At 71.5% G+C, this 56964-nt stretch carries 47 protein-coding genes and 4 pseudogenes; 18 read left to right on the top strand and 33 right to left on the bottom strand.

Features of this window, described 5'->3' with window-relative positions:
• Nucleotides 1–641: pseudogene (locus CW362_RS25095) on the top strand (regulator); the annotation flags it as partial.
• 222 nt (nucleotides 642–863) lie between these two features.
• On the top strand, nucleotides 864–1940 hold the full coding sequence (locus CW362_RS25090; protein ID WP_103551790.1) for a MerR family transcriptional regulator: 1077 nt from the start codon (nucleotides 864–866) through the stop codon (nucleotides 1938–1940).
• 30 nt (nucleotides 1941–1970) lie between these two features.
• Here the strand turns inward: CW362_RS25090 and CW362_RS25085 are convergent, their stop codons facing one another.
• The 12 genes from CW362_RS25085 to CW362_RS45690 form a co-directional block, all read right to left on the bottom strand.
• The gene (locus tag CW362_RS25085) at nucleotides 1971–3179 is read right to left on the bottom strand and encodes a cysteine desulfurase-like protein (RefSeq protein ID WP_103551789.1); all 1209 of its coding nucleotides are present in this window, start codon (nucleotides 3177–3179) and stop codon (nucleotides 1971–1973) included.
• A gap of 374 nt (nucleotides 3180–3553) precedes the next feature.
• Nucleotides 3554–3832: a GlsB/YeaQ/YmgE family stress response membrane protein gene (locus tag CW362_RS25080; RefSeq protein WP_103551788.1), complete on the bottom strand. Its 279-nt coding sequence runs from the start codon at nucleotides 3830–3832 to the stop codon at nucleotides 3554–3556.
• Nucleotides 3833–3908: 76 nt separating this feature from the next.
• Nucleotides 3909–4832: a YihY/virulence factor BrkB family protein gene (locus CW362_RS25075; protein WP_103551787.1), complete on the bottom strand. Its 924-nt coding sequence runs from the start codon at nucleotides 4830–4832 to the stop codon at nucleotides 3909–3911.
• Between the two features lie 299 nt (nucleotides 4833–5131).
• Entirely contained in the window at nucleotides 5132–5653 is a 522-nt protein-coding gene (locus tag CW362_RS25070) for an ATP-binding protein (RefSeq protein WP_103551796.1), read from the bottom strand.
• A gap of 14 nt (nucleotides 5654–5667) precedes the next feature.
• Nucleotides 5668–6039: an STAS domain-containing protein gene (locus CW362_RS25065; protein WP_103551786.1), complete on the bottom strand. Its 372-nt coding sequence runs from the start codon at nucleotides 6037–6039 to the stop codon at nucleotides 5668–5670.
• 100 nt (nucleotides 6040–6139) lie between these two features.
• Entirely contained in the window at nucleotides 6140–6505 is a 366-nt protein-coding gene (locus tag CW362_RS25060; RefSeq protein WP_103551785.1) for a PRC-barrel domain-containing protein, read from the bottom strand.
• A gap of 214 nt (nucleotides 6506–6719) precedes the next feature.
• Nucleotides 6720–7088, bottom strand: coding sequence for an STAS domain-containing protein (locus CW362_RS25055; RefSeq protein ID WP_103551784.1), 369 nt, complete (start codon nucleotides 7086–7088; stop codon nucleotides 6720–6722).
• The gene (locus CW362_RS25050; RefSeq protein WP_103551783.1) at nucleotides 7085–8194 is read right to left on the bottom strand and encodes a cobalamin B12-binding domain-containing protein; all 1110 of its coding nucleotides are present in this window, start codon (nucleotides 8192–8194) and stop codon (nucleotides 7085–7087) included. Before CW362_RS25050 ends, CW362_RS25055 begins: the two co-directional genes overlap by 4 nt.
• Nucleotides 8191–9858, bottom strand: coding sequence for a GAF domain-containing SpoIIE family protein phosphatase (locus tag CW362_RS25045; RefSeq protein ID WP_103551795.1), 1668 nt, complete (start codon nucleotides 9856–9858; stop codon nucleotides 8191–8193). Before CW362_RS25045 ends, CW362_RS25050 begins: the two co-directional genes overlap by 4 nt.
• Nucleotides 9859–10043: 185 nt before the next feature.
• The gene (locus tag CW362_RS43845; protein ID WP_167455638.1) at nucleotides 10044–10220 is read right to left on the bottom strand and encodes a hypothetical protein; all 177 of its coding nucleotides are present in this window, start codon (nucleotides 10218–10220) and stop codon (nucleotides 10044–10046) included.
• 372 nt (nucleotides 10221–10592) lie between these two features.
• Nucleotides 10593–10961 carry a hypothetical protein gene (locus tag CW362_RS25040; protein WP_103551782.1) on the bottom strand — a complete coding sequence of 123 codons (369 nt, stop codon included), beginning with the start codon at nucleotides 10959–10961 and terminating at the stop codon, nucleotides 10593–10595.
• A gap of 416 nt (nucleotides 10962–11377) precedes the next feature.
• Nucleotides 11378–11725, bottom strand: a complete 348-nt coding sequence (locus CW362_RS45690; RefSeq protein WP_103551781.1) for a DUF5133 domain-containing protein — start codon at nucleotides 11723–11725, stop codon at nucleotides 11378–11380.
• Nucleotides 11726–12023: 298 nt separating this feature from the next.
• Here CW362_RS45690 and CW362_RS25030 point away from each other — a divergent pair, with 298 nt between their 5' ends.
• The gene (locus tag CW362_RS25030; RefSeq protein ID WP_103551780.1) at nucleotides 12024–12593 is read left to right on the top strand and encodes a Dps family protein; all 570 of its coding nucleotides are present in this window, start codon (nucleotides 12024–12026) and stop codon (nucleotides 12591–12593) included.
• 113 nt (nucleotides 12594–12706) lie between these two features.
• Here the strand turns inward: CW362_RS25030 and CW362_RS25025 are convergent, their stop codons facing one another.
• Complete coding sequence (locus tag CW362_RS25025; protein ID WP_103551779.1) at nucleotides 12707–13642, bottom strand: anti-sigma factor RsbA family regulatory protein; 936 nt, start codon at nucleotides 13640–13642, stop codon at nucleotides 12707–12709.
• Between the two features lie 452 nt (nucleotides 13643–14094).
• Here CW362_RS25025 and CW362_RS25020 point away from each other — a divergent pair, with 452 nt between their 5' ends.
• From CW362_RS25020 to CW362_RS25010, 3 genes are all read left to right on the top strand, one after another.
• Nucleotides 14095–14976 (top strand): RNA polymerase sigma factor SigF, encoded by an 882-nt coding sequence (locus CW362_RS25020; protein ID WP_103551794.1) that lies wholly within the window; start codon nucleotides 14095–14097, stop codon nucleotides 14974–14976.
• Between the two features lie 357 nt (nucleotides 14977–15333).
• A complete protein-coding gene (locus CW362_RS25015) occupies nucleotides 15334–19611 on the top strand; it encodes a HAMP domain-containing protein (RefSeq protein WP_103551778.1) in 4278 nt (1425 codons plus the stop codon).
• Between the two features lie 342 nt (nucleotides 19612–19953).
• Complete coding sequence (locus CW362_RS25010; RefSeq protein WP_103551777.1) at nucleotides 19954–22371, top strand: SpoIIE family protein phosphatase; 2418 nt, start codon at nucleotides 19954–19956, stop codon at nucleotides 22369–22371.
• 181 nt (nucleotides 22372–22552) lie between these two features.
• Here CW362_RS25010 and CW362_RS25005 read toward each other — a convergent pair whose 3' ends face one another.
• Together CW362_RS25005 and CW362_RS25000 are read right to left on the bottom strand one after the other, a co-directional pair.
• Entirely contained in the window at nucleotides 22553–23266 is a 714-nt protein-coding gene (locus CW362_RS25005) for an HAD family hydrolase (RefSeq protein ID WP_103551776.1), read from the bottom strand.
• 58 nt (nucleotides 23267–23324) lie between these two features.
• Complete coding sequence (locus tag CW362_RS25000; RefSeq protein ID WP_376451063.1) at nucleotides 23325–24131, bottom strand: DMT family transporter; 807 nt, start codon at nucleotides 24129–24131, stop codon at nucleotides 23325–23327.
• Nucleotides 24132–24405: 274 nt separating this feature from the next.
• Here CW362_RS25000 and CW362_RS24995 point away from each other — a divergent pair, with 274 nt between their 5' ends.
• Nucleotides 24406–25551, top strand: a complete 1146-nt coding sequence (locus CW362_RS24995; protein WP_103551774.1) for a PP2C family protein-serine/threonine phosphatase — start codon at nucleotides 24406–24408, stop codon at nucleotides 25549–25551.
• Nucleotides 25552–25589: 38 nt separating this feature from the next.
• Here the strand turns inward: CW362_RS24995 and kstD are convergent, their stop codons facing one another.
• A complete protein-coding gene (kstD, locus tag CW362_RS24990) occupies nucleotides 25590–27383 on the bottom strand; it encodes a 3-oxosteroid 1-dehydrogenase (RefSeq protein WP_103551773.1) in 1794 nt (597 codons plus the stop codon).
• Between the two features lie 251 nt (nucleotides 27384–27634).
• On the opposite strand from kstD, the gene CW362_RS24985 reads away from it, so the two are divergent.
• Nucleotides 27635–29278 carry a GMC oxidoreductase gene (locus CW362_RS24985; protein WP_103551772.1) on the top strand — a complete coding sequence of 548 codons (1644 nt, stop codon included), beginning with the start codon at nucleotides 27635–27637 and terminating at the stop codon, nucleotides 29276–29278.
• Between the two features lie 34 nt (nucleotides 29279–29312).
• Here the strand turns inward: CW362_RS24985 and CW362_RS24980 are convergent, their stop codons facing one another.
• Both CW362_RS24980 and CW362_RS24975 read right to left on the bottom strand, forming a co-directional pair.
• The gene (locus tag CW362_RS24980; protein WP_103551793.1) at nucleotides 29313–29792 is read right to left on the bottom strand and encodes a carboxymuconolactone decarboxylase family protein; all 480 of its coding nucleotides are present in this window, start codon (nucleotides 29790–29792) and stop codon (nucleotides 29313–29315) included.
• A 9-nt stretch (nucleotides 29793–29801) separates the two neighbouring features.
• On the bottom strand, nucleotides 29802–30875 hold the full coding sequence (locus tag CW362_RS24975; RefSeq protein WP_103551771.1) for an NAD(P)H-dependent amine dehydrogenase family protein: 1074 nt from the start codon (nucleotides 30873–30875) through the stop codon (nucleotides 29802–29804).
• 225 nt (nucleotides 30876–31100) lie between these two features.
• Between CW362_RS24975 and CW362_RS24970 the strand changes: the two genes are divergently transcribed.
• The gene (locus tag CW362_RS24970) at nucleotides 31101–31721 is read left to right on the top strand and encodes an L-threonylcarbamoyladenylate synthase (RefSeq protein ID WP_103551770.1); all 621 of its coding nucleotides are present in this window, start codon (nucleotides 31101–31103) and stop codon (nucleotides 31719–31721) included.
• A 113-nt stretch (nucleotides 31722–31834) separates the two neighbouring features.
• Here the strand turns inward: CW362_RS24970 and CW362_RS24965 are convergent, their stop codons facing one another.
• Both CW362_RS24965 and CW362_RS24960 read right to left on the bottom strand, forming a co-directional pair.
• Nucleotides 31835–34228 carry a M4 family metallopeptidase gene (locus tag CW362_RS24965; protein ID WP_240658025.1) on the bottom strand — a complete coding sequence of 798 codons (2394 nt, stop codon included), beginning with the start codon at nucleotides 34226–34228 and terminating at the stop codon, nucleotides 31835–31837.
• Nucleotides 34229–34715: 487 nt separating this feature from the next.
• Complete coding sequence (locus CW362_RS24960) at nucleotides 34716–35567, bottom strand: SMP-30/gluconolactonase/LRE family protein (RefSeq protein ID WP_240658024.1); 852 nt, start codon at nucleotides 35565–35567, stop codon at nucleotides 34716–34718.
• A gap of 185 nt (nucleotides 35568–35752) precedes the next feature.
• Here CW362_RS24960 and CW362_RS24955 point away from each other — a divergent pair, with 185 nt between their 5' ends.
• Nucleotides 35753–37996, top strand: coding sequence for an MMPL family transporter (locus tag CW362_RS24955; protein WP_103551768.1), 2244 nt, complete (start codon nucleotides 35753–35755; stop codon nucleotides 37994–37996).
• 116 nt (nucleotides 37997–38112) lie between these two features.
• A complete protein-coding gene (locus CW362_RS24950; RefSeq protein WP_103551767.1) occupies nucleotides 38113–38673 on the top strand; it encodes a GNAT family N-acetyltransferase in 561 nt (186 codons plus the stop codon).
• Here CW362_RS24950 and CW362_RS24945 read toward each other — a convergent pair.
• Nucleotides 38631–38867 (bottom strand): DUF6296 family protein, encoded by a 237-nt coding sequence (locus tag CW362_RS24945; RefSeq protein ID WP_103551766.1) that lies wholly within the window; start codon nucleotides 38865–38867, stop codon nucleotides 38631–38633. The genes CW362_RS24950 and CW362_RS24945 overlap by 43 nt on opposite strands.
• Nucleotides 38868–39055: 188 nt before the next feature.
• Here CW362_RS24945 and CW362_RS24940 point away from each other — a divergent pair, with 188 nt between their 5' ends.
• Complete coding sequence (locus CW362_RS24940; RefSeq protein ID WP_206301053.1) at nucleotides 39056–41788, top strand: SpoIIE family protein phosphatase; 2733 nt, start codon at nucleotides 39056–39058, stop codon at nucleotides 41786–41788.
• Nucleotides 41789–41882: 94 nt separating this feature from the next.
• Here CW362_RS24940 and CW362_RS24935 read toward each other — a convergent pair whose 3' ends face one another.
• Nucleotides 41883–43520: an MFS transporter gene (locus CW362_RS24935; protein ID WP_103551764.1), complete on the bottom strand. Its 1638-nt coding sequence runs from the start codon at nucleotides 43518–43520 to the stop codon at nucleotides 41883–41885.
• A gap of 244 nt (nucleotides 43521–43764) precedes the next feature.
• Between CW362_RS24935 and CW362_RS24930 the strand changes: the two genes are divergently transcribed.
• The 3 genes from CW362_RS24930 (at nucleotide 43765) to CW362_RS24920 (ending at nucleotide 46295) form a co-directional block, all read left to right on the top strand.
• Nucleotides 43765–44628, top strand: coding sequence for an NAD-dependent epimerase/dehydratase family protein (locus tag CW362_RS24930; protein ID WP_240658023.1), 864 nt, complete (start codon nucleotides 43765–43767; stop codon nucleotides 44626–44628).
• Between the two features lie 518 nt (nucleotides 44629–45146).
• The gene (locus CW362_RS24925) at nucleotides 45147–45371 is read left to right on the top strand and encodes a cold-shock protein (RefSeq protein WP_103551763.1); all 225 of its coding nucleotides are present in this window, start codon (nucleotides 45147–45149) and stop codon (nucleotides 45369–45371) included.
• Nucleotides 45372–45527: 156 nt separating this feature from the next.
• Nucleotides 45528–46295 carry a calcium-binding protein gene (locus CW362_RS24920; protein ID WP_103551762.1) on the top strand — a complete coding sequence of 256 codons (768 nt, stop codon included), beginning with the start codon at nucleotides 45528–45530 and terminating at the stop codon, nucleotides 46293–46295.
• Nucleotides 46296–46889: 594 nt separating this feature from the next.
• On the opposite strand, the gene CW362_RS24915 is transcribed toward CW362_RS24920, so the two are convergent.
• The 3 genes from CW362_RS24915 to CW362_RS43450 form a co-directional block, all read right to left on the bottom strand.
• Nucleotides 46890–47810 (bottom strand): MBL fold metallo-hydrolase, encoded by a 921-nt coding sequence (locus CW362_RS24915; RefSeq protein WP_103551761.1) that lies wholly within the window; start codon nucleotides 47808–47810, stop codon nucleotides 46890–46892.
• Nucleotides 47811–48279: 469 nt separating this feature from the next.
• Entirely contained in the window at nucleotides 48280–48828 is a 549-nt protein-coding gene (locus tag CW362_RS24910) for a hypothetical protein (protein ID WP_103551760.1), read from the bottom strand.
• 168 nt (nucleotides 48829–48996) lie between these two features.
• Complete coding sequence (locus tag CW362_RS43450; RefSeq protein WP_162684215.1) at nucleotides 48997–49173, bottom strand: hypothetical protein; 177 nt, start codon at nucleotides 49171–49173, stop codon at nucleotides 48997–48999.
• Between the two features lie 148 nt (nucleotides 49174–49321).
• Here CW362_RS43450 and CW362_RS24905 point away from each other — a divergent pair.
• A pseudogene (locus CW362_RS24905) lies at nucleotides 49322–49606 on the top strand (flavin reductase family protein); the annotation flags it as partial.
• A 267-nt stretch (nucleotides 49607–49873) separates the two neighbouring features.
• Here the strand turns inward: CW362_RS24905 and CW362_RS24900 are convergent.
• The 6 genes and pseudogenes from CW362_RS24900 to CW362_RS24880 form a co-directional block, all read right to left on the bottom strand.
• Nucleotides 49874–50830, bottom strand: coding sequence for a redoxin family protein (locus CW362_RS24900; RefSeq protein ID WP_103551759.1), 957 nt, complete (start codon nucleotides 50828–50830; stop codon nucleotides 49874–49876).
• Between the two features lie 123 nt (nucleotides 50831–50953).
• Complete coding sequence (locus CW362_RS45340; protein ID WP_276313693.1) at nucleotides 50954–51088, bottom strand: hypothetical protein; 135 nt, start codon at nucleotides 51086–51088, stop codon at nucleotides 50954–50956.
• Nucleotides 51085–51567, bottom strand: a complete 483-nt coding sequence (locus tag CW362_RS45685; RefSeq protein WP_420856877.1) for a transposase family protein — start codon at nucleotides 51565–51567, stop codon at nucleotides 51085–51087. The genes CW362_RS45340 and CW362_RS45685 overlap by 4 nt, the downstream gene beginning before the upstream one ends.
• A 205-nt stretch (nucleotides 51568–51772) precedes the next feature.
• Nucleotides 51773–52318, bottom strand: a pseudogene (locus CW362_RS24890) (ABC transporter permease); the annotation flags it as partial.
• Nucleotides 52278–53298, bottom strand: a pseudogene (locus CW362_RS24885) (ABC transporter ATP-binding protein). The pseudogenes CW362_RS24885 and CW362_RS24890, both read right to left, overlap by 41 nt.
• Nucleotides 53295–53798, bottom strand: coding sequence for a MarR family winged helix-turn-helix transcriptional regulator (locus tag CW362_RS24880; protein WP_103551758.1), 504 nt, complete (start codon nucleotides 53796–53798; stop codon nucleotides 53295–53297). The pseudogene CW362_RS24885 and the gene CW362_RS24880 overlap by 4 nt, the downstream one beginning before the upstream one ends.
• A gap of 290 nt (nucleotides 53799–54088) precedes the next feature.
• Here CW362_RS24880 and CW362_RS24875 point away from each other — a divergent pair, with 290 nt between their 5' ends.
• The gene (locus tag CW362_RS24875; protein WP_103551757.1) at nucleotides 54089–54466 is read left to right on the top strand and encodes an STAS domain-containing protein; all 378 of its coding nucleotides are present in this window, start codon (nucleotides 54089–54091) and stop codon (nucleotides 54464–54466) included.
• 66 nt (nucleotides 54467–54532) lie between these two features.
• Here the strand turns inward: CW362_RS24875 and CW362_RS24870 are convergent, their stop codons facing one another.
• Nucleotides 54533–54964, bottom strand: coding sequence for a MarR family winged helix-turn-helix transcriptional regulator (locus CW362_RS24870; RefSeq protein WP_103551756.1), 432 nt, complete (start codon nucleotides 54962–54964; stop codon nucleotides 54533–54535).
• A 291-nt stretch (nucleotides 54965–55255) separates the two neighbouring features.
• Between CW362_RS24870 and CW362_RS24865 the strand changes: the two genes are divergently transcribed.
• Complete coding sequence (locus CW362_RS24865) at nucleotides 55256–56443, top strand: PP2C family protein-serine/threonine phosphatase (protein ID WP_103551755.1); 1188 nt, start codon at nucleotides 55256–55258, stop codon at nucleotides 56441–56443.
• Nucleotides 56444–56502: 59 nt separating this feature from the next.
• Here the strand turns inward: CW362_RS24865 and CW362_RS24860 are convergent, their stop codons facing one another.
• Nucleotides 56503–56913 carry an ATP-binding protein gene (locus CW362_RS24860; protein WP_103551754.1) on the bottom strand — a complete coding sequence of 137 codons (411 nt, stop codon included), beginning with the start codon at nucleotides 56911–56913 and terminating at the stop codon, nucleotides 56503–56505.
• Nucleotides 56914–56964: the final 51 nt, after the last annotated feature.

Genomic DNA, 56964 nt, shown 5'->3' with positions numbered 1-56964 from the left:
CCCTGCGCGCCGCCTACCTCCTGGGCCTGACGCAGCTGCTGCGGGGGCGGCCCGCGGCTGCCCGGAGCGAGGTCGAGACCGCTCTGCGGGGAGCCGGCGGCACGGCCTTCGCCTCCGCGGGGCACGTCCTGTGCCGTCTGGTCCGGGTGTTCGCCCTGACCGGGGAGGGCCTGCTGGACGAGGCGCGCCGGGAGGCGGAGGAGCTGCGAGGGGGCTGCGTCGCCCGCGGCGAGTGGTGGACGCGCTCGTACACCGACTACCAGCTGGCGCTCGTCGCCCTCTTCGAGGACCGCGCGGAGGACGCCACCGCCCACGCCCTGTCGATGCTGGACGGCAAGCGGCGCATCGGCGACAGTTTCGGCATCGCGCTCGGTCTGGACCTGCTGGCCTCCGCCCTGGCCACGCAGGGCGCGGGCGAACGGGCGGTCGCCGCGTACGGCGCCGGGGAGACGTACTGGAGCGCCGTGGGCCATCCCCAGCGCGGCACGCCCGAGCTGGGTCCGGTGCGCGAACGCTACGAGGACACGGCCCGCTCCCTCCTCGGCGACGACGGCTACGAACGCGCCCTGCGGCGCTCGGCCCTCAGCGACCCCGAGACGGTCCTGCACCGCCTGCTCGACGGTCCTCGCGGGAGCTCCTGAGGCGCGCCGGGCCGGTGCGCTGCATCTGGTGCGCTGCATCCGGGAGGCCGCCGCCCGCCGAAGCAGGGGATGAGCCCGGCGGACCGGCCGGGTGCCCGACGGCCCGGAAATCGAGGTGAGGTCCGTCATGCTCCGCTGCCGCCCTGCACCGGTCCCTGCCGCCCGCGGGTGGGACACGCCTTCCCACGGAGCGTCGTCCACCGCTCTCCCCGGAGCGGCACCATGGAGCTGAGCGCCGACGAGGAGACGGGGACCACGGGTGTGGGAGTCACCACCGGCTTCCTGGCGCGCCGGCTCGGGGTGTCGCCGACGACGCTGCGTTCCTGGGACCGGCGGTACGGTCTGGGGCCCGCGGTCCGGGCGGACGGCCACCACCGCCGCTGGTCCCCCGACGACGTGGCCATGCTCCAGGAGATGTGCCGGCTGACCGCCGCCGGCCTGCCGCCCGCCGAGGCGGCCCGCGCCGCGAAGGAGGCGGCCCGCCGCCGTGTCACGGCTTCACCGGCCCTCGCCTCCGGGACACGGACCACCGCGCGTACGCGGACCGGCGTCCGGGTCCCGGAGGGGGCTCCGCCGACGGACCCCGGCCAGGGTGCCCCGTCGGGCACCGGGCCGTCGCCGACGGACGCGGCCCACGAGTACCGGGGCCTCGTACGGGCCGCCGTCCGGCTGGACGCCCTCGCCGTCCGGGAGCGGCTGGCGACGGCGGTCCGGACCCGCGGACTGACCGAGGCCTGGGAGGAGGTGATGGTGCCCGCCCTGCGGGCGGTGGGCCGCAGGTGGGAGACCTCGGGAGACCGTCACGTCGAGGTCGAGCACCTCATGTCCTGGCACGTCTCCGCCGCCCTGCTGCACGTCTACGTGTCCGCTGCGGGGCACGAAGCGCCCACCGGGACGTCACCCGTGCTGCTGGCCTGCGTCCCGGGCGAGCAGCACACCCTGTCCCTGGAGGCGCTCAACGCGGCACTGGCGGAACGGCGCGTGCCCGTGCTGATGCTCGGTTCCGCCGTTCCGCCCGAGGCGCTCGTGGCGGCGGTACGGCGCGTCGGTCCCCCGGCGGTGGTCCTGTGGTCCCAGACGTGGTCCACGGCGAACCTCCCGCTCGCCCTGCACGTCGCCGCGACGCGCTGGGGAGTACGGGGAGCACGGACCCGGAGCCGGGTCCTGCTGAGCGGTCCGGGCTGGGACGCACGGCCCGGACCGGGGCTCCTCCGCCCGCGCGACCTCGCCGAGGCGCTCCGTCTGATCACCGGCCCGGACGACCGGGCGGCCGGCGCGGTGCCGCCGGTGCCCTGCTGATCCGGCGGCACCGCGCTCGCCGCCCCTGCGCTACGACCGCAGGAAAGCCGCCAGTCCCTCCAGCAGCCGGTCGACGTCGTCCTCGTCGTTGTAGGGCGAGAGACCGACGCGCAGGCCACCGGTGTCCCCGAGGCCGAGGTGCCGGGACGCCTCCAGCGCGTAGAACGATCCGGCGGGCGCGTGCACACCGCGGTCCGCCAGGAACACGGAGGCGTCGGCCGCCTCCCGGCCGTCGAACGTGAGCAGCAGGGTGGGCGTGCGCTCGGCCGCCCGGGAGCGGAGCGTGACGCCGGGCAGTTCGGCCAGGCCCGCTTCCAACCGTTCGCGCAACGCCCCCTCGTGCCGCTCGATCGCCGCGAAAGCCGTACGCAGACGGTCCCTCCGCCCGCCCGTCGTGTCGCCCGCGAGCCCGGCGAGGACATCGATCGCGGCGATGGTTCCGGCAAGCAACTCATAGGGCAGCGTGCCCAGTTCGAACCGTTCGGGAACCGCGTCGGTGGACGGCAGCAGCTTGTCCGGACGCAATCGCTCCAGCAGCCGCGGGGAGGCGGTCAGGACACCGTGGTGCGGACCGAGGAACTTGTAGGGCGAGCACACGAAGAAGTCGGCGCCGAGCCGCTCGAGATCCACGAAGGCGTGTGCCGCGTAGTGCACCCCGTCCACGTGGAGCAGCGCCCGCGGGTGCCGGTGGACCAGGCGCGCGATCCCGGCGACGTCGGGCACGGTCCCGATCAGGTTCGAGGCGGCGGTGACCGCGACCAGCCGGGTGCGTTCCGTCAGCAGGCCGCCCACCGCCGAGGGCGGGAGTTCACCCGTCCCGGGGTCGAAGTCCGCCCGGCGCACGCGGGCACCGGCCTGTTCGGCCGCCTGGAGCCAGGGCCGGATGTTCGCGTCGTGGTCGAGCCGGCTGACGACGACCTCGTCACCGGGAGCCCAGTCCTTCGCGAGCGCCCGGGCGAGGTCGTACGTGAGCTGGGTGGCGCTGCGGCCGAAGACGACCCCGGACGGATGACCGCCCACCAGGTCGGCCACGGCCCGCCGGAAGCCCTGGACGAGGTTCTCGGCGTTCACCTCTCCCGGGGTCAGGCGCCCCCGGATCGACAGCGGCCCGGTGAGCGCCTCCGCGATCGCCGCGGCCACCGGGGCCGGGGTCTGTGTGCCGCCCGGCCCGTCGAAGTGCGCGACACCGGACAGCAGGGCGGGGATCTGGGCGCGCAGTGCGCCGACGTCGTACGTCACTCGGGCTCCTCGGTCGCGGCGTCGCGGCCGTGCCGGTCGGCCCGGAACGGGGTCCGGCGGGCAGGAGCCGGTGACCGGGCGGGCCCGCGCTTCTGCGGTGATCATGGCAGGAGGCCCGTCGCGGTGGGAAGGCGGCACGCGCCCCGGGCGCACCCCCTGGCGTCCCGGGACGCCGTAGGAGTGCTGGCCCGCGGGACTGCTGCTCTGAACCCGCGGCTTGGCCCACCAGTACCCAGGACCGGGGGACACACTCCGAAATGTGCGCCGGATTCGCTCCGGCCCGCCCGTCACGACTCGCGGCCGGGGGCCGGCACCGGTAACTCCGGTGCCGGCCCCCGGCCGCGAGTCGGGTCACACCGAAGGGGCCAGGCCCCTCACGCGTGGCGGTGCGACCGGCTGTTGCCCGTCAGCGCCCGGTACAGGATCAGGAGGATCAGCGATCCCACGACGGCGGCGATCCAGGTCGACAGGTCGAAGAACCCGTCGATCGAGTCGACGCCGAAGATGACCTTGCCCAGCCAGCCGCCCAGCAGGCCTCCCGCGATGCCGATCAGCATGGTGACGATGATCCCGCCCGGGTCCTTGCCCGGCAGGAGCAGCTTGGCGATGGCGCCGGCAAGCAACCCGATCAGGATCCAAGCGATGATGCCCACAGTTCCTCCATCGTCCGTACAGATGTGGCTTCCTCAGTCCGTGTGCGCCGTCCTGGCCGGAACAAACCTGCGAACCTCAGACCGTCACCCGGTGCGTCGCCGCCGCGGCCCTGTCCAGTTCGGCCGTGAACTGAGCACCCGCCAGCAGCGCGAGGTTGGACAGCCACAGCCACACGAGAAAGACGACGAGGCCGGCGAGGGAGCCGTAGAGCCTGCTGTAGGCGCCGAGGACGGAGGCGTAGAGGGCGAATCCGGCCGAGACGGCCAGCCAGAGGACGGATGCCAGGACGCCGCCGGGCAGGCTGTGCCGACGCCGGCGGGCGGGCGGCGGCCCGGTGTGGAACACGACGAGGACCAACAGGGCCACCAGGCACATCAGCAGGGGCCAGCGGAGCAGGTTCCAGGCCAGGGCGACCGGGCCGTCCACGCCGAGGACACGGCCGGCGGCCTCGGCCACGGGGCCGGTCAGCAGCAGGACGAGCGCGCTCACGACGAGCAGGCCGAGCAGCGCCAGCGCGGTCAGCACCAGCCGGTGCGCGGTGCGCCAGGCCGAACGGTGGTCCGCCACGCCGTGCATGCTGTGCAGGGCCCGGCGGAACACCGCGAGGTAGCTCGACGCGGACCACAGCGCGCTCGCCGCACCGGTGACCAGCAGCGTCCAGGCGGCGGACCGCTGCCGCAGCATCTCCCCCAGCGCCCGGTGCAGTTCCGCCCCCGACTGCGCGGGCGCGTACGCCGTGACGTGCGCGATGAACTGCTCGGCGGTGTCCGGACCGATCAGGCCGAAGGCGATGACCATGACCAGCAGGGCGGGCAGGACGGCCAGGATCGCGTAGTACGTCAGCGCGGCCGCCCAGTCGGACACGTCGTCGTTCCACATCGAGACCGGGGTGCGGCGCAGCGCCGGCCACCAGAAGGCGGGCGGTCTCGGCCCGTACCGGCGGAGCCGCGCCGGGTGGACCGCCTCGACGACGCCGTTCGGCCCTGGTTCAGCGGACATGCGCGGTCCGGTGGGAACTGCCGCCGGTCCGTGTCCGGGCGCGGCTCCGGCAGGGAGCGGCGACGTCCCGTGCCTTCCGGAGCCTTCCGGCGATGCGTCTGTTCATCCCTCACCTCTCCGCGCCGGTCCGGCCGGCGTTCGGGACCCCGTGTCCGGCGGAGTCGGTCGAGGCTCTTCTTCCACGCGCGTTTTCCCTTACGCCTGCCGGTCCGGGAGGTGTCGCGGCCGGCGGGACGTGGCGGACGCCCGGCCGGTCCCGCGCGGGACCCGTGCGCGACGCGGAGGAACGCGGGGCCCGTTCAGGTCAGAGGGACGAACACGCGGATCGTCTTTCCGCCCCCGGGGCACGGTTCGACGGTGACGGCGTCGGAGATGCGGATGATCAAGGGCCACCCGTATCCGTTCGTCCGGTGCGCCCGGTCCGTCCGCGGGATCTCACCGGTGCCGTAGGCCTGGACGGGGACGACGTCGCTGTTGTCGCGCACGGCGAGCCGTACGCCCCCGTCGGTGAGCGTCGCGTCGAACCCGGCGAGACCGCCACCGTGCCGGATCGCGTTGGTGACCAGCTCCGAGACCACCAGCAGCACGTCGATGACCGCGTCCGGGTTCTCCCCGCCCGTCCGGCCGTGCTCGCTCAGCAGCGTCCGGACGTGGTCGCGCGCGGTCGCGGCGCTCGTGATCGCGCCGCCCGCAGCCGTCGGGCGGACGGACGGCGCGCCGAAGTCCCCTCGGGGCGCGCCCTCCTGGCTCTGCGTCCCGGTGCCCCCGGGACGGGGGTCCGCCGGGCCACCCGTTTCCGCACTCCGGCCGGCTGCCGGCATGCGGTCGGCCGGGTTCATCGCCCGGTCGCCGGGTCAGGGAGGTCCAGCGCTGCCCCGACGCTGTCCGCCAGGACGAAGAAGCCTTCGGTCCCCGTCACGTCGAACAGCCTCCGCACGGTGTCGCTGAAGGGCCCGCAGACCACCATGAACGTGCCGCGGGCCCGGTGGGCGCGCTGTGCCTCGAGGAGGACGTGCAGGATCGACGAGTCCGCGAAGTCGGTCCCCGACAGATCGACCACCGTTCGTTCCGGACCCGTCCGTCGCGTCAGGCTCAGGGCCTGTTCCAGCCGGAACGCGCTCTCGTGGTCGATGTCACCGCCCACGCGCACGACGAGGGCGTTGCGGGCCGCCCCGTACGTCACGGTGGCTCCCCACTCGTCGGACATGTGAACACTCTTTCTCGTGCGCTCCCACGGGGGAGCCTGGTTGTCGGGGTACGGCGGCCGACGGCCGCGTACGCACCGCCGCGGGCCACCCCACCGCGGCTCATGCGGGCTGCCTCGGCGGAAGGCCTCGATAGTACGACCCGACGCTGGACAGGTACGCCGGGTCCGAGGTCTCGCGGTCGGTCCTGAACACGGGCGCCGACTTGATCTCCTCGCGGGTGCACGCGACGGTGATCTTCCGGGACTCCGTGTCGATGCCGGCGACGACACCCACGGGCACCAGGACGCTCTTGCCGAACACCCAGACGCCGGTGTCGACGACCAGGTGCCGCATCCCGGAATCGTCGGCCTGCCGGTCGACGTGTCCTATGGTCCCGTCGGTCGCCTCGACGCTGTAGCCGGCCAGTTCGTGCGCTTCGGAGTGGTCGAACTCCGGTGCGTACGACCAGATCCTGTCGATCGTCATGTCATCCTCCGTCAGCTCGCGGATGCGCTCGGCCGACGGCTCGCCCGTGACGGGGACGCGGCAGGCGCGGGGCCCGACGGCGGGGATCCGCCTCCGCGCCGTCTCACAGGGCTGCCAATACCCCGCTGTCCGGCGGTCATTCGACGGAATCCGGCGGGCGGATCCACGAGTCCGGCTCCGGTCGCCCGCGTACGTGACCGGGCCGTACGCCGTGTCAGCCGGCTCCGGGACTCCGCTCCCCGCCGTGCCCGTCGCGGGGTGCGGTGAGGTGCTCCAGGGTTCCCGTGATCTCCAGCAGCCGGTCCAGGACGCGGGGCCGCCGGTCGAGGTGCAGGCGCACGCCCGCGGCGTCGGTACGGCGCCGGATCATCAGCAGGGTGGACAGGCCCATGGAGTCGACGCCCTCGAGACCGGCGAAGTCCACGCGCAGTTCGAGGAGCCCTGCTCCGGGGAGGTTCTGGTCGACCGCCCTCATCAGCTCGTCGCACGTCTCGTGGTCGAGATCTCCGCCGACGCGGATCACGAGTGCGGTGGGCTGGACGTCGACGGTCAGCGTGAAGGCGGGGGGATGCGAAGTGGTCATGCGGGCTTTCCGGGGCCGGGGGTCTTGGGCAGCGGCGTTCGGTCTCCGAGCGCCTCCCGCGCGTGGGCCAGCGTGCGGCAGGCGCGTGGGAAGTCCTTGAGTTGCAGGGCCAGCAGGTCCAGGGCGGGGTCGAGGCTCCGTGCGGGGACGCGGCGGGCGGTCAGGATGTCGGCGGTCCAGAGGATGAACCGCGTGAACAGCTCCTCGTCGGCGACGTACAGGGACGTGGCCAGGTACTCCACGATGTGCGCGAGGTCCTCGGCGGTGTGCCGCCGCTGCCGTTCGGTGTAACCGCGCAGCGGCTCGAACCGGTCCTCCAGGTCCGCCAGTGTCTGCTTGACGAGCTGGTGGGTCGTCTCGGCGACGATCGTGTACTCCTGGTCGGCCAGGTGCGGCAGGTCGTCCACGGTCTGGTGGACGCCCCGGGGACCGGGGCGGTCGAGGCCCCGCTCCAGGACGGCCGCCGCGCCCCTGGCGTCGGGAGCCCATCCGTCGGCCCCCAGAGAACGGGCGTAACGGCCGCCGGGGCCGAAGGCGGCGCCGCCCGCGATGACGGGCACGCCCGCCGCCTGACACGCCGTTATGGCCGTGTGGGCGGTGGGCAGATGGGTGGGGATCGAGGAGGAGAGCGCCACCGCCCGCGGTCCCGTCTGGTGCAGGTGCGCGATGAGGTGGGGGGTGGGCACGTGCGCGCCGAGGAAGTCCACCCGCCATCCGCGCAGCCGCAGCACCTCCGCGAGGAGCCTGGCCGGCAGCGCGTGCCACTCGCCGTCGACGCAGGCCACCGTGACACGAGGGCCGCTCGGGGTCTCGTCGCGGAGGCCGGGCTGGTGGGCGAGGACGGCCATGACCCGCTCGTGGATGGCGGTGGCGGTGTGCTCCTGCGCCACGGTGAGCCGGTTCGCCGCCCACTCCGTGCCGACCCTCTCCTGTACCGGGGCGATCAGGTCGAGCAGGACGGTCTCGGCGTCGCCCGACGATTCCAGCGCGTCGAGGACGACGGCCGCGGCGCGGCGCTCGTCGCCCTGGCGCACCGCCGACCACAGGTGTTCGCGGGCGGGACCGAGCGGCACGGCGTCGGGGTGCGGGCGGGGAGGTGGGGTCATCCTGTGTACCTGCCCCGAGTGTGGCCGTTCACCGCACTCAGATGCGCGTGGTGGGGCGCGGTGACGGCGACGGTCGCCATGTCGTCGTGGCCGCCGCGTCCGACCCACTGCGCGGCGAGCATCTGGACGTGCTCCACCACGGCCTCGGCCGGCATGCCCGCGCACTGCGAGAGCGCGGTCTCCAGCCGCTGGACGCCGAAGAACTCGTCGCCCAGCGGTCCTCCCCTGGCCTCGGTGATGCCGTCCGTGAAGAAGAGGCATGTCTCGCCCGGCGCCAGTTCGACCCGGACCGTGGTGGAGCTGACGTCCCAGAACGCGCCGATGAGTGTCCCGCGTGTCCTGACCTGCTCGACCTCGCCGTCGGCCCGCACGATCAGCGGAGGGGGATGCCCCGCGCTGGTGACCCGCAGCCGGACGATGCCCGCGCGGCGTACGACGGAGGCCATGGCGAGGGTGGCGAAGCGGGTGTGGTGGGAGTTCATCAACGCGCCGTTGAGCAGTCCCAGCAGCCGCTGGTGGTCGTCGGCGAGCGGCAGCAGCGCCTGCACGGTGTTGCGGATCTTGCCGGTCAGCACGGCGGCCTCGAGCCCCTTGCCGCAGACGTCCCCGAGGACGACGAGGGATTCCTGTTCCTCGTCCGCGGCGGGGTGGACGTCGTAGAAGTCGCCCCCGACGCGTTCGGTCCGGCCCGCGGGACGGTAACGTCCCGCGAACTCGACCCCGTGCACCGCGTGCAACCGCGGCGGCAGCAGCTCACGCATCAGCGTCGTCGTGATCGAGGCCTGTTCGGCGTACATGCGGGCCGCCGACACGGCCGCTCCGGCGCGTGAGGCGAAGAGCCTGGCGAAGATCTCCTCGCTCTCCGTGAAGGCGGCGTGCCCGCTCGACCGGAGCAGGATCAAGGCGCCCGCCGGCACGCCGTGGCCGGGCAGCGGTGTCACGACCGCCGAGCCGACCGGTTCCGTGAATCCCTCCGGAACGGCCCATCCGGGAACGGCGGCCGGGTCGATCCAGCGGGACGGCACGGGCGGGAACCCGCGCAGGGCCTCGCCGAGCCCCGGGAGCTGCCGTACGTCGTCGTGCACCGTCCGGTGCACCACGACGCCGTCGGGTCCGCAGAACGTCAGCTGGACCTTCCTCCCCCGCGGAGGGGCGACGATCACGGCGGCGTCGGCGAGATGCTCGGCGGCCAGCCCCGCCGTCACCTCCATGCACCGTTCGACGTTCAGTGACGACAGCAGCGCGCTGGACGCGCCGGCCAGGAAGGCGGCGCGTTCCCGTTCGGCCTTGAGGGCGTCCTCCGCCAGGCGCCGGTCGGTGTCGTCGACCAGCCACCACATGACGTCGCCGTCGTCCGTGCGGGTGGGGTGCGCTTCGAAGGTCCGGTCGCCGACCGGGCCGTGCACGAGCACGCCGGAGCCGGGGTTCCGGGGTCCGGGCACGGTGCTCCGCAGTCGTGCGTGGGCGTCGGCGATCCACGCGGGGACCACGTCCTGCAGCCATGCGCCGGCGGTCGCGCCCGGGAAGAGTGCGGTCGCGGCGTCGTTCGTCCCGACCACGCCTCCGGAGGGGTCGGCGACCACCACGGGGTAGGGGGCGAAGCCCCACGTGGCGCCCGTGCCTGCGCCACGCGGGCCGGTGGGAGGTTGCTGGGAAGTGTCCACGAGCAAGGGCCCGCTCCGCGAGCCCACCACCTTTCCGGACGACAGATTGTTTCCGTCCGACAACCTTCTCTCGGAGGACCGCGTCACGGCAAGTCACCCAGGCGAAGTCATACGAAAAGGACGGTTCCGGCCGACGGGGCGCCGCCGCGGCCGCCTTCGCCGCCGGAGAGCCCCGTCCCCGTCCGTCAACGGCGGCGGCTGCGCGTCGTCCAGCCCCCGCCGACGCCCGAGAGGTGAAGGGCCAGCAGGGCGAGCCCTATGAGCATGACGTTGGTGGACGTGAAGACGTGATTGGTCGAAACCTCACCGGCGTTGATCAGGAACGCGATGAACAGCAGTACGGCGGCGGCGATGCCGAGCATGGGGACTCCTTCATGGACGGTCCGGTCGTCGAAGTGACGGAGTCCGGATGCCCGGAGAAGGCTGTCCGACACCATGCCGGGCGGTGGATCCGCCGGATCCGCCGCCCGGCGAAGGGGGTGCGTGACGTTCGACACGCACGGGCGTGCACCGCGGGACTTCCCCACGGCCACCCGTGCCGTCGGCGGCCCCGCCCGCGCGAAGCGGCCCGGGAATCCCGCGCCCGGAGCGGCCGACGGGCCTGGGGCGCGCCTCCGGATCGCGCGGGGCAGTAGTTGCCCCGCGCGATCCGACCGGGGCCCCGGCCCGCGGGAGGGGCGGGCGACGCTCGCCCCGGGCGGGTCGCCCGGCGAGCGCCGCCGCGGGCCGCCGCCCTAGGAAACGCTCCCGGCCGAAGCGCCCGCGTCCTCACGAGGGGCCGCGCCCTCCACCGGGCCGGTCGCCCGCCACACGCTCTCGTGGTCCTCGGCCAGTCCGAGTCCGGCCAGGCCCTTCAGGTGCCCGAGCACGGTGGAGCGCCGGAAGCCCACGGCCTCGGTGAGTTCATCGACCTCGACCCCCTCGGAACCCGCTTCCGCCAGCCTCTCCCACGTGCGCACGGCATGACGGCTCAGACCGCTCCCGCTCACCGTCCTGGACACGGCCTCGGCCCTTTCCCCGCTCGTGTCCCGCCCGGGGACGGGAGGTTCGGCCCGCGCCGCCCGCTGGTCGGCCACACTCGCGCCCACCTGCTCCCGCACCATGCGCGGCGATCTCCTCGGTCCGACCGGACGGGGCGTCATGTTCACCTTGCGGTGCCTGCGGCCTTTGCTGTGTCGGCTCATCGATTCCTCATCTCCGCCTCGACGATGCTCACAGACAGGAGAACGAGCGCGAGCCGACTAGGTAGTTCAGCCGTTCGAAGGACAGGAACGCACCGTCGTCGAACCCTCGCCGTCGGAACGCCGCCGTCGTCGGGACGGGGTTCCGTCGCCGTGCGCCCCGGCGGCCCGCGGTTCGCCGAAAGGGGAAGGCGACGGCCGACACCCCTTCCCCACCGGTCTGTTCACCACCGGGAGCCCCGTCATGACGGCGGCCCGGATCCGGCCGTTCCGACCGCCGTACGTCCAGGGGGTGCCGCCCGGCCGGGCGGCACCCCCTGGACGTACGCGCACGGCGCTCAGCGGAGAGGACCGGATGCGTCGAGAGCCCGGCCGTGCAGCGTCCGCACCTCGGTGTGCGGCGGGGCGGCCGCGCGCATCCCCTTCGACGGGACCGCCGGCGTCGTCCCGCTCCCCAGCAGTCCGGCCTGCCGCACGTCCCGCCGCCTCTCTCCGGCCGCGAGCAGGGCGTCCGCCGCGACGACGGCGTCGTGCACGGTGGTCGTTCCCGTCATCACGCAGAGCGTGTACGTGACGTCCTCCAGGCCGCGGGCGGTCTCCAGGGTCTCCTTCTCGGCGTACGCGATCTTCAGGGCCGCGTAACGCGTCAGCAGCCTCCGGACAACCTTCGGGTCGGGCACGAGCACGGCGAGGGCTCCTCTCTCGAGTTTTCGTCCGTGTGCCCGGGTTCGCGACGGTTCATTCGCAACAACAGCACCGGACAACCTATTTGGCCCAACGCCGCCCCCATGACGAAATCCGTCCCCCCTGTCCGTCGTCCTCCGCCGTCGCACGGCACGGACCCGCGCCCCGGCGAAAGGTGTGACCCAGGGGAACCGGGGCACCTGGAGGCACCGGAAACCGACACCGGCGGTACCGCCGGTGGTCACGCCACGGGCATCCGCACCCGGGAACACGCCCGAGAACTGCACGAAGGAGAGGAACATGGCGGCTTCCACGACACCGCACTACACGGTCCCCGGCATCAGCACGCACGACGGCGGCCGGATCATCGAGGTGCTGAGCACGCGGCTGCACGCCCTCAACGACCTGTCGCTCACGCTGAAGCACATCCACTGGAACGTGGTGGGCCCGCATTTCATCGCCGTGCACGAAATGCTCGACCCCCAGGTGGACCGCGTACGCGCCATGGCGGACGACACCGCCGAACGGATCTCCGCCCTCGGCGGGGTCCCGCACGGCACGCCGGGCGCTCTCGTCGCCGAACGGGACTGGGACGACTACAGCGTCGGCCGGGCCGACGCCATCGCCCACCTCGGCGCCCTCGACCTCGTCTACACGGGGATCGTGGAGGCGCACCGGGCGGCCGTGGCCGAGGTCGGCAAGATCGATCCGGTGACCGAGGACCTCCTCATCGAACAACTGCGCGCGCTCGAGCAGTTCCAGTGGTTCGTCCGGGCGCACCTGGAGAGTTCGGGCGGGTCCCTGTCCCAGGCCGGGGCCCGCACGGAACGCGAGGCGGCGCGGTCGGCCCGGCGGGGCGCCGGACAGTAGCGGAGGAGGACGGCGTCACGCACCGGTGCGGGGCCCGGACCCGAAGGCGGGTCCGGGCCCCGCACCGCCGTGCCGGTGGGCGGATCGGCCGGCCGACACGGCCGCCGAACCGGTCAGGCGCGGGCGATGTAGCTGCGCACCGTCGTTCCGGAGTCCCCGGTGTGCGTCCGGACGAGGTCCGAGAGGAAGTGCACGAGGAACAGGCCCCGCCCGCCGATCTGATCGGGGCGCACGGGATACCGGCCGGCCAGCGGGTCGCTCAGCCGCCCCTCGTCCCGCACCTCGCACACGATCTGCTCGCCCTCGGCCCAGATCCTCAGGGTTCCCGAACCGCCCCCGTGCACCACGCTGTTGGTCGTCAGCTCCGCGACGACGAGGTTCAGGTCCTGCAACCGGACCCCTGTCATCCCCCGCTCCCGGGCCTCGGCCAGGGCGAAGTCGCGGGCGACGGGCAGGAGTTCGGCGTCGAAGCCGATCGTGGCCGCTCCCGGGGGGTGGTGCAGCGCTTGGTTGAAGCGCGCCAGTACCGCGTCCGGGTCGTAGAACATGCTGGCGTTCCGCCGGCCGGCGCTGATCACGACGGGGTGCGTGGCATGGGCGTCGGCGATCACGTCGTGGGAGAGGGCACGCCCGTCGTACGGGCACAGGATCGTCACGTCCCTTCCCGCGAACGCCCTGTTGATCAGGGCTTCGTGCTGGACGCAGGCCGGGTACTCCACCGCCGTACGGCCGTGCCAGACGGGTTCGCCGATGATCCGTACGCGGGCGCCCTCATGGGCGTCGGCGAACGCCCGCAGCACGGAGGGGATGATCCGGCCCGGGTTCCGGCCGGCCCGCGCCATGTCGATCCAGCGGACGCCGGCGCCGAGCGGTCCCAGCGCGTCCCGGACGAGTTCCAGCCGCGGGGCGGGGACGGCCACCGCCACCGGCTCCCCCGCGGCTACGCCTTCGGAGACGAAACGTGTCGTCCCTTCCACGTACTCGTGGTCGTCGCGGTAGACGAGCGCGGGGTGGACGAAGGGATCCTCGCGCAGTGCCGTCGTCGTCATGCCGCGGCCCCCGCGCCCGGTGACCGGCGTCCGGCGAGCGGTCCCGTGCCGGGGTACGCCGGGAGCGAGCGCGTCTGCGCCCGGCCGACTCGCCGATCGATCCCCACGGACTCACCCCCGTGACTCATTTTACGTCCTCGTCATGACGGCGGAGCAGGCACCCGGCGGTGCCCGGGCCGTCGCGTCGGCCGCACCGGGCCGTGATCCGCCCCGGGTTACCGGTACGGCCGTCGGCGGCCGGTACGGGGCCGTCGTCCGCCCGGTCCGCGCACCGGCGCCGTCACCCCGCATCCGAACGGTGTCCCAGGAGGGAAGCGTCCTTTGACCCCGGGTCAGAAGGAGGCGGCACGTACGCGTTCCGCGGAATTCCGGCGACCGGGTGGCATGGGCGGTGTGATGCGGGGCAGACGGGCCCTGTCATCAATTCCTTAGGACGATGTGGGGTGGGCGGCATGGCAGCCGTGACGGCAGTGAGGACGACGGACACGGCGCACCGGGCGGCGGCCGCGGAGGACACCCTTCTCCCGCAGATCGACCAGCCGCTGAAGATCAGTCCGAAGGACGCGCGTGAGCTGTCCCGCCAGTTCTTCGACCGGCTCGCCGTCCTGGAGGAGGGCACGCCCGAGCACCAGTACGCGCGCAACACCCTCATCGAGATGAACCTCTCCCTCGTCCGTTACGCCGCCGCGCGCTTCCGCAGCCGCAGCCAGGGCGAGATGGAGGACATCGTCCAGGTCGGCACGATCGGGCTCATCAAGGCCATCGACCGTTTCGAGCTGTCCCGCGAGGTCGAGTTCACCTCCTTCGCCGTCCCGTACATCGTGGGTGAGATCAAGCGGTTCTTCCGCGACACCTCCTGGGCCGTCCACGTGCCCCGCCGCCTCCAGGAGGCGCGTGTCGAGCTCGCCAAGGCGACGGAGGAACTGCGCACCCGTCTCGGCCGCACGCCGACGACCCGTGAGCTGTCCGAGCTGATGTGCCTGTCCGAGGAAGAGGTCATCGAGGCCCGCAAGGCGTCGAACGGCTACAACTCCTCGTCCCTCGACGCCGCTCTCACGGCCGACGGCGGCGCGGACGGCGAAGCGGTCCTCGCGGACTTCATCGGCGAGGAGGACCCCTCGCTGGAACTGGTCGAGGACTTCAACTCCCTGGCCCCCCTGATCGCCGAACTCGACGAGCGCCAGCGCCGGATCATCCACCTGCGCTTCGTCGAGGAGCGCACCCAGGCGCAGATCGGCGAGGAGCTCGGCATCTCGCAGATGCACGTCTCCCGGCTGATCACGCGCATCATCAAGCGGCTGCGCGCCGGGCTCCTCGACCCCGCGGTCGCCTGACGCCCCCGCGCGCGCCTCAGGGCCCTCACGACGATCCCGTCGGCCCGCCCCGGACTCCGCTCCGGGGCGGGCCGACGGGATTTCGCACACCCGGCTCCGGCGACCCGGAGCGAGAGGGTCCTGTGTATCCATTTCTCTCCAGGTCATTCCTGTCACCGGCGATATTTTTCGGTCCCCGGGGAATTCCTTCCCACGCTTTGTTCCGCCCCCGTCGTCTGGGTTAGCCTGCGGCGTATTTTCTTGACGGAAGACCTGTGATCTGCGGGAATCCCATGGACGGACCGGGGGCGTCCGTGGGCCCGGTGCGGTTCCGAGTCCCGTGCCACGGGACTCCAGGGGAGCGGAACGAGGGTGGCCATGACCAGGGCAGCGAGCGGGACGTCCGAACGGACGCCGGGTGAGCAGGAGCTGCGGCAACTGCTGGCCGGCCTCACCGCCGTGCGCGACGGCGACTTCGGCACCCGGCTCCCGGACGAGGCCGGTGGCCTGCTGGGTGACATCGCCACCGTGTTCAACGGCATGGTCGACCAGTTGTCGGTGTTCACCTCGGAAGTGACCCGGGTGGCCCGCGAGGTGGGCACGGAGGGGACGCTCGGCGGGCAGGCGGAGGTGCCGGGGGTCTCGGGCACCTGGGCCGACCTCACCGACTCCGTCAACGCCATGGCCGGAAACCTCACCACCCAGGTCCGCGACATCGCGCAGGTGGCCACGGCGGTCGCCAAGGGCGATCTCTCGCAGAAGATCGACGTGCCCGCCCGCGGTGAGATCCTCCAGCTGAAGGAGACCGTCAACACGATGGTCGACCAGCTGTCCGCGTTCGCCGACGAGGTCACCCGCGTCGCCCGCGAGGTCGGCACCGACGGACGCCTCGGCGGCCAGGCGCAGGTTCCCGGTGTCGGCGGCGTGTGGCGCGACCTCACCGACTCGGTGAACTTCATGGCCGGCAACCTCACCGCCCAGGTCCGTAACGTGGCCCAGGTCACCACCGCGGTGGCCCAGGGCGACCTCTCCCAGAAGATCACCGTGGACGCCCGGGGCGAGATCCTCGAGCTGAAGAACACCATCAACACGATGGTCGACCAGCTCTCCGCGTTCGCCGACGAGGTCACCCGCGTCGCCCGCGAGGTCGGCACCGACGGACGCCTCGGCGGCCAGGCCGACGTGAAGGGCGTCAAGGGCACCTGGCGCGACCTCACCGACTCGGTGAACTTCATGGCCGGCAACCTCACCGCCCAGGTCCGCTCGATCGCCCAGGTGGCCACCGCGGTGGCCAAGGGCGACCTGTCGCAGAAGATCACCGTGGACGCCCGGGGCGAGATCCTGGAGCTCAAGGAGACCATCAACACGATGGTCGAGCAGCTCTCGGCGTTCGCCGACGAGGTCACCCGCGTCGCCCGCGAGGTCGGCACGGCGGGCAACCTGGGCGGACAGGCCACCGTCCGGGGCGTCTCGGGCACCTGGAAGGACCTCACCGACAACGTCAACGTCATGGCGTCGAACCTGACCGGCCAGGTCCGCTCCATCGCCCAGGTGGCGACCGCCGTGGCCCGCGGCGACCTCTCGCAGAAGATCACCGTCGAGGCGAAGGGCGAGGTCGCGGCGCTGGCCGACGTCATCAACACGATGGTCGACACGCTGTCCGCGTTCGCCGACGAGGTCACCCGCGTCGCCCGCGAGGTCGGCACCGAGGGGCGCCTCGGCGGCCAGGCGCACGTGCCCAACGTGGCCGGCACCTGGAAGGACCTCACCGACAACGTCAACTCGATGGCCAACAACCTCACCGGGCAGGTGCGCAACATCGCCCTGGTGACGACGGCGGTGGCCAAGGGCGACCTGTCGAAGAAGATCGACGTCGACGCCCGGGGCGAGATCCTGGAGCTCAAGACGACCATCAACACGATGGTCGACCAGCTCTCCGCCTTCGCCGCCGAGGTCACCCGCGTGGCCCGCGAGGTCGGCAGCGAGGGCCGGCTCGGCGGCCAGGCCGAGGTGGAGGGCGTCTCGGGCACCTGGAAGCGGCTGACCGAGAACGTGAACGAACTGGCCGGCAACCTCACGCGCCAGGTCCGCGCGATCGCCGAGGTCACCGGCGCCGTGGCCGAGGGCGACCTGACCCGGTCCATCACCGTGGAGGCCTCGGGCGAGGTCGCCGATCTGAAGGACAACATCAACTCCATGGTGGAGTCGCTGCGGGAGACCACGCGCGCCAACCAGGAGCAGGACTGGCTCAAGACCAACCTGGCCCGCATCTCCGGCCTGATGCAGGGATACCGCGACCTGGACGTGGTGGCCGACCTCATCATGGACGAGCTCACCCCGCTGGTCGCCGCGCAGTACGGCGCCTTCTACCTCGCCGAGGAGACCGAGAGGGGGACGGAGCTCAGGCTGGTCGGGTCGTACGGCTATCCCGACGAGGACGGGCGCCCCACCCGCATCCCGCTCGGCCGCTCGCTCGTCGGCCAGGCGGCGCGCAGCAGGCGGGCGATCACCGTGGACGAGGTGCCGCCGGGCTACGTCACCATCTCCTCGGGCCTCGGCGAGACGGCGCCGACCGCGCTCGTGGTCCTGCCCATCGTGGTCGAGGAGCAGGTGCTCGGCGTCATCGAACTCGCCTCGGTGACGCGCTTCAAGCAGGGTCACATGACGTTCCTGGAACAGCTGATGGAGACCATCGGCGTCAACGTCAGCACCATCGTGGCCAACGCCCGCACCGACGAGCTGCTGGGCGAGTCGCAGCGGCTGACCGCCGAACTCCAGGCCCGCTCGGAGGAGTTGCAGGTCCAGCAGGACGAACTCCAGCGCTCCAACGCCGAGCTGGAGGACAAGGCCTCCCTGCTCGCGACCCAGAACCGCGACATCGAGGCGAAGAACCTCCAGATCGAACAGGCCCGGCAGGAACTCGAGGCGCGGGCGCAGCAGTTGTCGCTGGCCTCCAAGTACAAGTCCGAGTTCCTCGCCAACATGAGCCACGAGCTGCGGACCCCGCTCAACAGCCTGCTCATCCTGGCCCAGTTGCTGGCGCAGAACCCCTCGCGCAACCTCACGCCGAAGCAGGTCGAGTACGCGGGCATCATCCACTCCGCGGGCTCCGACCTGCTCCAGCTGATCAACGACATCCTCGACCTGTCCAAGGTCGAGGCCGGCAAGATGGACGTGACCCCCGAACGCGTCCCGCTGCGCCAGCTGCTCGAGTACGTCGAGGCCACCTTCCGCCCCATGACCTCGCAGAAGAGCCTGGAGTTCACGGTCAGCACCGCTCCCGGGGCTCCGGCGGACCTGCTCACCGACGACTCCCGGCTGCGGCAGGTGCTGCGCAACCTGCTGTCGAACGCGGTCAAGTTCACCGAGCGGGGCCGGGTCGAGCTGCGGATCGAGCCGGCGGCCGACCAGGAGATCCCCGCGGGCGTGCCGCGGGGCGGCACGATCGTCGCCTTCCGGGTCAAGGACACCGGTATCGGCATCCCCGAACAGCAGCTGGAGACGATCTTCGGCGCCTTCCAGCAGGCCGACGGCACCACGAGCCGCAAGTACGGCGGCACCGGTCTCGGCCTGTCCATCACCCGGGAGATCGCCCACCTGCTCGGCGGGGCGGTCACCGTCGACAGCACCCCCGGACAGGGCAGTACGTTCACGCTCTTCCTCCCGGTGGCGCGGCCCGAGTTCGAGGAGCTGCTGGCCGGCGGCCGGGCGCCCGAGCCGGCACCGGACAAGGACTCCGCGGAGCGCACCGAACCCCGGCACACCGTGCCCGGTTCGGTCGTCCCGGACCGCCGGCGGCGCCGTCGCCTCCTGGTCGTCGAGGAACGGCCGCGGGGCCTGCTGACGCTGGTGGCCGAGAGCGCGGTCGGGGACGTGGCGCGCAGCCGCGACGAGGGCGACGCACGGGAGAGCGTCGATGTCGTCACCGTCGTCGGGGCGCAGGAGGCGGCCGGTGCCCTGGCCGCGGAGCCGTGGCACTGCGTCGTGCTCGAACTGGGCATGCCGGAGGGCGAGACGGCCCGCTTCCTCGAAGCGGTGGAGGGCGACTCGGCCCTGGCGAGCGTGCCCGTCCTCGTCCACAACGGCAGCCGCGTCGACCTCGCGCAGGAACAGGCTCTCCAGTCCCGCTCGGGCGCCCGGTCGCTGGAGTTCCTCTCGAGTCTGGACGAGCTGCGCGAGCGGATCGCGCTGCACCTGTCCGCGGAGCAGCCGGGCGACGTGGTGCCGCTGGTCCGCGCCGAGGAGGCCAGGAACCGGCCCGCGCGGCCGGTCGACAGCGCCTTCCAGGGCCGTACGGTGCTCGTCGTCGACGACGACGCCCGCAACCTCTTCGCGCTCAGCGGGATCCTGGAACTGCACGGGTTCCAGGTACTGCACGCCGAGAACGGCAGGAAGGGCATCGAGACACTGCTGAGCCGGCCCGAGGTCGCGCTGATCCTGATGGACGTGATGATGCCCGAGATGGACGGGTACGCCGCGACCGCCGAGATCCGCAGGATGCCTCAGTACGCCGACCTGCCGATCATCGCGGTGACGGCGAAGGCCATGCCCGGCGACCGGGAGAAGAGCCTGCTGTCGGGCGCGAGCGACCATGTCACCAAGCCGGTCGACACCGAGGACCTCATCGCCTGTGTCCGGCGCTGGCTCGGGGAGTGACATGACGCCCGGCACCCTCCGCCGCGGCGGTACGGCGGGACACCCGCCACTGCCGCCCCTCCCCCGTCCCGCCCCGGATCCCCGCCCGGGGCGTGTCTCGAAAGCAGCGTCGTCCGCCCGGAGGGCGGGGCTCGCGGCGTCCGGTGCCGGGGGCACCTCCCACCCCTTTCGGGCCGTGGGGGCGCATCGCGAGGCGGAGGGTCGCCCGCGTACCGGGCCGTACTCGGGTGATCCCGGCGACGCGGCGTGGGGGTACCCCCTGCTCGAAGGGCTCGGGGGAGCCGTGCCTGGCGTCGCGAGCCGGACGGGACTTTCGGAACACGCCCTAGGAGCGGCCGCACGATGAGCAGTCCTGAGGAAACCGGCGCGAACGCCCCCGATTCCCCGGAGGGCACCGCGGACGCCGGGCGGACCGGCGACCTCCCGGACGTGGCCCGGACGTCCCCGGTGGGCCGTCTCGCGGCCACCGTCGAACGGCTGCGCCGCGAGGTGCGGGCCGCCCAGCTGGAGGCCGACGGGCGGGCCCTGATCGAGCTGGCCAAGGGCATCCTGGTCGAGCGGCTGGGCTGCGGACCGGCCCAGGCCGCCCGCCAGCTCACCGAGCTGGCCGAACAGGCCAAGGTGCCGCAGCTCCAGCTCGCGGTCGAGATCATCAACCAGGCGGCGCACGACCGGCTCTCGGAGGTGACCAGCACCTTCCTCTCCGCCACGGCCGAGCACCCCTCGAAGGACGACGTCCCCGCGGTGCGGCTGCGCGCGGCCGAGAGCGGGGCCCTGGCGGCCGGCGACACCCAGGCGGTGGCCGACTCCCTGCTCCAGCACGCGCTGACCCCGCTCGGGGCGGTCGCGGTGGCCATCTGGGCCGCGGACGCCGACGGTTCGCTCTCCCTGGCGGGCAGCGCCGGGTTCTCGGCGGCGGAGGCCCACCGCTGGCGTTACGTTCCCCCGGGTGTGGCGACGATGGCACGCCGCGCGCTCACCGACCGTACGGCGCGGTGGGCGGACTCGCTGGCCGACACCGGCCTGCCGTCCATCGGGCACGCGGAGCACCCCGACGGCGGGCGGGTCGCGGTACCGGCCGGCTCCGGTGGCCGGATCCACGGCGTCCTGGAGATCGCCTGGCCGTCCGCCCTCGGGCCGCAGCCGCCCCAGGTGGTCCGTCAGGTCGAGGCACTGGCCGAACTGTGCTCGCACACCCTGGAGACCCACACGCTGCCGAACGACTGCCACGACGTGCGGGGGACGGCCGATGTCCGCGAACTGACCGACCTGGTGGACGGACTGCACGATCCCGCCCTGGTCCTGGTGCCCCAGCTCGACGGCCGGGGACGGCTCGCCGACTTCCGCATCCACCACGTGAACGGGCGCTTCCTCGATCCGGCCGGCCGGCCGCGCGGCACCGTCCACGGAGCGCTGCTGCTCGAGGCCTACCCGCTGGCCGCCGGGGAGAGCGGTCTCTTCCAGTGCGTCGAGCGGGTCTACGCCACCGGGGAGCCGTTCCGGGCGCGGCGCATGGATCTGACGGCGCTGGTCGACCAGGTGCCGCTGTCGGCCGTGGCGGACATCAACGTCAGCCGGCACGGCGGGTGCGTGCTGCTCATCTGGCGCATAGAGGACGAGACGGCACGGCTGGCGAGTCTGCTCCAGCACGCCCAGCGGCTCGGCAGGATCGGCGGCTTCGAGGAGAACCTGCTGACCGGCGAGACCGTCTGGAACGAGACGCTCTTCGATCTGTACGGCCGCTCCCCCGCCGGGACCCCGGTTCCGCTGGAGGAGCTGGCCGCGCACGCCCATCCCGACGACGCCGTCGCCATCGGCCGCTTCCTGCGGACCGTGCTGCACCACCGCCGGCCGGCCTCGGCGGCGTTCCGGCTGCAGCGTCCCGACGGTGTGACCCGGCACATCCGCGTGGTGGCCGAGCCGGTGCTCGACGCCGACGACCGGCTGTTCGCGGTCCGCGGGGCCTACCAGGACATCTCGGCGCAGCACTGGACCGAGGTGGCGTTGGCCGTCACCCGCGACCAGCTGGCGCACACCGAACAGCAGGCGCACGAGCGCAACCGGCTGACCCTCCAGTTGCAGCACGCGATCATGCCGCCGGACCGGACGCCGCTCAGGGCCCCGGGCCTCGACGTGGCGGTGCGCTACCGGCCGGCGGAGACCGAGCAGCTCGTCGGGGGCGACTGGTACGACGCCGTCGTGCTGTCCTCCGGCCTGGTCCTGCTGTGCGTCGGCGACGTGGCCGGTCACGGGATAGAGGCGGCGACCAGCATGGTGGTGCTGCGCAACGCGCTGCGCGGACTCGCCGTGACGGGCGCGGGGCCGGGGCAGCTGCTGTCCTGGCTCAACATCGTGGCGCACCATCTGACGGGCGGGGTCACCGCCACCGCGGTCTGCGGGATCTACGATCCGCGCCGGCGCGTTCTGCGCTGGGCCAGGGCCGGACATCTGCCGCCCGTCCTGGTCCGGGACGCGGACGCGGGCCCGCTGCCGCTCATCAAGGGCATCCTGCTCGGTGCCGTCCCCGAGGCGACGTTCGAGGAGGACGAGGTGCAGCTGGAGGTCCACGACACGCTGTTGATGTACACGGACGGTCTGATCGAACGGCGGGACCGCTCGGTGGAGGTGTCGCTGCGCCAGTTGCTGAGCGCGGCCCGTACGACGTCCGGGACCCTGGACCACCAGCTCGACCGGCTCCTGACGTACAGCAGGTCCGACACCGACGACGACACCTGCATCGTCGGCATCCGGGTGGAGTAGGGCCGTACGAATGCGGCCCCGCCGGCAGCCGGGGGGAGTGACTGCCTGCGGGGCCTTGCAGCTCGGGCTTCGCCAGGGGGGTAGCTTCCCGAGCTGTCTCAGGATGCTGCTGCCCCGCTTCTCCGGATGCATGCACACGGGTTTCCGGCCGGTTTTCCCCTCGTATGGACGAGCGGCCGGCTCAGGACCGCCGGCGCAGGGCCCGCAGCAGCGGCTCCAGGGACGCCGTGACGCCGTGGGGAGGCACCCCGGCCTCGTGCAGTGCCCTCGCGCGGGCGGGGTGGCGCGCGTATCCGAGGAAGGGGACGCCCGCCCGGTGTGCCGCCGCGTGGTCCGCGGGCGTGCCGCCGATCACGAGCGAGGCCTCCGGTTCGGCCGCCATGGTGTTCAGGGCGGTCTCCAGGACCCCGGGGCGGGGCGTGAGGGTGCCCAGGTCGGGGGTACGGCCGTAGATGTGCGGGGCGAAGCAGGGGGTGAGACCCCGCGCGTCCAGATACGAGGTGACGGTCCGGGCCGAGGTGTCGGTCGCCACGGCGAGCCGTGCCCCGACCGCCGCCCAGGTGTGGACGAGCGGGTCCGCGTACGCCGTCGGCATCGCGGTGCGCACCGCGTCCAGCTCGGTCCGGCTGAGCCAGGCCTCGAGCCGGGTGGCGACGTCGCTGCCGGGGTGCCGTCCCGCCAGCGCCGTCAGGGCGCGGTAGGGGTCCGCGCGGCCGCGCTCCTCTTCGGTGAGGACGGCGCCGAGGCCTCGTTCCGTCAGCCAGTCCAGCTGGGCCCGGGCGACGGCCGTCGCCGAGGGGCCGGAGAACAGCTGGCAGAGCGGACCGTCGAAGCCGAAGACGACATACCGCGTCCGCGCGATCAGTTCCCGAACATCTTCGATCCGACTCGTCACCACATTGGTCTGTCCAGACCTGGCCGTCACTAAGCGGGCGGGGGCGGGCCGACCGGCGTCAGTGGGCCATGTCCGCGAGGTGCGGGACCACGCGGGTCAGCCGCAGGACGCCCCACAGGACCAGCCCGGCGCCGGTCAGCTCGGGGAGCAGCCACCAGCCCGTGCGGATCGTCTCGTCGAAGAGCGTGACGCCGAGCAGCAGGCTGAGCGTCGCGTCGCCGATGGTCAGCGCGGGCTGCGAGGCGGCCAGGGGGCCGGCCTGGAGGGCGTTCTCCAGCAGCAGGACGGCGGTGATCCCGGTCAGGACGAACCCGTAGGTCTGCCAGGCACCGAGGAAGGCGGTGAACCCGTCGTCGTCGAGCGTGCCCACGGCCGATTTGAGGAGTGCCGCGGTCAGCGCGTTGCTGATGGCGGACGCCGTTCCCAGCACGGCGGCGCGGAAGAGCGGCGGGCGGCCCGGACGGGCGACGGCGACCGCGGCCGCCACCGTTCCCAGGCACAGGACCAGTACCGGGATCCAGCGCTCCATGGAGGCGTCGGACCGTGCTCCCGAGGGGGCGGCCGAGAGGAGGACGAGACCGAGCCCGGCGACGACGGCGGCGACGGCCTGCCAGGCCGCGCGCGACAGCCGACGGTGCAGCAGCGGCACGGCGATCATGAGCGCGAAGGGCAGTTCCAGGATGAACAGGGGCTGCACCAGCGACAGCGGTCCGTTCGCCAGCGCGAGGGCCTGGAAGAGCGCCGCCCCGATCACCCCGCCGATGCCGATCAGCCAGGGCGGCTGCCGGGCCAGCCGGAGGATGAACCGCAGTCCGCCGCCCTCGGTGACGCGGGAGGCCGCCTTGCGCTGGAACGCCGTGCCCATCGCGTTGCTGGCTGCCCCGAGCAGCGCGAACAGCACGGCCAGTCCTGTCACCCCTCCACCATGCCCCGGGACGGAGGTCCGGGCCTCTTCACGGACGCGGGACGCCGAGGGGTGAGACGTCGAGGGTGAGACGCCGACGACGGGGCACCCGCTCCGAGGAGCCCCGTCATCCCATCCCCGTGGTGGCGGGGCTTCGTGCCGCCCGGGTCCGTGAACCGATCAACGTGCGCGACGCCGGGGATGGGAGGAGCGTGGTGGCGAAGGAAGGAGTGCCATGTCCACGAAGGGCGCGTCCGGCCGGCGGGACGACCGCCGCGGATGGCTGCACGGCTCGCCCCCTCCGCGCTGGGTACGGCTGCTCCCGCCGCTCCTGCTGGTGGGCGTCTGCGTGGCGGAGCTCGTCAGCGGCGAACCACTGGACATCGGCTTTCTGCTGGGCGCCATCCCTTCCCTGGCCGTCCTCTCCTACGGACCCGTGGCGACGGCCGTCTTCGGCGCGGTCGTCGTGGTCCTGCTGAACGTCCCCGCGCTACAGCTCAACCATCCGGGCAACGCGGACCTGCTCACCATCGGCTTCATCGCCGTGCTCAGCGTTTTCGTGGCCCTGGTCCGCAGCCGCAGGGACGCGCATCTGGTCACCGTGCGGTCGGTGGCGGAAGCCGCCCAGCTCGCCGTGCTGCCACCGCTGCCCGATCGCATCGGCCCGGTCCGCTGCGCCGGGCTGTACCGGCCGGCGCAGCAGGAGACGCTGGTCGGGGGTGACTTCTTCGACGTGCGGGACGGGCCTTTCGGGGTCCGGGCCGTGATGGGCGACGTACAGGGGCACGGGCTGTCGGCCGTGGGGACGGTCGCCGCCCTGCTCGGGGCGTTCCGGGAGACGGTGCTGGACCAGCGTGATCTGGAGGAGGCCGCGGCCCGGCTCGACCGCAGGCTGGTGGTGGACTCCGCGCCGGTCGATCACGCCGAGCTGTTCGCCACCGCGCTGCTCCTGGAGTTCCCGCCCGGCACCGACATGGTGCGGCTGGTGTCCTGCGGGCACCCTTACCCGCTGCTGTTGCGCGGCGCCAAGGCCTTCGAACTGGACACCGAGCAGGGGCCGCCGCTCGGGCTGGGTTTCTTCGAGCTGTTCCCGCCGAAGGGCCGCTCCGTCGAGCTGGAACCCGGCGACCGGCTGTTCATCGCGTCGGACGGTGTGAGCGAGGGCCGGGACGCCTCCGGCGCCTTCTATCCGCTGCCGGACCGGCTGACCGCTTTCGCCGAGGAGCCCTCGGACGCGCTCGTCGACCGCGTGTGGGAGGACCTCGTCCGGTTCTGTTCCTCGATCGACGACGACGTCTCCGTCCTGGTCCTGTCGCCACGGCTCCGCGGCGAGCGGGGCGAGGGCGAGGAGGAGGGCGCCGACGCGGAAGCCGGCGGCTGAGCGTTCCGCGCCGGTTCGCCGCGGGGTCGAGGGCCGCGTCAGCCCGCCGCGAGGTCGAGCGCCGCGATGTAGCCGAACGTCATCGCGGGCCCGATCGTCGAACCCGCTCCCGCGTAGCTGTGGCCCATGACGGCCGCGCTCGCGTTGCCCGCCGCGTACAGGCCGGGGATCACCGTGCCGTCCGGGCGCAGGACGCGGGCGCGGGCGTCGGTGCGCAGGCCGCCCTTGGTGCCGAGGTCGCCCGGGACGATCCTGAAGGCGTGGAACGGGGGCAGCCACAGCGGGGCGAGACAGGAGTCGGGCAGGATCGAAGGGTCCGTGTAGTAGTGGTCGTAGGCGCTGTCGCCGCGGTGGAAGTCGGTGTCCTTGCCGCCGAGGGCCAGGCTGTTGAAGCGGCTGACGGTGGTGCGCAGGGCGGCGGCGGGGACGCCGATCCGGGCGGCGAGGGCGTCCAGGGTCCATTCCTTGTACGCGGCTCCGGAGGTGTACCAGGAGTCGGGGAACGCGAGCGTCGGGGCGACGTCCTTGAACAGGTAGCGGTTGCGGTAGTTCTGGTCGACGACCAGCCAGGCCGGGATGTCCGGGGCACCGGGGTTCCGGTCGTACATGGTGTGCACGACGTCGCTGTAGGGTCCGGCCTCGTTGACGAAGCGGGCGCCGGCGGCGTTCACGAGCAGTCCGCCGGGCAGGGTGCGTTCGGCGAGGCAGAAGTAGGGCTGGTCGGGCAGCGGGACGGCCGGGCCCCACCAGGCGTCGTCCATCAGGTCGAGCGCGGCCCCGGCACGCCGGCCGGCCTGGATGCCGTCGCCGGTGTTCTCCTTGGCGCCCACCGTCCAGGCGGTCCCGATGGGCTGCCGCTGGAACTCGGCGCGCATGGCCGCGTTGTGCTCGAAGCCGCCGGAGCCTACGACGACTCCGCGCCGGGCCCGGACCAGGCCGGACGTGCCGTTCCGGGTGACCACCGCGCCGGTGACCGCGCCGTTCTCCAGGAACAGGTCGGACAGCGGGGTGTTCAGCCACACCGGGACCTGGGCGGCGAGCAGACCGGCGCGCAGCCCGGCCGCGAGCGACTGGCCCATCGTCAGCGGCTTCTGGCCGAGCAGCGCCGCCTTGGTGCCGCGCGCCAGGCACTCGGTGGCGACGGCCGCGCCCTTCGCGCTCACGGCGGCGAGGGTGAGCCACTTGTAGTCGGCGCTGAAGACGACCATGCCGGCCGGGACGGTCATGTACGCCGGGTTCAGGCGGGCGAGTTCGGCTCCGAGGACGTTGCCGTCGAGCTGGTCGGGCTCCATGGAACGTCCGCCCGCGAGGCCGCCGGGGAGTTCCGGGTAGTAGTCGCTGTACCCCTCCATCCAGCGGAAGCGCAGCGGGCTGTTGGCCATGACGAAGGAGATCATGGCCGGTCCGTGGCCGAGGAAGGCCCGCTGCCGGTCGGCGGGGACGTCCGGCCCGACCACGGCGGCGAGGTAGGCGGCGGCCTTCGCCGGGGTGTCGGGGACGCCGGCGGCGAGGATCACCGGATTGTTGGGGATCCAGATGCCCGCGCCGGAGCGGGCCGCGGAGCCTCCGAAGGTCGCCGCCTTCTCCAGGACGACGCAGCTCAGTCCCTGTTTCGCGGCGGTGAGCGCCGCGGTCATCCCCGCGGCTCCCGAGCCGACGACCACGACGTCGTACGTGCCGAGCGGGGGCAGGTCGGCCGCCGTGGCGGAGCCCGCGGGACCGGCGGCGAGCGCGAGAGCGGCGCCGGTGGCCGCGCCGAGCACCCCGCGCCGTGTGGGGCCGGGTTCCGGGGAGGGTTCGGTACGTCCGACGGGGTCCGCGCTCGGGGACATGGCAGGGCTCTCCAGCGGGGCGGGGGAAGGTGGGGGCGTTGCGTTGCTCCGGGAGCCGACAGGCCCCCGCCGTAACGGTTCTGATGTGGCGTCAGGAATGTCGCGCGAGGGTCTTGTGAAGTCAAGGGCAAGTCGGCCAGAGGTGGCTGATCACCCCAAGATCGGACAGAAGTTACCAACCGGTATGTAGTGACTTGACAAGCCGGTAACAGTAGAACCTGTTCTCACTCATCGAGAGTGAGGAGTGTCACATGAGTGACATCAACCAACACGACAAAGACACCAGGGGTGTTTCGCGTCGACGATTCATAGCTGGAACAGGTTCTATTCTTGGAGCAGTGAGCCTTGCCGGTCGCGCGGTCGCGGCCCCCGCGCGGATCGTCACGGCGGCCTCGCCGATCCCTTCCGGAGCACACGTCCCCGTCCTGGTGATCGGCACCGGATACGGCGGCTCCGTCGCCGCGCTGCGGCTCGCCCAGGCGGGCGTCGACGTGCAGATGGTCGAGATGGGCATGGCCTGGGACACGCCGGGTCCGGACGGCAAGATCTTCGCCAACACCACCAGCCCGGACCAGCGTTCGTACTGGCTGCGCACCAGGACCAAGCAGCCCCTCAGCAACTTCCTCGGCTTCCCCATCGACAAGGACATCCCCCGCTACACCGGGGTCCTGGACGCCGAGGAGATGGGCCAGATCATCGTGTACCAGGGCCGCGGCGTCGGCGGCGGCTCCCTGGTCAACGGGGGTATGGCGGTCACCCCCAAGCGGGAGAACTTCGGCGCGATCCTCCCGTCGGTGAACGCCGACGAGATGTACGCGACCTACTACCCGCGCGCCAACGCGACGCTCGGGACGGGCCTCATCGACCCGGCGTGGTTCGACACCACCGACTGCTACCAGTACGCGCGGGTCGGCCGGAAGCAGGCCCAGCGTTCCGGCTTCCCCTTCGTCTTCGTGCCCGACGTGTACGACTGGGACTACATGAAGCAGGAGGCCGCGGGCACCGTCACCAGGTCGGCCCTGGCCGGGGAGATCCTCTACGGCAACAACTACGGCAAGAAGTCGCTCCAGAAGACCTACCTCGCCCAGGCCGCGGCCACCGGACGGGTCACCGTCTCACCGCTGCACAAGGTCACTTCGGTCGCGCCCGCGGCCGGCGGCGGCTACACGGTCCTGATCGACCAGCTGAACACCACCGGTGACACCACGGCGACCAAGACGGTCACCGCGGACCGGGTGTTCTTCGCGGCCGGGAGCGTCGGAACGAGCAAGCTCCTGGTCCGGCTGAAGGCCACCGGCGCCCTGCCCGCCCTGAACGGCGAGATCGGCCAGGGCTGGGGCGACAACGGCAACGTCATGTGCGGCCGCGCCAACCACCTGTGGGATCCGACCGGTTCGCTCCAGGCCAGCATCCCCTGCGGCGGCATCGACAACTGGACCGCCGGCGGCGCGTTCGCCGAGGTGGCGCCGCTGCCCACCGGCATCGAGACCTGGGCGTCCTTCTACCTGTCCATCACCAAGAACCCCAACCGCGCCCGGTTCACCTGGAACGCCGCCACCGGAACCGTCGACCTCGACTGGCAGACCGCCTGGAAGCAGCCCTCCATCGACATGGCGAAGACCATCTTCGACAAGATCAACGCGAAGGAGGGGACGATCTACCGGACCGACCTCTTCGGCGTGTACAAGATCTGGGGCGACCATCTCACCTACCACCCGCTCGGCGGCGCCGTGCTCGACAGGGCCACCGACAACTACGGCCGTCTGCGGGGCTATTCGGGCCTGTACGTCATCGACGGCGCGCTGATCCCCGGCAACACCAGCGTCAATCCGTTCGTCACCATCACCGCCCTCGCCGAAAGGAACATCGAGAACATCATCGCCGTGGACCTCTAGGACCCGTCGCCCGGACGGGACGGGCCCGGCGCGCTCAATGGGTCGGCAACACGCACACGGCGTCCAGGCCCAGTACGTGGTTGAGCCGGCCGAACGCCAGCCAGGAGCCGATGCTCATGGTCAGCTCCACGATCTCCCGCTGGCTGTACAGCGCCGACATCCGGGTCCAGAACTCCTCGTCCAGACCGTGGTGATCCAGTGCGTACCGCTCGGCGTACTCGGCGGCCAGCCGTGTCCGGTCGTCGAAGGCGTCGGTGGTGCGCCACTGGGTCACCGCGTCCGCGAACTCCTCCTCGACCTTGTGGCCCTCCCGCTCCGTACGCCAGTCGAGGCAGAACAGGCACCCGTTGATCTGCGCGATGCGCAGCCGGGCGGCCTCGAACTCGCGCAGGCCCAGCGTCGTGTGCTCGTACACCGACAGGGAGAAGTTCGCGGCGGCCATACCGATGCCGGGCACCATCTCGCCCCAGACGTAGCCGATCGGTTCCTGTCCCTCGGGGATGTCGATGCGCAGGGTCATGGGTCACTTCCTTCCGAGCCGGCCGACTGCGGGACGCAGCGGGACGTCGAGTGCGTCGTAGAGCCCTGGTTCCGCGTCCACCAGCCAGTCGATCGCGCCGACCAGACGGCCGACCGCGGTGGCGTTCCCGCCGGCGGAGCGGTTCTCGCCCTCGTCGGTGGCCGTGACGGTCACCTCGATGCGCGGGCGCCCCTCGATGATCACCCGGTGGGCGCCGTCCCCGTCGGGCGGCGACGGCCAGTCCGGCGCGGCGGACGCGTGGATACGGGTGATGTGCTCGATGACGATCCGGGGCTCTCCGGCGACGATCCCCTGCACCTCGAAGCGGATGGCGCCCTGGGTACCGGCCGCGAACTCGCCCATGGTGCGGGTGCTCACGGCGTCCGTCAGCGGGCGCCGTTCCACCGTCTCGCGGATGTCGTCGAGTTCGACGCCGAGGGCCCTGGCCATGAGCCGGATCTGACCGCCCCAGACCATCGTCGGCACCGAGGGGGCGAGCATCAGCGGCTCGTAGTCCATCGGCTGCCCCATGCCGACCAGGTACCGTACGGACTCCTCCTGCTCGTACGTGGAGTAGTCGAAGATCTCCTGGCAGCGGACGGCGTCGACCGTGGTGCCCAGACCGCTGATCAGCAGGGGCAGGACGTCGTTGCCCCAGCCCGGATCGACTCCGGAGGCGAACAGGGAGCCGCCGCCCTCGGCGACGGCGGCGAGCACCGGGTCCCGGAACTCCGGCGGGGCGCTGCGGTGGTCGTAGAGCGGGTAGAGGGCGGGCGTGACGACCACCGCGCCGGCCCGGACCGCCCTGGCGATGTCGGCGAGGGCCTCGTCGGGGCGGATGTCGCCGGTGGCCGCGTAGACCACGGCTCCGGGCCCCGAGGCCAGGACGGCGTCGACGTCGTCGCTCGCCGCGACGCCGAGGCCGTGTTCCAGTCCCGCGAGTTCGCCCGCGTCGCGGCCGACCTTGGCGGGGTCGTGGACGAGGACGGCCGCGAGTTTCAGTTTCGGGTGGGCCTCGACGGCGCGGATGGCCGCGCGGCCGACGTTGCCGGTACCCCAGACCACCGTGGAAATCATGCGGCGGAGGGTAGCGAGAGCACCTCGAGGTTCCTATAGCCGTGACCGGGGAGAATTCCGGTACGGAACCGGAACCGGTGTCACCGGGCGGACCACGGCCCCGCCGGAGCCGGGCCACGGCCGTCCGGGGGCGGCCGGTGCGGTTCGGCGGACGGCCCGTGCGGTTCGGCGGACGGCCGGTGCGGTTCGGCGGGTGGCGTCGGCAACAGCCCTTAGGCTCGAAACATGGCCAAGTACTTCGACGTTCACCCGGAGAACCCGCAGCGGCGCATCATCAACCAGGTGGTGGAGATCGTCCGCGGCGGCGGGCTGATCGTCTATCCGACGGACTCCTGCTTCGCTCTCGGCTGCGCGCTCGGCAACCGGGACGGGATCGACCGCATCCGCTCGATCCGGCAGCTCGACGAGCGCCATCACTTCACGCTCATGTGCGAGGACTTCGCGCAGCTGGGGCACTTCGTACGGATCGACAACGCGGTCTTCCGCTCGGTCAAGGCGGCCACGCCCGGCAGTTACACCTTCATCCTCCCGGCGACGAAGGAGGCTCCGCGCAGGCTGCTGCACCCGCGGAAGAAGACCGTCGGGGTGCGGATCCCCGACCATGTCGTCGCGCAGGCGATCCTCGCCGAACTCGGCGAGCCGCTGCTGTCGAGCACCCTGCTCCTGCCGGAGGAGGACAAGCCGCTGACCCAGGGCTGGGAGATCAAGGACCGCCTCGACCACGTGGTGGACGCCGTCATCGACTCCGGCGACTGCGGCACCGAGCCGACGACCGTCGTCGACTTCTCCGGCGGCGGGGCCGAACTCGTACGCCTCGGGGCGGGCGACCCCTCCCGGTTCGAGTAGCCCCGCAGAGCGGCGTGGGGCGGGGGGGGGCCCCCCCCCGGGGCCCCCCCCCGCCGCGGCCGTTGTGGGGGGAATTCCGGGTACTGCCTGTGGGGGGATCCGGGTGCCGAAGGTCAGCTGGTCGTCACGGCGGTGTCGTCCACGACGAAGCTGGTCTGCAGGGAGGAGTCCTCGACACCGCTGAACTTGATGGTCACGGTGGACCCGGCGAACGAGGACAGGTCGAAGGTCTTCTGGCTGTACCCCGTGGCCTTGTTGAGGTTGGAGTACGTGGCCAGCGTGGTCGAACCGGCGGTGACCGTCAGCTTGTCGTACTGCGAGCTGGTGGTGGTCTCCGCGGTGTCGATGTGCAGGTAGAAGGTGAACGAGGCCTTGCAGCCGCTGGGGATGGTCACCGACTGCGAGAGCGTGTCGGTGTGCGTGGAGCCGTAGCCGTCCAGCCAGGCCTTGTACGAGCCGCCGTGGGCCGCCTGGTCGGTGTCGTTGGTGATGACGCCGCTGCTCGCGGTCCAGGTGGTGTTGCCGGACTCGAAGCCGGCGTTGCCGAGCAGCTGCGCCGAGGTGCAGGTGCCGCCGCCACCGGAGGAGCTGACGGTCCAGGTGAAGGACGCGGTGCCGGTCGCCCCGGTGCTGTCCGTGACGGTCACCGTGGTGCTGTACGTCCCGGCGGTGGTCGGCGTCCCGGTGATCGCCCCGGTGGAGCTGCTGATCGACAGGCCGGCGGGCAGGCCGCTCGCGGAGTACGTGAGCGAGCCGCTGTTGGTGCTGCTGGCCGAGATCTGCAGGCTCACCGCGGTGCCGACGGTGGAGGACTGGCTGCCCGGGTTGGTGACGGTCACACCGCTGCTCGGCGGGGTGACGTGACCGCCGACGGCGATGCCCGCGAAGGCGTTCGCCACACCCGCGTACTGGGTGGAGCTGGCGCCGTACAGCGCGGTCGCGGCGTTCAGCGCGGCGGTGCGGGCGCCCGCGTAGTTGGTGGTCGACGTCATGTACGTCGTCAGCGCCTTGTACCAGATCTGCAGGGCGGCGGCGCGGCCGATGCCCGCGACGGCGACACCGTCTGAGGTCGAGCTGTTGTACGTGACGCCGTTGATGGTCTTGGAGCCGCTGCCCTCGGAGAGCAGGTAGAACATGTGGTTCGCCGGGCCCGAGGAGTAGTGGACGTCCAGGTTGCCGACGCCGGAGTACCAGGAGTCGGCGGAGGAACCGTCCTTGGACGGCTTGTCCATGTAGCGCAGCGGGGTGCCGTCACCGTTGATGTTGATCTTCTCGCCGATGAGGTAGTCGCCCACGTCGGTCGAGTTGCCCGCGTAGAACTCCACGCCGGTGCCGAAGATGTCGGAGGTCGCCTCGTTGAGACCGCCGGACTCACCGGTGTAGTTCAGGCCCGCGGTGTTGGAGGTGACGCCGTGGCTCATCTCGTGGCCCGCGACGTCCAGCGAGGTCAGCGCGTGGGTGCTGCTGGTGCCGTCGCCGTAGGTCATGCAGAAGCAGCTGTCGTCCCAGAAGGCGTTGACGTACGCCGTGCTGTAGTGGACGCGCGAGTAGGCGGCGACACCGTTGTTCTTGATGCCGCTGCGCCCGAAGGTGTTCTTGTAGAAGTCCCAGGTCGTCTGGGCGCCGTAGGCGGCGTCGGCGCCGGCGGTCTGGGTGTTGGAACCCGCGCCGGTGCCCCAGACGTCGTCGGCATCGGTCATCAGCGTGCCGGTGCCGGACGTGCCGTTGTTCAGCGAGTACGTCTTGTGGCCGCCACGGGTGGAGTCCGTGAGCTGGTACGTCGAACCCGACAGCGTGGTGTTCAGCGTGACCGTGCCGCTGTACTGGGTGTTGCCGGTGCCGGTCTGGATCCCCTCGTACCGGGTGATCTCCTTGCCGGTGGTGGCGTCGGTGATGACGTGCAGCTTGCTCGGCGTGCCGTCGTCCTGGACGCCGGTGACCACGGTCTCCCAGGCGAGCCGGGGGGTGCCGGTGCCGGCCCAGACGACCTTGCGGGCGCCGTCCGTCGCGGGCTTCTCGGCCTTCAGCGACTTGGCCGCCTTGAGGGCCTGGGCTCCGGCGGTCGCCTTGGTGACGGCGGCGGTGGTGCTCGCGACCTTGATGGCGTGCTTGTTGGCGAAGGTCGTGCTCACCGTGCCGGTGGCCTGCGAGGCCGGCGGGGTGTGGACCACGAGGTCGCCGCCGAGCACCGGGAGACCGGCGTAGGTGCGCTCGTAACGGGTGTGCAGGGTGCCGTCGTTGTCCTTGACGACGTCCTTGACGACCAGCTTCTCCTTCGAGCCGAGGCCCAGGGTGCCGGCGGTCGCGGTGGTCTGCTTCGATGCCTTCGTCAGCAGCGCCGCGTGCTGGGCCGGGGTGAGCTTGGCCTCGAGTCCCCCCGTGCGCAGGGGGGTTGTGTGGGGGGAGGGCTTGGCGACTGCCGGTACCGTCTGTATGCCGACGGTCAGCAGCGCGGCGGAGGCCACCAGGGCTCCGGCCGCGGTCGCCTGACGGGGGAAACGTCTCACTCGTACTCCTACTGCTTCGGCCGCGGTCGGCGGCCGGTGACAGACCGGGCAGACGGGATGTGCTGTCCGGGAAGAGCTGAGCAGGGGCGCGCGGGAACGCGACTGCGGGCAGGCCATGGACGACCCGTCCTACAGGTGTGGGAAGGATCGCACCTTTGACCGAGCCATGACACGAACTCGGGGGCGATCGAGGGTTATCCCTACGCCCGCGCGCCGAAACCCCCGCCGCGCGCCGTGTTCCAGGGCCCGATCCACCGGAGTCCACCGCCCGACGGGGCGATCACCGCACAACACGCCTGGCACGAAGGGCAGTTCACGGCGTCGGCCTCGCGGCACGTGCCGCACGGGTCCCCACCGTGCCGCACGGCACCCGGTTCGCGCCAGACACCGGCGGCACGAAGACCGGACGGCGGCACGAAGACCGGACGGTGGAGCGACGGCGGCGCGCCGGCGGGTACGACCGTGCGGCGGCCCGGTGACGACCGTGTCAGGGCCGGCCCGCTCCCGGCACCTCGACCCGGACGGCGAGCACCCGGCCGGATCCGGGCGTCACCAGTCCGGGCTCCGTCATACCGCGCCACGCGGCGGCCACGACGAACAGCGTCCTCCTGTCGTGACCGCCCAGGACGCAGGCGAAGCCGCCGCGGTCGAGGTCCACCCGGTCCAGCACGGCACCTCCCTCGGCGACGCGCACACAGCACCGGCCCGGCACGTCGGCGTACCAGACCGCGTTCCGCGCGTCGACGCAGATGCCGTCCGGGGTGCCCTCCCCCAGCCCGGCCCAGACACGACGGTCCGACAGGGCGCCGTCCGGACCGATGCCGAAGGCGACCAGGGCGTGCCGGTAGGAGTCGGCGACGATCAGGGTGGAGCCGTCGGGTGTCACGGCCATCCCGTTGGGGAACGCGATGTCGTCGGCCACCTCGCGCACCGAACCGTCCGGGGTGACGAGCGAGACCGAGCCGGGCTCGAACGCCTCGCCCCTCACCGGATCGGACCCGGCCCGGTCGACATAGGCGTTTCCGCGTCCGTCGACCACGATGTCGTTCCAGCCGGGCCGGCCCAGATCCGCGTACGTGGTCAGGGAGCCGCCGGACTCCCGGCGGAGCAGCAGACCGTCCGCCGAGGAGACGATCAGCATGTCCCCGTCGGGGTGCCGGTCGGTGCACAGCGGCAGCGACGCCACCCGCGCGACCACCTCGGTGCGACCGTCCTCCGGATCGAGGGCGACGACCTCGCCCGCGGTCCAGTCGGAGAAGTACAGCCGGTCCCCGTGCCAGCGCGGCGACTCGACCAGCCCGCGTCCCTCCAGCAGCGTCCGCACCTCGCGCATCCCCATCACAGCCTTCGCTCCGGACCGGCCCGGTACCGGTGTCCACCGACCGAACGAACGGGCACCGGCCGGATCGACAGCTCCCGGACCGCCGCACGGCGAAGAAGCGCCGCGGTTCCCGCCGGGCCGCGATGATCGTCGCATCGTTTAATGACGAAGTCGGAGGAATTGTCCTCGATCAGGAGCTGCCCATGTCGGCGTCACAAGCCCCCTCGGCCAGCGGGCGGACCAGGCCCGGGGTCCTGCAGCGGCTGGGCGAGTGGTGCGCCCGCCATTTCGTGATCGTCATCGTGGCGTGGCTGGTCGCGCTCGGCGTGCTCCAGGCGCTGAACCACTCGTTCGGCGGACAGTACTCGGACAACTTCTCGCTGCCGGGCGTGCAGTCCACGACGGGGCTGAACGTCCTCAAGGAGCACGATCCGGCGGCGGGCGGTTACAGCAGCCAGATCGTCATGCGCGACACGCAGAAGCCACTGACCGACCTGAGTTCCCAGATGAGCCAGACCGTCAGCTCCCTGGAGAAGCTGCCGCACGTCCTGTCGGCGCAGAACCCGCTGCCGCCGCCCGGGTCCCAGCCGCCCTCGGGGCAGTCCCAGCAGCAGAACGTCGGACCGCTGTCCAGCGACGGGAAGACCGGCTACATCACGGTCCGCTTCGACGTGCAGCCCTCGACCCTGGGCGACGACTACCTCCACGGCGTGGACAAGGCCGTCCAGCCGCTGCGGTCAGCGGGGGTCGACGTCGAGTACGGCGGCCCGCTGGGCGAACTGGCCCGACCCGCGGCGAACGACAGGATCAGCGAGCTGATCGGGTTCGCGGTGGCGATCATCGTCCTGCTCGTCGGGTTCGGCAGTGTCATCGCGGCGGGCCTGCCGCTGGTGACCGCCCTGGTCAGCGTCGTGGGCGGGCTCGCCATCCTCGGCCTGGTCGCCGCCGCGACGACCTTCGCGACCGTGTCACCCACGCTCGCCACCATGATCGGTCTGGGCGTCGGCATCGACTACGCCCTGTTCCTGATCACGCGCCACCGGCAGAACCTCATCAACGGCGCCGATCCGGTGCGGGCCGCGGGCCGGGCCACCACCACCAGCGGACGGGCCGTCCTCGTCTCGGGCTGCACCGTCATCATCGCCCTGGCCGGACTGTCGGTCTCCGGGGTCACGTTCATCAGCAAGCTCGGCCTCGCGGCGGCCATCACCGTGGTCTCCGCGGTGGCCGGCGCGCTGACGCTCGTACCCGCCCTGCTCGGGCTCATCGGCAGGCGCATCGACCGCTACCACGTGCGCACCCCGGTCGCGGAGACGAACGCCGAGCCCGGGGAGCCGGTCACCGGCACCTGGCACCGCTACGCGCAGCGCGTCGAGCGGCATCCCTGGCGGTTCCTGACCGGCGGCCTCGTCACGGTGTGCGTGCTGGCCATTCCCGTGTTCACCATCCAGCTCGGGCACATCGGTGACGGCGCCGACCCCACGTCGTTCACGGACCGGCGGGCGTTCGACATCATGTCGGACTCCTTCGGCCCCGGCTCCAACGGCCCGCTGACGGTCGTCATCGACCAGACGAACGTGCCCTCGGACAAGCGTTCCGCGCTGGCGTCCCAGGCTCAGAAGACGGTCAGCGGGGTGTCGGGGGCGGCCGTGGTCACCCCCCTGACGGCCACCAAGGACGGAGACGTGCTGGTGGGCACCGTCTACTCCAAGGTGTCCCCGCAGAACCAGGACACCACGGACCTGACGAACCGGCTGGTGGACGACACCCTGCCCGAGGCCGTGGCCGGGTACTCCGCCAAGGGCTACGTCACGGGCACGACGGCCGCCCAGGTCGACTTCCGCAACATCGTCTCGAGCCGGCTGCCGCTCATCATCGCGGTGGTGGTCGGGCTCGCCTTCATCATCATCCTGATCGTCTTCCGCGGGCTGCTCGTCGCACTCAAGGCGGCGATCCTCAACGTGCTGTCCATCGCCGCCTCCTACGGTGTCGTCGTCGCCGTCTTCCAGTGGGGCTGGGGCGGCCCGGCGCTCGGGGTGTCGGGCAAGGTGCCCATCGAGAGCTACGTGCCGATGATGATGTTCGCGATCATCTTCGGGCTCAGCATGGACTACGAGATCTTCCTGCTGTCGCGCGTCCACGAGTTCTGGCTGCGCAGCGGGGACGCCAAGGCGAGCGTCGCGCACGCCCTGGAGATCACCGCCCGGGTGATCACCTGCGCGGCCCTGATCATGATGAGCGTCTTCGCCGCGTTCATCGTCAGCGACAACATCGTGGTCAAGATGCTCGGTCTCGGACTCGCGGTGAGCGTGCTGATCGACGCGACGGTCGTACGGCTCCTGATGGTTCCGGCGGTGATGACCCTGCTCGGGCCCCGTGCCTGGTGGTCACCGCGCTGGCTGGACCGGATCCTCCCGCACATCGACCCGGAGGGTGACCATCCCTAGGGATGTCCACGAGGGCCGGGGCCGCCCCTCGCGCACCCGGCCCCGTCCCCGGCGGCCTCCTGGCGCTCGAGGGAAAACCGCGTGCCCCGGCCCTCGCGGGTACCTAGCATGGCGTGATGCCCCGGATCGAACGCCTCCGTCCCGACCACGCGCCCGCGCTGCTCTCGTTCGAGCGGGAGAACCGCGCCTATTTCGCCGCGACGATCCCCGACCGCGGCGACGCCTTCTTCGACCGGTTCGACGCCGTCCTTCGCGAACGCCTGGACGAACAGGCCACGGGACTGGCCCACTTCCACCTCGTGGTGGACGACGCCGGCGCGGTGCTGGCCCGGATCAACCTGGTCGACGTGGCGCACGGTTCGGCCGACCTCGGATACCGCGTCGCCGAGAGGGCGACGGGCCAGGGGCTCGCCACGGCCGCCGTACGGGAGATGTGCGCCCTCGCCACGAGCGCGTACGGCCTGAACGCCCTGCGCGCTCGCACGACCGTCGACAACGGCGCGTCCCGGACGGTCCTGGCCCGCACCGGATTCCTCGTCACCGGCGACATCGAGCTGAACGGGCGTCCGGGCCTCCGCTTCGCGCGGGACCTCACGGACACCGGCACCGCGCGCCCGGCCGGGCGCGCGACCGGTCAGGAAAGCGGTTCGACGGCCGGGTTGATCGGCGACTGGTAGGCGCCGCTGGCCAGCATCCGGACCTCGCCCGCCGGACTGATCTCGGCGCGCAGGATGCCGGTGGGATCGCTGTACACCGGGTGGCCGCCCGGTCCGTTGGCACTCGTCCGTTCGACGACCACCTCGTCCGTCACCATGCGCGCGTCCGGGCCGGGGTGGGTGAAGGTCAGCCGGTAGCGGTCCACGGTCTTCATCAGGGCCTCCGAGCCGAAGCGATGAATGCGGGCAGATAAATGCAGGCAATGGGCACTATGTCTCCATCATGCGTCCAGTACCCGCGAGTAGTGTCGTCCGCGCCGGACCACCCCGCGAGCCGGACGGCGACCGCTCACCGTGCGTGACGCCCCTCGCCACCGGGCGCCGGGCAGTGTAGACATAGCACATGGTCGGACTATTGGGTCGAACCCGGGCTCAGTCGACCCGCCGCCCCGGTACAGCGCACCACCAGCGTGGGTCACACGACGGCAAGCACGGGCACGGCCCGTCCACCGGACTGCGTTCCGCCCTCGGCGGGCGCAGCGTCGCCGGACAGGTGTTCGTCCTGCAAGTGGTGATCGTGCTGCTCCTGGTCATCGCCGCGGTGGTCGCGCTGGTGCTCCAGGTGCGGCACGACAGCACCCAGGAGGCCCGCAACCGCTCGCTCGCCGTCGCGGAGACCTTCGCCAACGCGCCGGGCACGCGTGCGGCCCTCGGCTCCCCCCACCCCACGGCCCTGTTGCAGCCCAGCGCCGAAGCCGCCCGCAAGGCGTCGGACGTGGACTTCATCGTCGTGATGAACACCGACGCGATCCGCTACACCCACCCCAAGCCCGACCGGATCGGCAAGAAGTTCATCGGGACCACCGCACCGGTCCTGGCCGGCCACTCCGTCACCGAGCAGGTCAACGGGACGCTCGGGCCGCTGGTGCAGGCCACCGTCCCGGTCAGGGCTCCCGACGGCAGGGTCGTCGGCATGGTGTCGGCCGGCATCACCACGAAGAACGTGGGCGGCGCCGCCGACCACCAGCTCCCGCTCCTGCTGGGCGCCGCCGCGGTGGCCCTCGCCCTCGCGACCGCGAGCACCGCGCTGGTGAGCCGGCGCCTGCTGCGCCAGACACACGGCCTCGGCCCGTACGAGATGACCCGCATGTACGAGCACCACGACGCCGTGCTGCACTCCGTCCGGGAAGGAGTGATCATCGTCGGCGCGGAGGGACAGCTGCTCCTGGCCAACGACGAGGCGAACCGTCTGCTCGACCTGCCCGCGGACGCCGAGGGACAGCACGTGCAGCGACTCGGCCTGGACCCGGGCACCGCCGAACTGCTGGCCTCGGGGCGCGTCGCCACCGACGAGGTGCACCTCGTCGGGGAGCGGCTCCTCGCGGTCAACCAGCGGCCCACACACCTGCGCGACGGACCGGTCGGCAGCGTCGCCACGCTCCGTGACTCCACGGAACTGCGGGCGCTCTCCGGCCGCGCGGACATCGCCCGCGAACGGCTCAGGCTCCTCTACGACGCCGGCGTGCGCATCGGCACGAGCCTGGACGTCACCAGGACGGCCGAGGAGCTGACGGCGGTCACGGTTCCCCGGTTCGCCGACTTCGTCACCGTGGACCTGGCCGACGCCGTGCTGAACGGGCAGGAGCCGGACGCGGGCACCGGCCTGCGCCGCACCGCCTCCGGCGGCATCCGCGAGGACGCGCCGCTCTATCCGGTCGGCGAGCACATCGGCTTCGTCCCCACCACGCCCCAGGCCCACAGCCTGCGCACCGGGGAGGCCGTGGTCGAGCCCGATCTCGGCGGCGCCCCGGGCTGGCTGGCCCAGGACCCGCGGCGCACCGCCCGGGTCGTCGACTACGGGATCCACTCCCTGATCACCGTGCCCCTGCGGGTCGGGCCGCTGGTCATGGGCGTGGTCAACTTCTGGCGCTCCGAGAAGCCCGACCCCTTCGACGGGGACGACCTGGCCCTGGCCGAGGAACTGGTCGCCCGGGCGGCGGTCTCCATCGACAACGCCCGCCGCTACACGCGCGAACACACGATGGCCGTGACCCTGCAGCGGAGTCTGCTGCCGCGCACGCTCCCCGACCAGAGCGCCCTCGACCTCGCCTACCGCTATCTGCCGGCGCAGGCGGGGGTGGGCGGCGACTGGTTCGACGTGCTGCCGCTGCCCGGCGCCCGGGTCGCGGTCGTCGTCGGCGATGTCGTCGGCCACGGGCTGCTGGCCGCCGCGACGATGGGCCGGCTGCGCACGGCGGTCCACAACTTCTCCGCGCTCGACCTGCCGCCCGACGAACTGCTCGCCCTTCTGGACGAACTGGTCGGGCGTATCGACCAGGACGAGCTCCCGGAGGACAGCAGGGCCGCCGTCACGGGCGCCACCTGTGTGTACGCCGTCTACGATCCGACGACCCGGCGCTGCACCGTCGCCCGCGCCGGACACCCGCCGCCTGCGGTGATCCGTCCGGACGGCAGCGTCGATTTCCCCGACGTACCGGCCGGTCCGCCGCTCGGTCTGGGTGGTCTGCCCTTCGAGACGGCCGAACTGGAACTGGCGGAGGGCAGCCGGCTGGTGCTCTACACGGACGGCCTGGTCGAGGACCGGAAACGGGACATCGACGTCGGGCTCGAACTGCTGCGCACGGCGCTGGCCGGAGCCGACCGCTCGCCGGACGACATCTGCCAGGCCGTTCTGAACGCCCTGCTGCCGGCCCGGCCGAGCGACGACATCGCCCTGATCGTGGCACGCACCCGTGCCCTCGGCGCCGACCGGATCGCCTCGTGGGACGTGCCGCCCGAACCGGCCGCCGTCGGCGAGGTGCGTGCCTCGGTCAGCCGGCAGCTGGCGCGGTGGGGACTCGACGAGATGGCGTTCACCACGGAGCTGATCCTCAGCGAGCTGGTGACCAACGCGATCCGCTACGGCAACGGGCCCATCGAGGTCCGCATGCTGCTGGACCGGGCGCTGATCTGCGAGGTCTTCGACGGCAGCAGCACCTCACCGCACCTGCGGTACGCGGCGACGACGGACGAGGGAGGACGTGGGCTGTTCCTGGTCGCCCAGCTCACCGACCGCTGGGGCACCCGCTACACGCCCGGGGGCAAGGTCATCTGGGCGGAACAGCCGCTGCCGTGAGCCCGGCCCGAGCGGCCACCGTCCCGAGCCGGCCGGGCGGGCAGGGTGCTCGGGCGGGGCGGGGCGGGCAGGGTGCCGGCGCGGACGTGGGTGGTCAGCCGGGGGCGGACGGGCCGTCCCTTCCGTCCGGCTCCCCCCTCGGGGCCGCGCCCGCCGACGCGCCCGCCTCGTCACCGGCCCCGTCCACGGGTGTCATCGCGGCGGCGCCTCCCTGGAGCCGCTCCAGGTCGGAGGGGCGCACCTGGATGACGATCAGGGCGACCAGCGCGGCGACGACCGCGAAGGCGGCGGCGGCGACGAACGCTCCCGTGATGCCGGACGTCAGTACCTCGCTGCTCCAGGGCGGCGGCAGCTGTCCCGTCCTGCGGAACTGCAGTTGCTGTGCCGGGGTCGCGGTCGACAGGAAGTTCTTGACCTGGTCCGTCGCCTCGTTGCGGCTCGCGGTGCCGAAGACCGTGACCAGCACCGACAGGCCGAGGGATCCGCCGACCTGCTGGGTGGCGTTGAGGATGCCGGAGGCGGCGCCCGTGTCCCTGGGCTGCACCCCCGACACCGCCATCAGGGTCAGCGACACGAACTGCAGGCCCATGCCGAACCCGAAGACGAGGGTGGGTCCGAGGATGCTGCCGAGATAGGTGCTGTCGATATCGGTCAGCGTCAGCCAGCCCAGACCCAGCGCGGCCAGGATCGCGCCCACGACCATGAACGGTTTGGGGCCCCACCTGGGCAGGAAGTTGGACGCGACTCCCGCGCCGATCGCGATGATCACGCTCACCGGAAGGAAGGCGAAACCCGCCTTGAGCGGGCTGAAGCCGAGGATGTTCTGCACGAAGAGGGTCAGGAAGAAGAACATCCCGAAGATGGCGGCGGACAGGCTGAGCATCATCGCGTAGACGCCCGAGCGGTTGCGGTCGCGGAACATCCACAAGGGCGTGATGGGCTGTCTCGACCGGCGTTCGACCGCGATGAACGCGATCAGGAACACCAGCGCGGCGCCGAAGGCGGCGAGCGTGAGGGGGTCGCTCCAGCCCTCCTCGGACGCCCGGATGAAGCCGTAGACCAGCAGCACCATGCCCAGCGTGGAGGTGATGGCGCCGAGGAAGTCGAAGTGGCCCGGATGCCGCTCGGATTCCCTGATGTAGCGGGGGGTCGCGAGCACGATCAGCAGGCCGATGGGGACGTTCACGAAGAACACCCAGCGCCAGTCGAGCCATTCGACGAGGACACCGCCCGCGAGCAGCCCGATCGCGCTGCCGCCCGCGGAGACGGCGGCGAACACGCCGAACGCCCGGTTGCGCTCCGGGCCTTCACGGAAGGTGGTGGTGATGAGCGACAGTGCGGTGGGTGAGGCGATGGCCCCGCCGACACCCTGCAACGAGCGGGCGGCGAGCAACTGCCAGGCCTCCTGGGAGAGTCCGCCGAGCAGCGACGCGAACACGAAGAGCAGCACGCCGGACATGAACATCCGGCGTCTGCCGAGGATGTCGCCGGAGCGTCCGCCGAGCAGCAGCAGACCGCCGAAGGTCAGCGTGTAGGCGTTGATCACCCAGGACAGGTTCTCGGTCGAGAAGCCGAGCGAGGTCTGGATGTGCGGCAGGGCGATGTTCACGATGGTGATGTCGAGGACCACCATCAACTGGCACGAGGCGATGACGAGGAGCGCGATACCACTGCCTCGGCCCCGCTGCGGGGATTCGGCAGACTCGGAGGATGTCACGTGATCGGCCGTCATCGGGGAGGGCCCTGCATCGCGGGTCGGCGGTGAACGCGGACGTTCACTCCATCGACGTTAAGCCTGCCCGCCCCGCCCCACCAATCGATCAACGGACCGGTGCCGGGCGTGCCGGGCAACAGGCCGCGCGGGGCGTCGACTTGATGACCGAGCGGGTTGTCCTGACCGACGGCCCGGGAGGTCGTACGCTCGAGGCGGGGATCGCGCCGTCCAATTCGTCCAGTTCACCCGGGGGAGGGTATCCGTGTCGCAGCAGTCGGGACATGTCGTGGTGACCGGGGCCTCGGGACTGGTCGGTTCGGCGATCGTGCGCCGTCTCGGAGCCGCGGGCCGCCCGGTCACGGGTGTCGACCGCGTGCCGTCGCCCGACACCTCCGTGGTGGCGGACCTGCGCGACCCCGCGGCGTGGCGCCGGGCACTGTCCGGGGCCGGTGCCGTCGTCCACACGGCGGCTCTGCACGCACCGCACGTCGGTGTACACCCGGACGACGAGTTCCGCGAGATCAACGTCGGGGCGACCCGGGACCTGTTGGACGCGTCGGCCGCGGCGGGGGTGCGCCGTTTCGTGTACACGAGCTCGACCTCGGTGTACGGGCACGCCCTGGAGCCGACGGACGAGGCGGTCTGGGTCACCGAGGACGTCACCTGCCGACCGCGCGACATCTACGACGAGACGAAACTCGCGGCCGAACGCCTGGTGCTCTCCACGGCGGGCACGATGAGCACGGTGTGTCTGCGCATCGCCCGGTGCTTCCCCGAACCACCGGCGGTCCGGGCCCGCCACCGGCTCCACCGGGGTGTGGACGTCGCCGACGTGGCCGAGGCCCACCTGCTCGCCGTCCGCGGCCCCCGGGAGGCGACCGGAGTACTGAACATCGCCGGCCCGTACCCGTGGCGGGCCGAGGACCGGAAACAGCTGTGGCACGATCCGGCCGCGCTCATCACGCGGCGGCTCCCCGAAGTGGCGGCGGGTTTCGGCCGGCTCGGATGGACGCTGCCGGTGTCGATCGACCGGGTGTACGTGTCGGCACGGGCCGGCGCGGTGCTCGGCTACCGTCCCCGTCACGGGGTGACGGCGCTGTTGGCCGAGGCCCGCGCGGGCGGCTGACCACCGTCGTGAAGGGTGCCGAGGAAGGGCGGCTCCTCAAGGCCGATCGGGGAAAGGGAGCTCTTCGAGGTCATCGGCCCGACAGCGTTCACCTCGGCCGATACCGGCACGCAAGGTATCGGCCGACGACCGGCGTTCGGCCGCCGGAGCCGCCGATGCACCTCAAGCGCGCACGAGCCCGTGTCCAAGAGGACCACGAGCACGATCCGAACCTGCCACGCTGTGTCAGCGCGTGGACATGCCGCTACTTCATCGCATGTCGCCGAGGGCTCGACCGTCGACTGCATCGCGCGACCGCAGTCGGTCAAGAATGCGCCGGGCGTCCTACGGTGAGCCGTCACCGGGTGCTCGCCGGTGGAAGCCGCCGTGCTCGCCCGAGCCTGTTCGAGGCGGGCCGGACCAGGTGCCCATGGAGCGGCCCGCCTCGCACGCGTACACCGTCCCCGTCGAGGGCCGGTGACGGCACGCACGCTCGAAAAGCGTTTCGCCGACGCGGAGGAGGTCCGTAGAGTGCCCCCATGGTGACCGCGACTGTCCGTGAGTGGAGCGACGAGGAAGGGTGGGGCGTGCTCGACTCCCCCGAGACTCCCGGCGGCTGCTTCGGCCACTACTCCGACATCCAGGCGGCCGGTTTCCGCACGCTGTCGCCCGGACAGCGGGTGGACCTCACCTGGGAGGCTCCGGGCTTCAAGCAGGACGGGTACGACTACCGAGCGCTGAGCATCGTGCCCCGGCCCGCCTGACACCCGCTCCGGTCCCGGAACCGGCCGCCGCACGGCCGATGAAGATCGACCGACCGGCCTCCGGCCGCGGACGGTTGTACGATGCGCTGGCCGGCCAACAGGCCCAGCCGGAAGGGAAGTTCGGTGGGGCATCCGTTTCGCTTCCCTGGGGGTCGTATGAGCACCACCATCAGACGTGTCACCACTGTCGGCCTGACCTGCGCCCTCGCGGGAACCGCGTTCGCAACTCAGCCTGCGCCGGCCGCGGCCGCTGACGAGATCACGGTCGACAAGGTCGTCATCAACGGAGGCAAGCCGGTGGTGGTCGGCACGCATGCGGTGGTGAAGTTTCCGATCGCCGTCACTGCGACCCACTCCTCCGGCGTCTACCAGGCCAACGCGACCCTGTTCAGCCCTTCGTACGCCGTTGTCCACACAGACGGGGGCCAGTTGCTCGACTGCGCGGAGACGAAGCCCACGACGACCTGCACCGGCTCCTACACCGTGGACCCGATCAAGGTGTTCACCCAGGACAGCGGCCCCGCCGGAACGTGGAAGGTCCACCTCCACGTCGACGCGTGGGAGAAGACCTACGAAAACCAGGACAAGTACACCTTCGCACTGCTGCGCGCCGCCAGGCTCACCGCCAACGCCACACCCGAGCCGGTGAAGAAGGGCAAGACGATCACGGTGAAGGGCACGCTGACACGGGCCGACTGGGGCACCGACAAATACGTCGGGTTCAAGGGACAGCCTGTGAAGCTTCAATTCCGCAAAAAGGGTGCCGGCACCTACACCACCGTCAAGACCATCACGAGCGGCAGCGGCGGGGCCGTGACCGCCACAGCCACCGCCGGCTCCGACGGGTCCTACCGCTTCGCCTTCGCACGCACCGGCACCACCTCCGCCGTCAACGCGAGCGGCGACTTCGTCGATGTCCGCTGAGGAGCGGACGGCATCGAAAGTGGAGCGGTGCGACTCTCCAGAGCATCGCCAAGGGCTCAGGCTTCGGCTGCACCTGTGTCCGTAAGCGGACGCTGCCTTGCAAATGGGCCGGACCAGCAGGAACTCCCGCCTTCGGGTCCCTCGCCCGGCTCACTCAAGTCTTGCTGACGCGGTCGTGACTTCGCTGGCCAGGCGACAAGCCAAGATCGTGGGATCTCTTGGCGCTGCGCGCAACACCTCCGCGAATGCAACCTTCCGAGCTCTCGTCGCCAACCTTTGACGCGCAGGTCGGCGCCCTGGGGTTCGTCCCTTGCCAGGTCTTCCAACGCTGCACGGATCGCCCTGAGGTTGTTCAGGCGGAGGGCGGTGTCGGGGTGGTCGGGGCCGAGGGCTGCCTCGGTGATGGCCAGCGCCCGCTCCTCCAAGCGAACCAACCTTGCTTCCACGACGCCAGGCACGACTCACCCAGTTCCGACGATCCTGTACCAGAGCGGGGCCTCATCCCCCAGACCACTCCCCCGGTACTTGGAAGCGGTACCGCGATCGCCTGGGTCAATCCCGGTCCACAAGGTATTGAGACACCGACGCCCCAGTTCACGTGAGACCGGCGAGGGGGGCGCTGGGTTGCCAGGAGACGGGCAGGACGACGTCGACGCCGTCACGGCGGGCCAGGGGCAGCAGTCGGCTCATGGTGGTGTCGAGGTCGTCGAGCAGGTAGGGCATGGGACGCAGTGGCCGGTCGAGACCGAGGAAGAAGTCGTCCCAGTGCACCAGGACGACCCGCCTGGCCCCGGTCGCGGCCACCACCTCGTCCCAGTAGGTGTGCAGGAACTCGGCGGGCTGTTTTCCCAGCGTGCCGACGCCCAGGTAGATGACGTCCGCCTGGTGACCTCGCAGCGCTCCGGGCCGGTAGTTGGCGCTGGCTTGCAGCAGCACGCGGCCGTGGGGGTGGGTGACGAGCACGGAGTAGGCGCTGCCGGTCTTCCAGGCACCGGCGCGCGCCGGCGGGACCAAGGGCTGGTCGACGGTACCGGGGTAGTGGTCGCCCGGGCTGTGCACGGAGTCCAGGAAGGTCAGCGTGAAGCCGCCGTAGGTCGCGGTGTCGCCGTCGCCGACCACCCGCAAGGACGACTCGGGGACCCCCAGGCCGCGCCCGATATTGGCGGTGGACTCCGACCCGACCAGCTCGGCGCCGGTCTCCAGCGCCCACACCGGTGCGTCGAGGGCGTGGTCGTAGTGGGAATGCGCGCACACCACGGCGGCGAGGGTGTCCACCCGCAGGCGCTCGATGGCGGCACGGACCAGCGCCCGGTTCGGGGCGATCCTGCCCATGGCTACTCGCAGCATCCCCGGGCGGGTGACGAACCCGTCACTGAGCACCGATGTCCGCCCGTCCGACAGCAGTACCGAACTGGTGCCCAGGAAATGAGCACTCAGCCCTTCACGGTGCGCTGCGGTGTGCTGTTGGTAAGGCAGGTAGGACCGCAGACTCGGGCGGCCGATCGGCACCTTCATACGAGCATCCTCGAACCCCGGGTACGGGAGTACCACCTCCGGACCTCGTGGGCCCTGTCACAAACGGTCCGTTCTGCAAGACCCGTTCAGCACGCGCTGTGGAGCCGCCGCAGGGCCCAGACTTCTTATCGGAGCTTCTTCCTACCCATACCTGGTGGCTTGTCATACGGCTTTCGAATGGGGCCGCAGCAAGCGACGGCCCACGAGTAGAGACCTGAACACGGAGTGCCCGGTCAGAACATGCCTCCGGTGAGGGGGCTCGGGCTCCGAGACGGCGGGGCACCCTTCGCGAGTGCCCCGCCGAGTGTGGTGGGCGCGGGGAGTTCGCATCCCGTCCGCCATCGCCCCGGGCGGAGCCGAGCAGATGGGATGGGAGCTGGGGTGAGTGGTGGGTTGGGGCGCGAGGTGACGAAGCCCGTAGGAAACCGCTTGGCACTCCAGCTGTAGAGGGCTCTTCCGCTGGTGAAACTCACGTTTTCCGCGGCTTTCGTGGCCTGCCCCAGCTGCCGTTCGGCCGGTTCCGGTCTCGGGCCAGCATCGCCGCGTCGAACTGAGCTTTGCTGGTCGTCTCTCGTGGTTCAGGTACGAGTGTGGTGGCAGTCGATCGCCACGGGACAGCCGAGGCCCAGCCGACCAGGGGCATGGTCTCGTCGTAGTGCGGAGCGAACTGCGCGACGGTGATGCCGGGCATCTGATAGTTCAGGCTGCGGACGTGTTCGATGAACGCTTCGGCCAGCGAAACGTGGTGCGTTTCCACGTAGTGCGGGAAGTCCTGGCGCCACAGCCACGACCCGTCGGTCACCAGGGAGGAGCATCCCGGGGAGTGCCGGTGGGCGGCGCCGGTGATGACATCACGCCCGGCTTCCATGACGTCGACAAGGTAATGGCCGGCGTCGAGGTAGGCGACCAGATGCGCCTCGTCCGGCTCGCCGACGGGCCGGACGGCGTCGTGTATCGATCCGTTCGGCCGGCCGGGGCGGTTGTCCAGCTCGTCGTAGAAGCCCAGCAATCCCAGCACCGGGTCTCCTTCGGCGAGTCTCTTCCAACCCGCTGGCACTCGCAGGTGCGACCACCATTGATCATCGGCGTGTGAAGACGAACGATCACGCGGTGGCCGCAGGTCCCAGCTTAGACGCTGCCCACCCACAGTGACTTTTCGCGGAGAGGCCCTGACGGTCCGCGCGCTTCAGTGGCACTGCTCGCTGTTCTTCACCGGTCGGCGGAACGCGTCTCTGATACGCCACCACAGCTCGCGGGCGCGCGGGGTTTCGGTGGAGTAGCCGTTGCTCAACCAGATGCTGTCCACACTGCGGCCCAAGGGGGTGCCCTCGGGTGAGTAACGCGTGGGGGGCTGTTCAGCCATGTGCTTCTCCTACGGATTCGAAAACCGGGTCCCGCATCCCCTGCGCAGTCCATTGTCGGAGCGGGTCTTCGGGCCCCGGCCCGGGGACCCCGCTCTCACCTGGCCAGCCGCCCCAGCAGCAATGACACCAAGAAGACGCCAAGGGCCGCGGCCGGAGCTCGTGATCAACCTCCCGTCGCCCGGTCTCTGGGACGCGGTGGAGCGGCTCGCCCCGCTCACCGGAGCAGCCCCCGTGCCCGCCGCCAAGCGGGTACGCGGCTACCGCTACGAGCCCGACAAGTTCACCGCCGCCGGCCTCACACCCGTACCGTCCGAGACGGTACGCGCCCCGCGCGTCACCGAGTGCCCGCTCATCTTCAACTTCCGCCACTATCAGGGCCTCGCCCCCGAACTCGGCCACTGCTTCACCTCGGAGACACCCACTGGGCGATGACCGGCGGGTACGACTCGGACCGATCACCCACAAGCGGATGACCAGCACCTTTCACCAAGAGCATCTCGATGCCGCCCAGGCAGGAAACGGGCGTCTCCCGGACTCATCAACACCGGTCATCCGCGGAACGAGGTGCCTCCCGAGCCCGTCGACGAGTGACGTCACAACTGGGTTCTGGCACAGATCTTGGGGAGCGGTCACAAAGCGTCAGTGGTCGGGTCACCCGGGGAGATTCCGCCAGGCGACCCGACCACTGAACACCGGCTTCTACAGGGGGTTGTCCCGGAGCCACGTCAGGACCTGGTCTGCGTGTTCGCTCGGGGGGAAGACCGGATAGAAGACGTGCTCGATCACGCCGTCGCGGACGATCAGAGTCAGCCGCTTGTAGAGCGTCAGCCCGCTTGTCCCGAACGTGGGCAGATCAAGTTCCTGGGCCAGGTTCCGTGCAGGGTCCGAGAGCATCTGGAACGGCAGGTGGAGCCGCTCGACTACCTCACGCTGGTAGTCGGTCTCCTGGCTGGAGAGGCCGAACACGCCGTCCGTGCCGGCGGCGAGAAGATCCTGGTGGTGATCGCGGAAGCCGCATGCCTCGGGGGTGCAGCCGCGCGCCCCGGGAATCGAGTCCCAGCCGTCGGGCAGGTCGACGCCCGGCCGTCCGGTGAGCGGGTAGACGTAGATCACCGTGCGGCCCGCGCCGAGCGCGTCGAGGCGGACGGCTGTGCCGCCGGTGGCCTGGAGTTCCAGGTGCGGCACCTTCGTGCCAAGCAGATGAGTAGCCGCGCCGTCGTCCTCGGGGACGGGCAGGTCGGCGGGCACGCTCGTGTAATCAGTCATCAGGTCTCCTCCTTCGTCGGCCGGTGAGAGACGGCTGCCGCGGTGGGCGGCCTGTTGCAGGTGCGCGACCAGTACCGCCCGGCGGGCGGTGAGTCCCTCGATCCGCTGAGTGAGCTCGTCGATCGCGTCCCGGTAACCGGCCAGCGAGGCCGGGCAGTCGTCGGCGTGCTGGTGGCCGGCCGTGAGGCACTCCAGAAACGGGCGGGTGCGCTCAACCGGGATTCCGAGACTGCCGAGCGCCCGGATCTCCTGCGTGAGTCGTACGTCGTGCTCGTTGTAGTCCCGGTAGCCGTTGGCCAGCCGCCCGGGCGTGAGCAAGCCCAGCGATTCGTAGTAACGAACCGCTTTCGTCGTCACACCCGCCCGGCGGGCCAGCTCACTGATCTGCATGCCTCTCACCTCGAAGAACGCTAAACCTTGCCCTTGAGGGTAAGGTCAAGCCGCCGCGAGGATGTTCCCCCTCCGACCGTGCTCTGCCACCGGAATCTCAATCCTGCGGATCAGCATCAGGTACTACTGGAGCAGGATCATCTTGCGGAGCAGTGCGAATCCGGCTCGTCCATAGAGCTGCCTCTTGATCTTCTTGATGCGGTTCGCGGCTCCTTGGGTGCCGCCGGAGCTCCATTCCAGGCTGAGTCCGGCCGTCACGACATCCAGGTCGCGAAGCAGGTGGAGCGCGAAGCTGGTGAGGCCGGGCAGTTGGCCGGCGTCGACGGCGTCGATCCAGGTGGGGAGCGCAGAGTGGCGATGTGCGCGCGGACCATCCGGTAGGTGACGGGGGCGTGCCCGGCGAGCAGTTCGCGGTGCAGCTGGGTGGCGCTCGTGCATCCCTGGGCGAACGGCTCGGCGAACGTGCGGCGCACGCAGTCCTCCGATCCGCAGATGAAACGCCGGGCCGTCAGCGTGATCACGACACTCTGCCCGCTGAGCGGGAGGTCCTTCAACCTGCGCTGACAGCAGTCGTGGACCCGGTTCGAGAAGCCACCGCAGTCCGGACATGCTGCCCCTGTCTCGCGGCCTCTCCCCACCACATCAACCGCGCAGAAGGCAACGGTCACCGCCTCGACATCCACGTCGTCGATCCCGTCGAACACCAGCGAGTCCCAGAATGCTGCATCGGCCTGCATGATCAGCACCGTCACCGACCACAGCCGATCGCGGCGGAGACAAAGAGAGACCTGACTGAGCGTCACCCCCTCTTGTCGGGCGGTGGGCGTACGCCGTCTCATGGGAACTCGCCCCAGGATTTGTGCCAGAACCCACAACTACTCGATAAAGCCACACGTCATATCCGCCGGTCAGCCGCGTGCCCGCTGCTTGGAAGCGGTACCGCATGGCCTGCCCCATGCCCATCAGGCGGTCCCGGGTGAGCACGATGCCCGCGATCGTCATCGACAGGCAGGAGAAGAACGCCGAACCGAGCACGACCACCACGGCCTGGAGCAGCGCCTTCACCCCGGCGGCGAACGCCTTGCCGGTGATGAGGGCGGAGCGGGGCGTGGGGGTGACGAGGAGTTTGGCGAGGATCCCGGCGTCCCGCTCCCAGATGGTCATGATGCCGTAGAAGATGGCGACGAACATGGCGGACTGGGCGATGATGCCGGGCGCCAGATAGTCGAGGTAGGGGATCCGGCCGGTCGGGATCGCGTGGATCCGGGTGAACGTCTCACCGAAGATCAGCAGCCAGAGGGCCGGCTGGATCGCCCGGGTGTACAGCTCGGTGCGGTCGTGGCGGAGCTTCTGGAGTTCGACCGCGCACAGGGCGGGCAGCACGCGCCAGCCCGTCCGCGCCCTCGGCGGGACCACGAGCAGGTCGAGACTCCCGGGGCGGACGCTCTCAGCCGACCCGGGAAGCGGTACGGCGGGTGCGTCGGACATCGCTGAAGTCTCCTGATCGGTCGTCGAGTCCACTGCCGGCGACGTCACGGAAGACGTCCTCCAGGGTGGGCGGTTCACCGTCGCCGGTGTTCCCGCGGCGCTCGCCGAGGCCTGCCCTCAGCTCCCTCGGTGTGCCGAGCGCGCGGACCCGGCCGCGGTGCATCAGCGCGACCCGGTCGCAGTACTGGTCGGCCTCGTCCATGTAGTGGGTCGTCACGAGGACGGTCATGCCGGTGGCGGCCCGTACGGCGTTGATGTGCTCCCACACGCCGGTGCGGGCGATCGGGTCGAGGCCGATGGTCGGCTCGTCCAGGATCAGCAGCCGCGGTGCGCTGACCAGCGCCTGGGCGAGTTCCAGGCGGCGGACCATGCCTCCGGAGTACGTCTTGGCGAGCCGGTCGGCCGCGTCGGTGAGGCCGACCGCGTCGAGCGCCTGGGCGACACGGACCGCGCGCTCGCGCCGGGACACGTCGAAGACGCGGGCGAACAGGGTCACGTTCTCCCTGCCGGTGAGTCCGGAGTCGGCGGACAGCTGCTGCGGCACGTACCCCAACAGCCGTCGTACGGCCATGCGTTCACGGGCGGCGTCGTGTCCGAAGACACGGACCCTTCCGGGGGACCGGCAGCAGCGTGGTGATGCACCGGAGCGCGGTCGTCTTGCCGGCGCCGTTGGGCCCGAGCAGTCCGAACACCTAGCCGTCACGGACGGCGAGGTCGAGACCGTCGACGGCGGTCGTCTCACCGAAGGTGTGGACGAGTCCGGCGCAGGACACGGCGTCCGGGGCGTTCGCCTCGGTGCCCTCGTGGCCGCTTCCGGCGGCCGGGGCTCCCCCGTCAGCGGCCTCCGTGCCGACCGCGTGGGCCCGGGGCGGCGTCCGGGCGGTCTCCGCGGGGTCGCCGTCCCGGACAGCCTCCGCCCGTTCGGGTGCCGGGTTCCCCGGCCGGGCGGGTTCCGGCCGTCCGCTCCTGTGCCGCGTCATGTCTCCTCGGCCTCCTCGTGCAGGTTCGCCGCCAGTTCGCGCAGGGCCGGAAGGGCGGCCTCCAGGGCGGCACGGTCGGCCGTACCGAGACGGGCCACCTGGCCGCGTACGAGCACCGCGCGCCGCTGCCGCCAGTCACGCAGCCGGGCGTCGGCCGCGGGCGTGGACAGCAGCCGCGCGGCGCGGCGGTCGGCCGGGTCCGTCTCGCGGATCAGATAACCGTTCCCGACCAGCCGGTTGACCAGCGTCGAGACCGAATTGCCCGCCAGGTAGAGCTCCTTGGCGGCTTCCGACACACCGATGCCCGGCCGGTCGACGACCAGTCGCAGCAGGTCGACCTCGGCACCGCGCAGGCTCGGTCCGGTCGTACCGCCGCGCAGCCGCCGCCTGATCAGACGTTGCAGCCCGGCCAGGGCGTCCGCCAGCGCCTCGGGGAAATCCTCCGACTCGAACTCGGGCTCCGGCTCCGGCTCCGGCTCCGGCTCCGGCTCCGGCTCCATGTTTCGACATTACCTCTGTGTCAGAGGTAATTCGGGAAAGGGAGGGTCGATTCGGGAGGGGAGAGCGAAGAGGTCACGCGCCGCGATCGGGCACGGCGATCGGAACGGCGGCCGGGAGCATGGCCATGGCGGTCGCGCGCGAGCGGACCTCGGGCCGGGAGGCGCTTCCCCGACCGGCGGCGAGACCCAAGGTGTGCACCTCGATTCGGGGGGGTAACCGTTGACCTGCTCACCGGCGTGCCCCAGCGCCGGCTGGATCCCTACGGGTCAGTTCCAACTTGGAGGTAACCGTGCCGGCCGAACAGGCTCCTGTGTCCATCGACGCGACCTTGTACGGCGAGGGCATCGCCCTGGTCACCGTCGCCGGGGAACTGGACGTCGAGACAGCCCCCGAGCTGCACGACCGACTGGCCGACCAGGTACGCGGCGGCCGGCGGCACCTGCTGCTCGACCTGTCCGCGGTCCCCTTCATGGACTCCTCCGGCATCAACGCCCTGCTCAAGGCCCATGACACCGCCGGCCGCGCGGGAGGCGGCGTGTGCCTCGTGTCCCCGGCGCCGGCCGTCCAGCGCGTCCTGGACCTCACGGGCGTCAGTCTCGCCATCGCCTCGGTGGGCGATGTCGACGCCGCGCTGGTCCGCATAGGCGAAGGGACGGCCCGGCACTAGGGAAGGGACCGGTCCGGACGGTCCGGCACTCACCGGGGAAAGGGCCGGTCCGGGCGGACGCGCCGTTCAGGCCGAACGGACACCCGTCGCGCCGCCCTCGTGGAGCTGAGCCGCCGCTGCCGCGCAGAAGGCGTCGAGCCCCTCCACGAGTGCCGCCCGCCCGGCGGCCGGCATCCGGGCGAGGACCGTCTCCACGGCGTGCTCGCGCCGTGAGCGCAGTTCCGTGAGGAAGGTCCGGCCCTGGGGGCTCAGGAACAGCCGCAGCTCCCGGCGGCTGGTGACGCCCGGCGCCCGTTCGACGAATCCCACGGCCTGTAGCCGGTCACAGAGCCTGCTGGTCGAGGGAGGTGTGGAGCCGAGCGCGTCGGCCAGGGTCCTCAGGTTGATGCCCTCGTCGTGTTCCAGGATGAACAGCACCCGCAGCTGGGAGGCGGAGACCGGAGCCGTCGGGGCGCGGCCCCAGAGGATCTCCAGCAGCTCGGCCGCCTCGGCGGTCACGCGAGCCACCTCACTGCGGTGCGGACGCGGGCCGGAGGAAGTCACCGTCCAACTCTCGCAGCCTTCGCGGGCACTGTCAGCCCGTCGCCACGACGAAATGAACAAAATGGTAGATAGCCCCACTCGCGTGCGAGTGCCGTCCTCCCCGTGGCGCGGAGCACGGAGCGCGGACCGCGTGCCGTACTCCCCGAACCCGTCGAATTCATCGAACCCGTCGAACTCCCGGACCCATCGAATCCATCAAATCCATCAAATCCATCGACCCCATAGAAGATTGGCCTGCCCGACATCGTGAACAGATTCGTGGCCGCGGAGCGCGCCTTGCGCACCGCGGCGCCCCACCAGCTGCTGGACGCGGTCCGTGACGTGCTGTGCGACCGCTACGCGGCCCTTTCCGTCGAACTCCTCATGGCCGACTACGGGCTCACCGTGCTGCAGCCCGTCTCGGTGCTCCCGCACACCCTGGAACCCGTTCCGGTGCACACCAGTCCCGAGGGCCGGGCCTTCGGGTCCCAGGAACCCTTCGTCGAGGAGCGCGGCGGCGAGGGCGTACGAGCGCACTTCCCGGTGACGGTGCGCGGTGACCGGCTCGGCGTCCTGTCCGTCGTCCTGCCCCCCGCGGCCCGTGAGGCGAAGACGCTCGCCGAGCTCGCCGACATCGCGGAGATCCTCGGCCACGAGGTGCTCGTGGCCGAACGCGACACCGACCTGTACCTCCGGGCGCGCCGCAAGGACCGGCTGACGCTGGCCGCGGAGATGCAGTGGCAGCTGCTGCCCGGCCGCTCCTGTTCCCGGCCCGAGTACGAGCTCGGCGCCCAGCTGGAACCCGCCTACGCGATCTTCGGCGACAACTTCGACTGGTCGGCCGACGCCGACCGGCTGTCCCTCTACGTCACGAACGGGATGGGCGAGGGCATCGAGGCGTCGCTGCTGACCAATCTCGGCGTCAACGCCCTGCGCAACGCGCGCCGGGCCGGCATCCCCCTCCAGGACCAGGCGGCCCTCGCCGACCAGGCGGTCTACGCCCAGTACCGCGGTGAGTGCCATCTGTCCGTGCTCATGCTCGACCTCGAGCTGTCCACCGGCCGGATGCGTGTGATCGACGCGGGATCACCCCAGATGCTGCGGCTGCGCGGCCGGACCGTCGAGCACGTCGGCTTCGAGGCCCAGTTGCCCCTCGGCATGTTCGAGGAGACCGACTACTTCGTGCAGGAGTTCCGGGCGGAACCCGGCGACCGGTTCCTCTTCGTGAGCGACGGTGTCCACGCCGTCGCCGGGCCGGGCGGGGAGAGCTACGGGGAGAAGGCCCTGGCCAGGGCGATCGGCTCCACCCGGCTGCTGCCCGCGTCGGAGGTGCCCCGCGCCGTGCTGAGGGAGCTGACCGGCCACCGGGGCGGGACCGGGCCGAAGGACGACGCCCTCGTGGTGTGTCTCGACTGGCACGGCCCGGCGGACACCAGGGACCGGACGGCCCGGTGACCCGATGCCCCGGGGTGGGCGGCCGCCCGCCCGCGGGGCTCCGTCGGGAGCGGCACCCGTCAGAAGCTCACGACCGCGTGGACCGTCTTGCCGTCGGGACGGGACAGCACGGTCAGCTCGGAGGACAGCCGGCGCACCAGCGGCCAGCCGAAGCCGCCCCGGCCGGTCAGGTCGAGGTGCCTGGGACGCGGCGGATCGGGGTCGTCGTCGGAGACCGATATGCCCACCCCGTGGCCCATGTCCTCCAGGTCCAGGCTGCACAGCCGGCCGCGCGCGTGGCGCACCACGTTCGTCACGAGCTCCGAGACCACGAGCATGACCGCCTCGGCGGTCTCCCGCGGCACGGCGCGCGGCAGGCCGCCGAGGAACGTGCGGACCATCCGCCGGGCGTGCGCGGCGGCCTGCGAATCCCGCTCCAGCCTCACACCGAGACCGGGGCCGAACGCGCGGGGCGGTTCGACGGTGGTCATGCCTTGCCTCCCTTGCCGTACTTCCCGTCCGCTCACCGCGCAACGACTCCG

This window comes from Streptomyces populi (assembly GCF_002911015.1).
In the GTDB taxonomy this organism is placed as follows: domain Bacteria; phylum Actinomycetota; class Actinomycetes; order Streptomycetales; family Streptomycetaceae; genus Streptomyces; species Streptomyces populi.
The sequence above is the reverse complement of the archived record's forward strand: the minus strand, read 5'-3'. Positions and strand labels throughout refer to the sequence as shown.

Bases quoted from the DNA above. Each gene is read 5' to 3' on its own strand.
- CW362_RS25090 (WP_103551790.1), top strand. From the start codon at position 864: ATGGAGCTGAGCGCCGACGAGGAGACGGGGACCACGGGTGTGGGAGTC.
- CW362_RS25075 (WP_103551787.1), bottom strand. From the start codon at position 4,832: ATGTCCGCTGAACCAGGGCCGAACGGCGTCGTCGAGGCGGTCCACCCG.
- CW362_RS25070 (WP_103551796.1), bottom strand. From the start codon at position 5,653: ATGCCGGCAGCCGGCCGGAGTGCGGAAACGGGTGGCCCGGCGGACCCC.
- CW362_RS25065 (WP_103551786.1), bottom strand. From the start codon at position 6,039: ATGTCCGACGAGTGGGGAGCCACCGTGACGTACGGGGCGGCCCGCAAC.
- CW362_RS25060 (WP_103551785.1), bottom strand. From the start codon at position 6,505: ATGACGATCGACAGGATCTGGTCGTACGCACCGGAGTTCGACCACTCC.
- CW362_RS25055 (WP_103551784.1), bottom strand. From the start codon at position 7,088: ATGACCACTTCGCATCCCCCCGCCTTCACGCTGACCGTCGACGTCCAG.
- CW362_RS25050 (WP_103551783.1), bottom strand. From the start codon at position 8,194: ATGACCCCACCTCCCCGCCCGCACCCCGACGCCGTGCCGCTCGGTCCC.
- CW362_RS43845 (WP_167455638.1), bottom strand. From the start codon at position 10,220: ATGCTCGGCATCGCCGCCGCCGTACTGCTGTTCATCGCGTTCCTGATC.
- CW362_RS25040 (WP_103551782.1), bottom strand. From the start codon at position 10,961: ATGGTGCGGGAGCAGGTGGGCGCGAGTGTGGCCGACCAGCGGGCGGCG.
- CW362_RS25030 (WP_103551780.1), top strand. From the start codon at position 12,024: ATGGCGGCTTCCACGACACCGCACTACACGGTCCCCGGCATCAGCACG.
- CW362_RS25025 (WP_103551779.1), bottom strand. From the start codon at position 13,642: ATGACGACGACGGCACTGCGCGAGGATCCCTTCGTCCACCCCGCGCTC.
- CW362_RS25020 (WP_103551794.1), top strand. From the start codon at position 14,095: ATGGCAGCCGTGACGGCAGTGAGGACGACGGACACGGCGCACCGGGCG.
- CW362_RS25015 (WP_103551778.1), top strand. From the start codon at position 15,334: ATGACCAGGGCAGCGAGCGGGACGTCCGAACGGACGCCGGGTGAGCAG.
- CW362_RS25010 (WP_103551777.1), top strand. From the start codon at position 19,954: ATGAGCAGTCCTGAGGAAACCGGCGCGAACGCCCCCGATTCCCCGGAG.
- CW362_RS25000 (WP_376451063.1), bottom strand. From the start codon at position 24,131: ATGGGCACGGCGTTCCAGCGCAAGGCGGCCTCCCGCGTCACCGAGGGC.
- CW362_RS24995 (WP_103551774.1), top strand. From the start codon at position 24,406: ATGTCCACGAAGGGCGCGTCCGGCCGGCGGGACGACCGCCGCGGATGG.
- kstD (WP_103551773.1), bottom strand. From the start codon at position 27,383: ATGTCCCCGAGCGCGGACCCCGTCGGACGTACCGAACCCTCCCCGGAA.
- CW362_RS24985 (WP_103551772.1), top strand. From the start codon at position 27,635: ATGAGTGACATCAACCAACACGACAAAGACACCAGGGGTGTTTCGCGT.
- CW362_RS24975 (WP_103551771.1), bottom strand. From the start codon at position 30,875: ATGATTTCCACGGTGGTCTGGGGTACCGGCAACGTCGGCCGCGCGGCC.
- CW362_RS24970 (WP_103551770.1), top strand. From the start codon at position 31,101: ATGGCCAAGTACTTCGACGTTCACCCGGAGAACCCGCAGCGGCGCATC.
- CW362_RS24960 (WP_240658024.1), bottom strand. From the start codon at position 35,567: ATGGGGATGCGCGAGGTGCGGACGCTGCTGGAGGGACGCGGGCTGGTC.
- CW362_RS24955 (WP_103551768.1), top strand. From the start codon at position 35,753: ATGTCGGCGTCACAAGCCCCCTCGGCCAGCGGGCGGACCAGGCCCGGG.
- CW362_RS24950 (WP_103551767.1), top strand. From the start codon at position 38,113: ATGCCCCGGATCGAACGCCTCCGTCCCGACCACGCGCCCGCGCTGCTC.
- CW362_RS24945 (WP_103551766.1), bottom strand. From the start codon at position 38,867: ATGAAGACCGTGGACCGCTACCGGCTGACCTTCACCCACCCCGGCCCG.
- CW362_RS24940 (WP_206301053.1), top strand. From the start codon at position 39,056: ATGGTCGGACTATTGGGTCGAACCCGGGCTCAGTCGACCCGCCGCCCC.
- CW362_RS24935 (WP_103551764.1), bottom strand. From the start codon at position 43,520: ATGACGGCCGATCACGTGACATCCTCCGAGTCTGCCGAATCCCCGCAG.
- CW362_RS24925 (WP_103551763.1), top strand. From the start codon at position 45,147: ATGGTGACCGCGACTGTCCGTGAGTGGAGCGACGAGGAAGGGTGGGGC.
- CW362_RS24920 (WP_103551762.1), top strand. From the start codon at position 45,528: ATGAGCACCACCATCAGACGTGTCACCACTGTCGGCCTGACCTGCGCC.
- CW362_RS24915 (WP_103551761.1), bottom strand. From the start codon at position 47,810: ATGAAGGTGCCGATCGGCCGCCCGAGTCTGCGGTCCTACCTGCCTTAC.
- CW362_RS43450 (WP_162684215.1), bottom strand. From the start codon at position 49,173: ATGGCTGAACAGCCCCCCACGCGTTACTCACCCGAGGGCACCCCCTTG.
- CW362_RS24900 (WP_103551759.1), bottom strand. From the start codon at position 50,830: ATGCAGATCAGTGAGCTGGCCCGCCGGGCGGGTGTGACGACGAAAGCG.
- CW362_RS45685 (WP_420856877.1), bottom strand. From the start codon at position 51,567: ATGCAGGCCGATGCAGCATTCTGGGACTCGCTGGTGTTCGACGGGATC.
- CW362_RS24880 (WP_103551758.1), bottom strand. From the start codon at position 53,798: ATGGAGCCGGAGCCGGAGCCGGAGCCGGAGCCGGAGCCGGAGCCCGAG.
- CW362_RS24860 (WP_103551754.1), bottom strand. From the start codon at position 56,913: ATGACCACCGTCGAACCGCCCCGCGCGTTCGGCCCCGGTCTCGGTGTG.